General features: G+C 30.5%; 47 protein-coding genes, 1 pseudogene and 2 riboswitches. Of the genes and pseudogenes, 4 read left to right on the top strand and 44 right to left on the bottom strand.

Going from position 1 to position 46,412, the window contains the following annotated elements; all coding sequences use genetic code 11:
* The 3 genes and pseudogenes from WBG30_RS05870 to pgl all read left to right on the top strand — a co-directional run.
* Positions 1–402, top strand: a pseudogene (locus WBG30_RS05870) (6-phosphogluconate dehydrogenase); the annotation flags it as partial.
* Between the two features lie 10 nt (positions 403–412).
* The gene (zwf, locus tag WBG30_RS05865; RefSeq protein WP_424503714.1) at positions 413–1,918 is read left to right on the top strand and encodes a glucose-6-phosphate dehydrogenase; all 1,506 of its coding nucleotides are present in this window, start codon (positions 413–415) and stop codon (positions 1,916–1,918) included.
* Positions 1,915–2,559 carry a 6-phosphogluconolactonase gene (gene pgl / locus WBG30_RS05860; RefSeq protein ID WP_424503713.1) on the top strand — a complete coding sequence of 215 codons (645 nt, stop codon included), beginning with the start codon at positions 1,915–1,917 and terminating at the stop codon, positions 2,557–2,559. The genes zwf and pgl overlap by 4 nt, the downstream gene beginning before the upstream one ends.
* Before the next feature lie 42 nt (positions 2,560–2,601).
* On the opposite strand, the gene WBG30_RS05855 is transcribed toward pgl, so the two are convergent.
* The 38 genes from WBG30_RS05855 to WBG30_RS05670 all read right to left on the bottom strand — a co-directional run bounded on the left by WBG30_RS05855 (position 2,602) and on the right by WBG30_RS05670 (position 40,223).
* On the bottom strand, positions 2,602–3,087 hold the full coding sequence (locus WBG30_RS05855) for a DUF2628 domain-containing protein (protein WP_424503712.1): 486 nt from the start codon (positions 3,085–3,087) through the stop codon (positions 2,602–2,604).
* Positions 3,088–3,368: 281 nt separating this feature from the next.
* Positions 3,369–3,716, bottom strand: a complete 348-nt coding sequence (locus tag WBG30_RS05850; protein ID WP_424503711.1) for a hypothetical protein — start codon at positions 3,714–3,716, stop codon at positions 3,369–3,371.
* Positions 3,717–3,864: 148 nt separating this feature from the next.
* Positions 3,865–5,652, bottom strand: a complete 1,788-nt coding sequence (locus tag WBG30_RS05845) for a bifunctional metallophosphatase/5'-nucleotidase (protein WP_424503710.1) — start codon at positions 5,650–5,652, stop codon at positions 3,865–3,867.
* 68 nt (positions 5,653–5,720) lie between these two features.
* Positions 5,721–6,629, bottom strand: coding sequence for a DMT family transporter (locus tag WBG30_RS05840; protein ID WP_424503709.1), 909 nt, complete (start codon positions 6,627–6,629; stop codon positions 5,721–5,723).
* Positions 6,630–6,706: 77 nt separating this feature from the next.
* Positions 6,707–6,819: riboswitch (FMN riboswitch) on the bottom strand.
* A 186-nt stretch (positions 6,820–7,005) separates the two neighbouring features.
* The gene (locus tag WBG30_RS05835; protein ID WP_424503708.1) at positions 7,006–8,322 is read right to left on the bottom strand and encodes a cobyrinate a,c-diamide synthase; all 1,317 of its coding nucleotides are present in this window, start codon (positions 8,320–8,322) and stop codon (positions 7,006–7,008) included.
* Positions 8,323–8,592: 270 nt separating this feature from the next.
* On the bottom strand, positions 8,593–10,017 hold the full coding sequence (locus WBG30_RS05830) for a leucyl aminopeptidase (RefSeq protein ID WP_424503707.1): 1,425 nt from the start codon (positions 10,015–10,017) through the stop codon (positions 8,593–8,595).
* A gap of 192 nt (positions 10,018–10,209) precedes the next feature.
* Positions 10,210–10,566: a sirohydrochlorin chelatase gene (locus WBG30_RS05825; RefSeq protein ID WP_424503706.1), complete on the bottom strand. Its 357-nt coding sequence runs from the start codon at positions 10,564–10,566 to the stop codon at positions 10,210–10,212.
* 8 nt (positions 10,567–10,574) lie between these two features.
* Complete coding sequence (gene asrC / locus WBG30_RS05820) at positions 10,575–11,549, bottom strand: sulfite reductase subunit C (protein WP_424503705.1); 975 nt, start codon at positions 11,547–11,549, stop codon at positions 10,575–10,577.
* A 10-nt stretch (positions 11,550–11,559) separates the two neighbouring features.
* Positions 11,560–12,378, bottom strand: a complete 819-nt coding sequence (asrB, locus tag WBG30_RS05815) for an anaerobic sulfite reductase subunit AsrB (RefSeq protein ID WP_424503704.1) — start codon at positions 12,376–12,378, stop codon at positions 11,560–11,562.
* On the bottom strand, positions 12,371–13,378 hold the full coding sequence (asrA, locus tag WBG30_RS05810) for an anaerobic sulfite reductase subunit AsrA (RefSeq protein WP_424503703.1): 1,008 nt from the start codon (positions 13,376–13,378) through the stop codon (positions 12,371–12,373). The genes asrB and asrA overlap by 8 nt, the downstream gene beginning before the upstream one ends.
* Positions 13,379–13,408: 30 nt before the next feature.
* Positions 13,409–14,173 (bottom strand): formate/nitrite transporter family protein, encoded by a 765-nt coding sequence (locus WBG30_RS05805; protein ID WP_424503702.1) that lies wholly within the window; start codon positions 14,171–14,173, stop codon positions 13,409–13,411.
* 186 nt (positions 14,174–14,359) lie between these two features.
* Positions 14,360–15,064, bottom strand: a complete 705-nt coding sequence (locus tag WBG30_RS05800) for a Crp/Fnr family transcriptional regulator (RefSeq protein WP_424503701.1) — start codon at positions 15,062–15,064, stop codon at positions 14,360–14,362.
* Positions 15,065–15,091: 27 nt separating this feature from the next.
* Complete coding sequence (locus tag WBG30_RS05795) at positions 15,092–15,550, bottom strand: precorrin-2 dehydrogenase/sirohydrochlorin ferrochelatase family protein (RefSeq protein WP_424503700.1); 459 nt, start codon at positions 15,548–15,550, stop codon at positions 15,092–15,094.
* Between the two features lie 45 nt (positions 15,551–15,595).
* Complete coding sequence (hemL, locus tag WBG30_RS05790; protein ID WP_424503699.1) at positions 15,596–16,888, bottom strand: glutamate-1-semialdehyde 2,1-aminomutase; 1,293 nt, start codon at positions 16,886–16,888, stop codon at positions 15,596–15,598.
* Positions 16,889–16,957: 69 nt separating this feature from the next.
* Positions 16,958–17,929: a porphobilinogen synthase gene (gene hemB, locus WBG30_RS05785; protein ID WP_424503698.1), complete on the bottom strand. Its 972-nt coding sequence runs from the start codon at positions 17,927–17,929 to the stop codon at positions 16,958–16,960.
* Between the two features lie 14 nt (positions 17,930–17,943).
* The gene (cobA, locus tag WBG30_RS05780) at positions 17,944–19,401 is read right to left on the bottom strand and encodes a uroporphyrinogen-III C-methyltransferase (protein WP_424503697.1); all 1,458 of its coding nucleotides are present in this window, start codon (positions 19,399–19,401) and stop codon (positions 17,944–17,946) included.
* Entirely contained in the window at positions 19,394–20,293 is a 900-nt protein-coding gene (hemC, locus tag WBG30_RS05775; protein ID WP_424503696.1) for a hydroxymethylbilane synthase, read from the bottom strand. Before hemC ends, cobA begins: the two co-directional genes overlap by 8 nt.
* Positions 20,278–21,276, bottom strand: a complete 999-nt coding sequence (gene hemA / locus WBG30_RS05770) for a glutamyl-tRNA reductase (RefSeq protein ID WP_424503695.1) — start codon at positions 21,274–21,276, stop codon at positions 20,278–20,280. Before hemA ends, hemC begins: the two co-directional genes overlap by 16 nt.
* Complete coding sequence (locus tag WBG30_RS05765) at positions 21,263–22,327, bottom strand: pyridoxal phosphate-dependent aminotransferase (RefSeq protein WP_424503694.1); 1,065 nt, start codon at positions 22,325–22,327, stop codon at positions 21,263–21,265. The genes hemA and WBG30_RS05765 overlap by 14 nt, the downstream gene beginning before the upstream one ends.
* 33 nt (positions 22,328–22,360) lie before the next feature.
* Positions 22,361–23,308: an adenosylcobinamide-phosphate synthase CbiB gene (cbiB, locus tag WBG30_RS05760; protein WP_424503693.1), complete on the bottom strand. Its 948-nt coding sequence runs from the start codon at positions 23,306–23,308 to the stop codon at positions 22,361–22,363.
* Positions 23,305–24,036, bottom strand: a complete 732-nt coding sequence (gene cobK / locus WBG30_RS05755; RefSeq protein ID WP_424503692.1) for a precorrin-6A reductase — start codon at positions 24,034–24,036, stop codon at positions 23,305–23,307. The genes cbiB and cobK overlap by 4 nt, the downstream gene beginning before the upstream one ends.
* A 2-nt stretch (positions 24,037–24,038) precedes the next feature.
* Positions 24,039–24,770, bottom strand: coding sequence for a precorrin-3B C(17)-methyltransferase (cobJ, locus tag WBG30_RS05750; RefSeq protein WP_424503691.1), 732 nt, complete (start codon positions 24,768–24,770; stop codon positions 24,039–24,041).
* 242 nt (positions 24,771–25,012) lie between these two features.
* A complete protein-coding gene (gene cbiG / locus WBG30_RS05745) occupies positions 25,013–26,047 on the bottom strand; it encodes a cobalt-precorrin 5A hydrolase (protein ID WP_424503690.1) in 1,035 nt (344 codons plus the stop codon).
* Between the two features lie 81 nt (positions 26,048–26,128).
* The gene (gene cobM, locus WBG30_RS05740) at positions 26,129–26,887 is read right to left on the bottom strand and encodes a precorrin-4 C(11)-methyltransferase (RefSeq protein ID WP_424503689.1); all 759 of its coding nucleotides are present in this window, start codon (positions 26,885–26,887) and stop codon (positions 26,129–26,131) included.
* Entirely contained in the window at positions 26,866–27,585 is a 720-nt protein-coding gene (gene cobI, locus WBG30_RS05735) for a precorrin-2 C(20)-methyltransferase (protein WP_424503688.1), read from the bottom strand. Before cobI ends, cobM begins: the two co-directional genes overlap by 22 nt.
* Positions 27,586–27,588: 3 nt before the next feature.
* Positions 27,589–28,158 (bottom strand): precorrin-6Y C5,15-methyltransferase (decarboxylating) subunit CbiT, encoded by a 570-nt coding sequence (gene cbiT, locus WBG30_RS05730; protein ID WP_424503687.1) that lies wholly within the window; start codon positions 28,156–28,158, stop codon positions 27,589–27,591.
* Entirely contained in the window at positions 28,139–28,792 is a 654-nt protein-coding gene (cbiE, locus tag WBG30_RS05725) for a precorrin-6y C5,15-methyltransferase (decarboxylating) subunit CbiE (RefSeq protein ID WP_424503686.1), read from the bottom strand. The genes cbiT and cbiE overlap by 20 nt, the downstream gene beginning before the upstream one ends.
* The gene (gene cbiD, locus WBG30_RS05720) at positions 28,779–29,954 is read right to left on the bottom strand and encodes a cobalt-precorrin-5B (C(1))-methyltransferase CbiD (protein ID WP_424503685.1); all 1,176 of its coding nucleotides are present in this window, start codon (positions 29,952–29,954) and stop codon (positions 28,779–28,781) included. Before cbiD ends, cbiE begins: the two co-directional genes overlap by 14 nt.
* An 8-nt stretch (positions 29,955–29,962) precedes the next feature.
* Entirely contained in the window at positions 29,963–30,610 is a 648-nt protein-coding gene (locus tag WBG30_RS05715; RefSeq protein WP_424503684.1) for a precorrin-8X methylmutase, read from the bottom strand.
* A 14-nt stretch (positions 30,611–30,624) separates the two neighbouring features.
* Positions 30,625–31,524, bottom strand: coding sequence for an ABC transporter substrate-binding protein (locus WBG30_RS05710; RefSeq protein WP_424503683.1), 900 nt, complete (start codon positions 31,522–31,524; stop codon positions 30,625–30,627).
* On the bottom strand, positions 31,521–32,300 hold the full coding sequence (locus WBG30_RS05705; RefSeq protein ID WP_424503682.1) for an ABC transporter ATP-binding protein: 780 nt from the start codon (positions 32,298–32,300) through the stop codon (positions 31,521–31,523). The genes WBG30_RS05710 and WBG30_RS05705 overlap by 4 nt, the downstream gene beginning before the upstream one ends.
* On the bottom strand, positions 32,297–33,295 hold the full coding sequence (locus tag WBG30_RS05700; protein ID WP_424503681.1) for a FecCD family ABC transporter permease: 999 nt from the start codon (positions 33,293–33,295) through the stop codon (positions 32,297–32,299). Before WBG30_RS05700 ends, WBG30_RS05705 begins: the two co-directional genes overlap by 4 nt.
* Before the next feature lie 5 nt (positions 33,296–33,300).
* Positions 33,301–34,221 carry a sirohydrochlorin cobaltochelatase gene (locus WBG30_RS05695; protein WP_424503680.1) on the bottom strand — a complete coding sequence of 307 codons (921 nt, stop codon included), beginning with the start codon at positions 34,219–34,221 and terminating at the stop codon, positions 33,301–33,303.
* 143 nt (positions 34,222–34,364) lie between these two features.
* Positions 34,365–34,540: riboswitch (cobalamin riboswitch) on the bottom strand.
* Between the two features lie 112 nt (positions 34,541–34,652).
* Positions 34,653–36,359, bottom strand: a complete 1,707-nt coding sequence (locus tag WBG30_RS05690) for an ABC transporter ATP-binding protein (RefSeq protein WP_424503679.1) — start codon at positions 36,357–36,359, stop codon at positions 34,653–34,655.
* A 184-nt stretch (positions 36,360–36,543) separates the two neighbouring features.
* A complete protein-coding gene (locus WBG30_RS05685) occupies positions 36,544–37,095 on the bottom strand; it encodes a sugar O-acetyltransferase (RefSeq protein ID WP_424503678.1) in 552 nt (183 codons plus the stop codon).
* Between the two features lie 126 nt (positions 37,096–37,221).
* Positions 37,222–38,451: a mechanosensitive ion channel family protein gene (locus WBG30_RS05680; protein ID WP_424503677.1), complete on the bottom strand. Its 1,230-nt coding sequence runs from the start codon at positions 38,449–38,451 to the stop codon at positions 37,222–37,224.
* A gap of 36 nt (positions 38,452–38,487) precedes the next feature.
* Positions 38,488–39,456, bottom strand: coding sequence for an NADH:flavin oxidoreductase (locus tag WBG30_RS05675; protein WP_424503676.1), 969 nt, complete (start codon positions 39,454–39,456; stop codon positions 38,488–38,490).
* A 17-nt stretch (positions 39,457–39,473) separates the two neighbouring features.
* The gene (locus WBG30_RS05670) at positions 39,474–40,223 is read right to left on the bottom strand and encodes an HAD family hydrolase (protein WP_424503675.1); all 750 of its coding nucleotides are present in this window, start codon (positions 40,221–40,223) and stop codon (positions 39,474–39,476) included.
* Between the two features lie 226 nt (positions 40,224–40,449).
* Between WBG30_RS05670 and trhA the strand changes: the two genes are divergently transcribed.
* Entirely contained in the window at positions 40,450–41,082 is a 633-nt protein-coding gene (gene trhA / locus WBG30_RS05665) for a PAQR family membrane homeostasis protein TrhA (RefSeq protein ID WP_424503674.1), read from the top strand.
* A 65-nt stretch (positions 41,083–41,147) separates the two neighbouring features.
* On the opposite strand, the gene WBG30_RS05660 is transcribed toward trhA, so the two are convergent.
* The 6 genes from WBG30_RS05660 to nrdG form a co-directional block, all read right to left on the bottom strand.
* On the bottom strand, positions 41,148–42,167 hold the full coding sequence (locus tag WBG30_RS05660; RefSeq protein ID WP_424503673.1) for a sensor histidine kinase: 1,020 nt from the start codon (positions 42,165–42,167) through the stop codon (positions 41,148–41,150).
* Positions 42,164–42,505, bottom strand: a complete 342-nt coding sequence (locus tag WBG30_RS05655; protein WP_424503672.1) for a hypothetical protein — start codon at positions 42,503–42,505, stop codon at positions 42,164–42,166. The genes WBG30_RS05660 and WBG30_RS05655 overlap by 4 nt, the downstream gene beginning before the upstream one ends.
* Before the next feature lie 35 nt (positions 42,506–42,540).
* Entirely contained in the window at positions 42,541–43,209 is a 669-nt protein-coding gene (locus WBG30_RS05650) for a response regulator (RefSeq protein WP_424503671.1), read from the bottom strand.
* A gap of 43 nt (positions 43,210–43,252) precedes the next feature.
* Complete coding sequence (locus WBG30_RS05645; protein WP_424503670.1) at positions 43,253–44,542, bottom strand: M18 family aminopeptidase; 1,290 nt, start codon at positions 44,540–44,542, stop codon at positions 43,253–43,255.
* A gap of 42 nt (positions 44,543–44,584) precedes the next feature.
* Entirely contained in the window at positions 44,585–45,718 is a 1,134-nt protein-coding gene (gene dinB / locus WBG30_RS05640) for a DNA polymerase IV (RefSeq protein WP_424503669.1), read from the bottom strand.
* Between the two features lie 107 nt (positions 45,719–45,825).
* Positions 45,826–46,412: anaerobic ribonucleoside-triphosphate reductase activating protein (gene nrdG / locus WBG30_RS05635; RefSeq protein ID WP_424503668.1), on the bottom strand; the 587-nt coding region annotated here is incomplete at its 5' end.

The following is a 46,412-nucleotide window of genomic DNA, read 5'->3' as shown; positions in this document are numbered from 1 at the left end:
GGACATTTTGTAAAGATGATACACAATGGTATTGAGTATGGTATGATGCAAGCCTATGCTGAAGGATTTGAGATCTTAAAATCTAAGGAAGAATTTAATATAGACCTTGATAAGGTAGCAAATGTTTGGCAACATGGTAGTATTATAGAATCTTTTTTGCTGAACTTAACAAAAGATATGTTTAAAAATGACCCCGATCTAAATAATATTAAAGGATGGGTAGAAGATTCAGGAGAGGGGAGATGGACAGTATTAGAAGCACTTGAAAACAATGTTTCAGCCCCTGTGATTACTCTATCACTCCTACAAAGATTTCGATCTAGAAAAGAAGAAACCTTTGGTGATAAAGTTTTAGCAAGTTTGAGAAATGAGTTTGGAGGACATAGTATAAAGGAGAAGTAGGAGGGATAGAATGGATTTAGATATGAAAACATTATGTGACCCAATTGGTATCGAGGTAAATACTCAGCCCTTTATTTTAATTATTTTTGGAGGAGGAGGAGATTTAAGTAAAAAAAAATTATTGCCAGCTCTTTATAACCTCTTTAAATTGGACAAGTTAAATAATGACTCCTATATTCTTTCCTATGGTAGAAAGAATAGAACCCAAGCTGAATATAGAACCTTAGTTAAAACTTCTATTGAGAGTAGTTTTAAAGAAATAGAAATAGATGTTGAGGATAGTTTTTTAGAAAAATTTAACTATGTCAATGGGAATTCTGAGAAGTTAGAAGGAATAGAAAGTATAAACAAATATGTTTGTAAATTTAAAGATATAAACAAATATCAAATAATATTTTATTTAGCAACTCCTCCTACTTTAGCCAAAAACATCTTAAAGTTAATTCAAAACTTAGACCTGTGTGATAAACCTTTTAAAAAGAAGATTATCATAGAAAAACCATTTGGAATTGATACTGTATCTGCAATAAATTTAAATGATAATCTACATAAAATCTTTAAAGAGGACGAAATTTATAGGATCGATCATTACCTAGGAAAAGAAACTGTCCAAAATATCTTGTTTTTCAGATTTGGAAATAGTATATTTGAGCCTTTATGGAATAGAAGTTTTATAGATCATATTCAAATTACAGTAGCAGAGGATATTGGGATTGGATCCCGTGGAAATTTTTATGAAAAAGCTGGTGTTTTAAAAGACATCATTCAAAATCATATGATGCAGCTTATAGCGCTAGTTTCTATGGAGCCTCCTACTAATTTTGAAGCTGACTGTATAAGAGATGAAAAAGTAAAAATCTTTAAAAATATATCTAGTATGAGTGAAGAATATATGACTGAAAACTTAGTCTTAGGACAATATGGGCCTGGAAAAATAAAACAAAAAGATATTGCGGGATATAGAAATGAAAAAAATGTAGACAGTAATTCTAATGTGGGAACTTTTTTCTCTGGTAAATTTCATATTGATAATTGGCGTTGGGCAGGAGTTCCATTTTATGTTAGGGCTGGGAAAAGATTAAATAAAAAATTAACTGAAATAGTTATAACTTTTAAAACTCCTCCACTCAAGTTATTTGGAAATACTTGCAGAGATATCCTGGCTAATGAGCTTATTTTTTCTATTCAGCCTGAGGAAAAAATATCACTGTCGATAAATATGAAATACCCTGGAGTAGATAATTATCCCCATCCAGTAGAGATGAACTTCAATTACTCTAAATTAGATACTATTTCCCTCACAGCTTATGAAAGGTTGATAGTTGACTGTATAAAAGGGGATTTAACATTATTTGCAAGACAGGATGGGATAGAGGAAATGTGGAAATTCATGGATCCTATAGTGGAATATTTCAATAAAATAAACTTTAAATTTCCAAATTATTCTGCCGGTGATTGGGGGCCTAAGGAAAGTAAACTTCTCATGAAAAAAGATGATAGGAAGTGGAAAATATGATTTCTATAAAAATATTTGAATCGGAAAAATTAATGGCTATAGACGCTATAAATATAATAAAATTTGAACTAGAAAGAACAAAAAAGTTAGATATTGCTTTTTCTGGAGGGAAAACCCCCATTAGATTTTTTAAATTACTAGCTGTAGAAGATATCAAATGGAAAAATATAAATATTTTTTTAGTTGATGAACGGTGGGTACCATTAGATAATATAGATAGCAATTATAATATGATAAATAGATTTTTATTACAAAACATTAAAATTCCTAGTGTAAATATCCATTATATACATTACTCTTCGTCTATAGAACAATCTGAAAAAGAATATGAAAATGATATTTTAAAACATTTTAAAGGTGATATTATATTTGATTTAATATTTTTAGGAGTCGGAAATGATGGACATACTGCATCTATCTTTGAAAAAAATGAAGTTGATTTATCAGAAAATATTATTGTGACATCTAGTAGGAGACATTCACACGAGAGAATTTCCTTTGGAATGGGTATAATAAATAAAGCTAAAAGAAAAATATTTTTATTAGGGATTGAAAAGATACTCATTATCGGGTCCTCTATGTCTAAAGAGTTTCCTATATCAAAAGTTAAAAATCCAGAATTTTTATCCTATAAAAAATAAAATTTTAGGGAGCAATTATTTAATTGCTCCCTAAATGATAGATTATAAACTGAATACTGTATTTGTAATAATATAAATAACAATACCTATTATTACAGCTCTTTTATCGGTTCCTCCAATAGATTTCATCTTACTTTCCATCTCTTCTTTAAAAACAGATTTATTTTCTATAATAGTTTTTGATTTTAAAAATCTTCTATATATGAGATTGTGAAGTAATCCTCCTGAAAGCAATCCAATAAATAGGGATGCTCCACCTACCATTTCACCTATGTTTGGCATATATTTATTAGCTACAGCTCCTAAGATATGTACTAATAAAAAATAAGATATCCCCTCAAGGTAACATTTTCTATAGAGTAAATACAACCAATTTCCAAAAAATGCCCACCAAGACCATTTCCATGAGAACCCTCCTGAAAGATCTCCTTTTTCAAATGAGTCTTTATACCAGTTTAAAGTTTTTTTACTCTTTTCTAAACTTTCTTTTTCGCCAATATAGGCACTGATTAATCTATCATTATCCACTATTTTTCCTCCCTATGCCGTTGGTATACGACTATTTTTATTTTTATCTATCCTTTTTTTCACATCTATTGATAGTATTTATATTACCATTAGATTTTTTACATCGTAGGAAATAATTATCAAAGATGTAAAAATTGGTGAACTAATATGTTTTATTATACCATAAGATACTTGAAGATTCATAAATACCCTATGAATAACTCCATAATCACAAGACATAAATTATTTTTTCTATTTTTTCTATAAAAAAAACTGTAAAAATCTACAGTCTTTTAATCGTCTTATTTTTCAAATAATTCTTCTCTATTACTTTCTAAAAATTCTTCTAATTTTAAAATTCTTTTTTTAGATACTTTACATTTATGGAATTTATAAAGAAAATAATTTACTATATCTTCCCTTGTCTCCAAAGAAAAATCTGAAAATATTTTCCTTAAAACATCTCTTCTTTTTAAAAAACTGGTATTTTTTTCTTTTTTTGTATTTTCTAGATGTCTTTCAAAGCTAAATGGTAGTTCTTTTTTAAAACGTCTAAAATAATGATAGACAATATTGTCATTAAAATCTTCAAAATTATTTTTATTGATTTCAGACACTAATTCCAATACTTTTTCCCATTTTTCTGTCATAATATCTCCCTCCATTAATAAACAACTAAAACCTCATACTATTTATATACCTCAGTTTTAATGATTTATCAAGAAGTTTATTAATTTTTATTAATTTAAAAGATAATCACCTATTCTAAATTACTGAATAGGTGATTATCTTTTTCCTTTATTTTTTGATATCTTCTAAAGTTATAGAAGATATATTTGTTGCTCTGCCATTATTATGAAGATTTATTTTCCCCTCATTTAATAATCTTTTAGCTAATCTACTCTCCTTAGTATCGGGTAATCCAATAATTTTCCAGTTGTTACTAGCTTCTACATCTATTATCCCGTTTTTAATCTCTTTAATATACTTCATTGTCATATATCTAATTGTACCATCCATCTCACCATATACTTCTTTAGAATCCCATATTTTTTTTATATTAGTTCTGCCTTCTAGAGCACCACCCTTACCTAACATTCTTTCCATTCTATATGAATTCATTCCTAATCTAATTTTTGTATTATCTTTGATAGAAGTTCCATTTAGAAGGTTTAAATTTTTGATTCTATTTCCAGATACTTCTCTAATATCAATATCATATATAATTCCTTTAGCAAAATCATACGTAGCATATTTTTCACTTCTCCTGTCTAAATCAAAACTAATTAATAAGTCACCATCTTTTATCGTATTATAATAAGCTGCTGACCACTCTAAATAGTCTTTTAGATCTCTACCAGTAACTTCATATACAGTTATTTCTCCACCTGTATATCTATAGTTGTAGTTGATATCCTTTTTCTTTATTAATCCCATATCTAACTTTGCATTTTCTTGATCTACAGAAAGAGCAATTACATCTACACCACTTTTCTTTGCAAAATAGAAGCCGACCTCTCCAAATAGGGTAGCAAGCCCAGTATCTTTAGTATAAATTGATGGTATTCCTTTCAATTCGTTTGTAGGTACTAAGTCTTTTTTCGTTTTACCGACAACGATATTAGCATCTGCTCTTAATTTTTCATGAAATCTTTTATAGATTGCTTCAATATTTTTATCGGATTTCACATTTTTAATTGAAACAGTTTTAGTGCCTTTAGATATTAACTTTACTTTTTTATCTGTCACATCAAATTTTAAATCAATTATTGAAATAGCTTTACCGTATTTATATGGTTCGGTAATTAATACGCCATTAATTACTTTTTTAGATATATTTTTATGGTAATGACCAGCTAAGATAACATCTATTTCTGAAATTTCATTTGCTATGTCTATAACTCCTGTTCCTGCTATATTATTTTCATTTGGTAATCCCATATGGGCCAACAATACAATGCTATCAACACCTTTATTCTTTAATTTTACTATTTCTTTTTTTATTTCTGCTATAGGATCTCTAAAAACCAAATCTCTTAGATTGTTAGTCCCCTCTTCAAATTGTTCTATAAGTGGAGTCGTTACACCAATTATTCCAATTTTTACACCCTCTATTTCTACTATAGTGGATGGTTTATAATAGTTTCCATTTGATTTTGTATAGATATTTGTAGCTAAGATCTCTCCATTAAATTGATCAAAGGCTCTATCTAAAAAATCCATTCCAAAGTTAAATTCGTGATTCCCTGGGACTATCATATCATAACCCATAGCATTATAGATTTGCATTATAGGATGCTTATTTTCCTTATAATATATATCATTAAATTTTTCAATACCATTATCCTGTATAGCATCTCCTAGGTCAACTAAAACAACATTATCATTTGTTTCTCTATATTTTTTTACCAAAGTTGAGATCTGTGAAAATCCTCCCGAATAATTTTCCATATCAGTAGAGTAATCCCATGGTGAAATTCTTCCATGTACATCGGAAGTTCCTAAGATCTTTACATCAACTTCTTTTGCAAATAACATGCTCCCTAAAATCAAACAACCAATCACTAGCTTAAATATTTTTTTCATTTTTTCACATCCTTTTAATTAAGTAGTGTCATTATAGCACATGAATACCTAGGAAAAAAATAATAATTTTAATCTATTTTTAATTTAGTTATTCTAATTATAGAAAAAACCATGACACTCATACTTACCCACTGAATAGGTGATAATACACTCCCATTAAAGAGATAATCAAATAAAATACTTGATATAGGAAATGAAAGTTCACAGATTGTAGCTACGTTTGCCTTTACATGTCTTAGTCCATAATAATATATAAATGCTGCTCCACTTCCACTAGTTAATCCAATAATTATAAATATCTGCCAGTTAAGGTTTGTTATCTTCGTAAACTCACCAAAATTATTAGTTAGAACATTTATAACTGCAAGGATTAGTGTTGTAAGTCCATATCTAAAAAATAATGTTTGCTTATAAGAAATTGATGAAACCATTCTTTTCCCAAAAACAGTAGAACTACCAAAAGCAAAAGCTGCAACGATAGCATACATAGATGCTTCTAACATATTTTTATGTTCCATAGAGAATGGATTATTAAATTGAAAAGTTAAAAAATAACCAGCCACTAAAGCCAATACAGCCCATAAAACAAATTTTTTGGCAATTTTTTCTTTAAGGATAAATCTAGCTAAAACAATTGCAAATACTGGTTGTAATTTTTGTAGAAGTGTTACTATTGTAAGATGTTGAAAATTTAATAAAAATAGTGCTTTTACAATGGATAGTGTTCCTATCACTCCTCCAAAGAGTGCAACTAATGTCATAAATATATAATCATACTTAGTAAACTTTTTTAATACTCTATATTCTTTATAAAATATAAAGTTCATTCCAATAAATGGTAGTAAGTGGAGCATAAAAACTACAAATTTTGTATCTAGATTATATAGGCGTGGTGTTAAAACTATTCCATCTAATCCCCATAAACTAGCCGCGATAACTATTGCCAAACCACCTATTTTACTTTTTCTTTTTTCCATTACTTTGTTCCTCCTAGTAAAAAAAATACCCCAAGTGAACTTAGGGCATTAAAAATTAGGATATTTGTTCCGTTTTTAAATAACTTCTATCATCCAGACTATACTGTCGGTATCAGAATTTCACTGATTCAGCCTAAGCTCGCGGACTATCACCGCCGGTAGGGAATCAAACCCTGCCCCGAAGTTTTATACAATTTATGACTCATTATAAACTTAATAGTTTACTCTGTCAACATTATTTATTGTAATAAGTCATAGCTTCTGGAAGATATTTCTCAATATCTTCTATCCTGTGCTTATGTGATGGATGAGTGCTTCTGATTCATATTTTCTTGAATAACTTAAAATTCATAAATTTTTTTCTAGTTATTTTTGATTATCTATCAAATATTTTTACAAAAATTTCCAAATTACCATAAAAATGGATGTGTGGGTATCCTGCAATAATCTTATCCTTCTCGTAACCACACGACCATATCCTCCCATTCATTTTTTTCAGTTCAAAATATAATTTTTTCTCATCTACATCATATATATCTGAATAATGAAATTCATGACATCTACCAGTTATTCCATCTTTACTCTTATAATCTACATATCCAAACCTTTTTATATTGAGTCTAGGCTTCATCTCTACTTTTATGTCTAACAGTCCACACATAGGATCAAAGCCCCCATCTAACTGCCTTATTCCCTTTGTAAGGTACATGAACCCTCCACACTCAGCATAGATTGGAATTTTCTTGGAAGCTCCCCTTATTTCTTCCATCATAGAATTATTTTTATATAATTTTTTAGTAAATATCTCTGGATACCCTCCTCCTAGATATATATAATCTAGATTAGGAGGTAGATGTGAATCATTTGTAGGAGAAAATTCTACTATTTCCATACCTGTATATTCCATCAGTTTTAAATTTTCAGAATAGTAAAATGAAAACGCTCTATCTTTTGCTACTCCTACTCTCTTTCCTCTAAATCTGCCTTTTAGACGTTCTGCTGGATTTTTAAATTTTAGGGCATCATACCCATCTTCTGCAATTTCTAATATCTTATCTAAATCTATATATTTTCTTGCCATATCCTTTAATATCTCGATTTTTTCATTTAAATCATCAATTTCACTGGCTTGTTGTAAGCCAAGATGACGCTCACTTATAGATACCCTATCATCCTTTGGAAAATATCCTACACATGGTATTTCTGTATATCTTTCTATCCCTTCCTTTAAAAGGTTATACAATCCTTCACTTCCAACATTATTTAATATGACTCCTCTTATTTTTACTCTAGGATCTAGATTCTTGAACCCCAGTACCGTAGCTGCAATACTTGTAGAGGCTCCCTTTCCACTAACTACTAAAATTACGGGAATATCCAAAACACGGGATAGATGTGCACTACTATAGTTATCTAACTCATGATTTAAACCATCATAAAGTCCCATAACTCCCTCGACTATACTAATTTTTTTAGTATTTTTAGAAAATATATATTTCACTGCATCTTCACCCATCATAAAAAGATCCAAGTTATTAGATGGATTTTTAGTTATAAACTCATGAAATTTTGGATCTATATAATCAGGCCCTGCCTTAAATGGTGATACACCTTCTAAAGCACCCATTATGGCCGTACTAATTGTTGTTTTCCCAGCTCCACTAGAAGTTCCTGCAATAAGTATTTTTTTCATTTCTCCCCCTATTTTAAAAGGATATATTCCCTTATAAATTTTAATACTAAAATTATACAATTCATTAAGCAATTTTGCAAAGATAAAAACAATAGACCCTCTCTCGCCCTTCGTGCACTTTCTCCCTCGTAGGGAGCAACGTAAAAGGATGAGGGTCTAACTAAAAATTTCAAATAAAAAATCTTCTTAGCTAAGAGAATAAACTCTATTAACTAAGAAGATTAAATTAGTTTAAACTAACTCTTCAATAAATTAAATTTCACTTATTAATTACTTCTTCACGTAGTAATTATAAAGAGTTCTTACTATTTGTCCAGTTCCACCATGGGTATAATAACCATATGGTGCATCTGCACAAGATGTCCCAGCAATATCAAGATGCATCCAAGGAGTATCTCCTACAAATTCCTCTATAAACATTCCTGCCGTGATACTTCCAGCAAATCTTCCACCTGTATTTTTAAGGTCTGCAATCTTAGATTTGTAAAGTTCTTTGTATTCAGGGAAGTTAGGTAATCTCCATACCCTTTCACCTGCTGTCTCAGAAGCTTTCTCTAATTCTTTGTACATTTCATCGTTATTAGCTAATACACCTGTTGTAGACATTCCTAGAGCTACTAACACCGCTCCTGTAAGTGTTGCTACATCTATTACTTCTTTTACATTTTCATGATTGATTATATAGTGTACAGCATCAATAAGAGTTAATCTTCCTTCAGCATCTGTATTATCTACTTCTATAGTTTTTCCACCCATAGATCCAATGATGTCTCCTGGTCTGTAAGCGTTCCCTCCAATTGAGTTCTCACATGCAGCGACTACGGTTACTATATTTTTCTTTACTTTCATTCTAGAAAGGGCACACATAGCTCCTATAACAGTAGCAGCTCCTCCCATATCTGTTTTCATATTAGACATCCCTGCACTAGGTTTTAATGATAATCCACCTGTATCATATGTTAATCCTTTTCCTACTAGTCCATGTATTTCTGTAGGATTAGAAGGATCTCCTAGATGTCTCATAACGATAAATTTAGGTCTTTTTTCAGCAGCTCTAGCTACCGATAAAAATGCTTCCATTTTTAGTTCTGTTATTTTTTCTTCATCAAATATTTCTACTTCAAATTCATATTTTTCTCCCAATACTTTAACTTCATGAGCTAAACTCTCAGGGAAGATAACATTTGCAGGTTCATTTACTAAATCTCTAGTTAACATTACTGACTCTGCTAATACTGTACCTTCACAGATAGCATCTGTTTCTTCCTCTACAAATATATCGAAATTAGATTCCTTTTTCTCTTTTTTCTCTGTTTTATATTTATCAAAATCATATTTAGCATAGTGTACAGCTTCTACTGCTTGGCTAACTTCTACACCATGAGTCCCTACTAAGATATCTCCATCTAGATTTTTAAGTTCCTTGTAGAAGCCTTCTATTACATCATAGGCCTTTAATTTTTCTCTTTTCCCAAGACCAATATAAGTTATGTTAACTAATTTACCTTTATGCATTAATTCACAGCTAATAGATGTTTGCTTTTTACCTGTAAATTCTTTTTTTTCAATCAATTTTTCCAAAACTATCCTTTCTTCATCGTTTAACCCGTCGTAGATATGTACCTCTCCTTCAAATTTTGGCATTACATATGCATCGTAGATTTTGCTAAAATCTTTTACTAATTTAATATTCATAATCTCCTCCAGTTTTAATGTATTCTATCCCTAGTATAGTATATCCAAACTATATAATCAAGTAAATTTGTAATGATTATAAAAAAATTATAATTTTATTTTATAAAATTATTTAAAGTAATAAAATTATAAACAAAGCACTTAAAATAATGGTCAATAATTAAAAAACTCTAGTATTTAAACTAGAGCTTTTTAATTATTATTAATTTTTTTCTCTATAGCTTTTATTACAAGTGAATTAAGTAGTAATGAATTTTCCAGTAAAAAAGTTAATCCTTCTAAGTTTGATTCTAACTCTTTTAAAATTCTAGGAATATGTTCTGTCACATGCGACCCATTAGATAGAAAATAAGGGATCACTGTAATTTCTCTAAATCCTTCTGAATACATAGATCTTATAACTTCTTCTAACTTTGGATCAGCTAGGGTTAAATTTGCTCCTCTAACATCTTTTCCTGTACTTTTTCTCAAAATTTTGATCAATTCTTTAAATTTTTCATTTACTTCCAAGACTTTACTTCCATGCCCTACTACTAAGATTCCTCTCATGTAATCACCTACTTTATTCCAGGATATTTCATACCAGACCAATATATATTATTTTTCATAACAGAATATTCAGGGAGATCTACACCTCTAAGAGCCCATTTTTTAAACTCCATAAACCCTGTTCTATCTACTATATACCCTATATGCTCTTTTGGCAAACTTCTATCGATATGTTTGTCCACATAATCATAAGTATTTTTAATTATCTTTATAATACTGGCTTCGTCAGCCCATATAATCCAGTCTTCAGCTAACCTAGGATTTCTTTTTCCTGTTCTTCCCATTATAGCTAATCTATAATATTTTTTAGGATCTCTAGTCCAAGCAGATGTAGGACAGTTTAAAACACACTCTCCACACCCTATACACTTATCATGATCCCTTTGAGGTTTATAGTTAACAGTTGTTAATGCTCCTGTAGATAAGCTTTTACATTTTTTTACACATCTTCCACAAGATACACATTTTGATTTATCTAATTTAGGTAGTGTCATCCCAATTATTCCAAAATCATGCATCCTTACTTTCTGACAGTCGTTGGGACAGCCTGTAAGTGCTACTTTAAAGTGAAAATCATTTGGAAATATAGCTTTTTCTATTTTCTTAGCAAATTCAGTGGTATTGTATTGAGCTTTAGGACAGACTTTGTTACCTATACAGGCAGCTATATTTCTTGTTCCTGCTGCTGGATATCCTGCATTGGCATCTATATGATTTATCTCTAGTCTTTCCATTAGAGGAGCCACCATTTCATTTACCTTATCCATATCATTCCAATCTATTCCTAGGATTTCAAATCCTTGTCTAGTGGTTAAATGAATTCTCCCATCACCATAAGTATTAGCTATTTTAGATACAATTTCTACTAGATCTCCTGTAATTTCTCCACCGGGGACTCTTACTCTCAGGGCAGTCTTCTCTCTTACTTTAGTGACTCTATAAGCATTTTTTGTAACTTTTTTTCTATTTATATCTAAAATCATCTTATCCCCCTTAATCTAAAAGTTTTTTCCCTTTTGTATAGTTAAATACAGGTCCTTCTAAGCATACATAAGTTTCGTCTATTTTACAGTGTCCGCATTTCCCTACAGCACATGACATCTTTCTTTCAAATGAGAGCCATATTTTTTCTTCAGGTACCCCATGTTTTTCAAATTCCATTGCTGCAAATTTCATCATCATTGGTGGTCCTACTATTACTACTTCTAAATCATCTATATTCGACAAGTCCAATTTATCTACATGTTGTGTTACAAGGCCCTCATTGATTCCTAAGTCACAACTATCTCCCTCACACATCTTGTCTACAGTTAGTACCAAATTATTTTCTTTCTGCCAACTTCCTATCTCATCTTTAAATATTATACAGTTTGTATCTTTAAACCCTAGGATAAGTTCCATCTTTTTAACAGACTCAAACTTTTTATGAACTGCATTGATCATAGATCTTACTGGTCCACACCCAGATCCTCCTGCTACGATTACTAGATGCTTATCCTTATACTTTTCATCAAATGGAAATCCATTTCCATAAGGGCCTCTCAAGAATAGTGTATCTCCTGCCTTTAGATCAAATAAAACATCTGTAACTTTTCCAACTTTTCTAATTAAAAACTCTATCCATCCCTCTTCAGCATTGAATTCTGTCACAGAAATAGGAGCTTCTCCCACTTTAGGAATTGATATTTGAATAAATTGACCGTAGTTGATCTCATCTGCTCTATCGAATTCAACCTTAAAAAGCCATTCTATATTTGTTACCTGTTGAATATCTAAAATTTTATAAGGACTTGGCATATAAATATTATTCATCTTCTCCTCCTCCTAATATTGCTGTTAATTTTTTTATACAATTTGAAAAAGAAATATACTCAGGGCAGGCATCATCACATCTTCCGCAGCCTACACACATATGATATCCAAATCTCTTTTTGAAATCTCCAATTTTATGCATAGTTTTAAATCTCATTCTGTCACCATGTTTTTTTCTAAATTCGTGACCTCCTGCCATATCTGTAAATCCATCTACATGGCACGATGCCCACACTCTTCTCCTCTCACCTGTGTTCTTGTTTTCACTGTAGAAGATATCTTGAGTTGTTGTACAAGTACATGTTGGACAGACAAAATTACATTTACCACAGGCTACACATCTTTTATCATATTCTCTCCATAGGTCTAAATTTATTACATCTTCTAAATTTATCTCATCTGGAACATTTAATTCAATCTTGTTTATAACGACCTTATCTATTTCAAAATCTTTTTCTTTCCCTTGAAAATTAGTTTTTAATTCTTCATCTAAAATCTCTAATTGTACTTCATTATCTCTTATATTTATTCCCATATGATAATTTTCGGGAATGTTAGTTCCCATACTTACACAGAAACAACTGTCAAAACCTGTTTTACAACCGACAATAACAAATTTTATCTTATCCCTTCTCTGGCTATAATAAATATCAGAAAATTTATTTTTTAAATAGATCTCATCAAATATTTTTACACTGTGAAGATCACAAGATTTTAAAAATACTAAAGTGCCCTTTTCCTCTATTTCTGGCTCTTTATATTCTTGTTCTGTAAAATAAAACATTGTTTCCGTTTGTGGTAACAATATTTCTTTAGGAGAAAAGTTAGATTTTTTATCAAATACCATCTCTTCAATGGTAGAAACCTCTGCATACCTTACTAAATCTGTGTCAGAAAATTTCCCTGCAAATGGGAAAAGTTTAGGTGCATATATCTTATATTTTTCTTCTAATTTTTTCAGATTTTCATTAAAATTTGTCTTGCTCATTGAAATTTTCAAATTCATCCCTCCAATTCTATGTTATGTACTTTATTTAGTTTTTCTACCCATATACCAATATACTAAACCTATAGCTCCTCCACCTACAATATTACCTAAAGTTACCCAAAGAATATTGTGTCCATATCCAGCTAAAGATACTTCTGCCCCATGATTAAGTAATAGACCCGCAGTAAATATAGACATATTAGCTATACTATGCTCATATCCAGATGTAATAAATGCAAATAGACACCAAAATATCATAATTAATTTTCCTGATTCACTCTTCATCTTGATATAAGCAAGTACTGCTAAACAAACTAAAATATTACATAAAACACCTTTAAAAAATAGAGATGTAGGATCTCCTGACATCTTAGCTTTTGAAAGAGCTACAATAAATTCTCCTACCTTACCTTTAGGAGCTCCACTAAATACATATAATACACCTATGATAGTAGATCCTACTAAATTTCCTATATAACTTGTTCCCCATACTTTGAGTGTATCCTTTAAAGATACTTTTTTATTTGCCAAACCAGCAGTCATGATCATATTATTTCCTGTAAAAAGTTCAGATCCAATAACTAAAACGAGACTTAAGGCAATTCCAAAACCTAAACCTATAAATATTTTAAAATGTGGTCCCATCCCCTTAGTCAATCCACCAATAGTCATGATAAGAAATATTCCTAACCCTACATAAAGCCCTGCCATAACAGATGCTAAAAAATACTTACCCTTACTTTCCTCTATCAGTTTCTTTTTTCCAAATGCCGCATTAGATAATTTTTCTAGTGTTTCTGCATACATAATTTATTCCTCCTATATAATATTTTTACTACAGTAAATACTGAAAATAATATGTTAGATCAAAGATCTTTGTCCAAAATATGATTCTGAACTTCTAAATATGATCAAAATATTTTTTTCACTATAAATTCTAACTCTATTCTAACAAAATGTATAAAAAAATAACGTGATACACATCACGTTATCTTATTTTCTATAAAATTGTCTAAGTTCCTCTCTTTTTACAAAGATTCTTTTATCTATCCATTTAATATAGCCTTGTTTTTCTAATTTTTTTAACTCTCTAGATATGGTTTCTCTAGTGCTTCCTAACATATCAGCTAAATATGTTATGCTTATTTTAAATTCTAGTCCTATCCAATGATCTTTTTTAGGAGAAGTGTCAGAATTATTTTCTTCTACTTCACACATCATCCCATGATCCTTTGAGAGTTTCCATAATTTAGATGCTACTTTCTTATCTAGACTAATGGGCACTGTATTTTTTAACTGCCTATAGAGTCTTCTAACTTTTCTTCCAGAAGATTGTATAATTCTATATGTTAATTTAAAATCTTTTTCCATTATTATTTTGAAATCCTTTGCAAAATACTCTAACACTGCAGTATCTTCAAAAACTTCAGCATTTATACTGGCAGGGAGATTATCAAAAATAACCTCATTTATAATCTCTCCACTACCTAATATATACATTATTTTTTTTTGTGCTTTTTGAGTATATTTATGGATACTTACCCTTCCAGAAACTATTATGTATATTTTTTCAACTTGATCTTTTTCAAAAAAAATAAATTCACCTTTTTTATATTCCCTAATAATTAACTTTTTTTCTAAAAAAGTTATAGTTTCTGGATTAAGATCTTTAAATATTGATAATTGATCTATTTTCATGATCTACCTCCATATAATACTCTGTTTTTACTCTTCCAAACTTACTTTTATCTGCTTTTTTAATTCCAATGCTCTTTTTGGATCTCCTTCATCTGTTGAGATGGCTACTTGAAAATTTTCTCCCCTATGAATAGCACAAAACCTTGCATTTAAATCTTTCTTCGTTGTTATATTGTTAACCAAAATATTTTTAGAGTCTCCTAATTCATAGATTTTCTTATTTAACTCTTTATTGTTAGTAGCTCCTACAACTAAGAATCTATTTTCGATATCACTATCTTCAAAGTCTCTCAGTGTAATATCTATTTTTTTCTCATCGAATAAAAGCTGTATCTTATCTTCTACAATTTTAGGAGTTATAACCTCTATTTCTGCCCCATAATCTAAAAGTGTTTTTATCTTACGATAAGCTATTTTTCCTCCTCCAACTACAAGGATATTTTTCTTTTCTATATCCAGTAAGATTGGAAAATACTTTTTTGACATAATTTTATCTCCTCATCTCTGTGTCCAAACCTTTTCTTTTTATGTTTACTTTGAAATCTCTATAAATGCTTTTTCCATGGCAGATAAAGTTTCGTTTAAGAGATCAAAATTATGAGTTATTCCCATAAAGTGGGCCTCAAATTTAGAAGGAGGTACTACTACTCCATTTTCTAACATAGCGTTAAAGTATTTAGAATATTTACTAGTATCGCTAGCCATTACATCTTCTAATGTTTCTACTTTTATCTTATCTATAAAGAATATAGTAAATAAAGAACCTGCTTTATTAACACATACTGGCACATTATATTTTTTAGATAATTTATATATCCCTTCTACAATATAATCTACTTTAGCTTCTAAATCTGTGTATATAGATGGATTATTTTTTAGTATACTTAAAGTTTCAAATCCAGCAGTTACTGAGATAGGATTTCCCGATAGTGTACCTGCATGATATACGTCTCCTACAGGTGCTATCATATCCATTATTTCTCTCTTTCCCCCAAATGCTCCTACAGGATATCCGCCACCAATTATCTTTCCTAATGTAGTTAAATCAGGAGTAATTCCATAGTGTTGTTGAGCCCCTCCACTTGAGATTCTAAATCCACTGATAACTTCATCAAATATTAACAGAGTGTTATGCTTTGTACATAATTTACGTAGTCCTTCTAAATATTCTTTTTTAGTTTCAATAAGACCCATATTAGCAGGGATTGGCTCTACTATGATACAAGCAATTTCTTCTTTCTCCATTAATTTTTCTACTTTTTCTAAATTTCCAAATGGTAATGTCAGTGTATCTCTTAATACACCTTCTGTAAGACCATTACTGTCTTGATATCCTTCAGTTAATAATCCAGATCCTGCTGCTACTAATAATGAATCTGAGTGACCGTGGTAACACCCTTCAAATTTTAATATCTTATTTTTCTTTGTATATGCACGGGCTACCCTTACTGCTGCCATTGTAGCCTCTGTTCCTGATGTAGTTAACCTCACTTTTTCAATAGAAGGAACCATAGATATGATTAATTCAGCTAACTCAACTTCTTTTTTAGTAGGTAACCCAAATGAACAACCATCTAAGATAGCAGCTTGAACTGCTTTTATTACCCTTTCATCATTATGCCCTAATATCATAGGCCCCCATGATTGAATAAAATCTATATATTTATTTCCGTCTTCATCTATAACATGAGCTTTATTTGCTGATTTTACAAATATAGGGAATTCTTTTTCTACTGATTTAAACGCTCTAACAGGACTATTTACTCCTCCTGGAATAATATTTACCGCTTTTTTAAAGATATCTTCAGAATTTTTATAATTCATAACTGCTCCTCTTTTATTTTTTTAGCCACCAAATGAAAAATTTGGTGGCTAAATATTTTATTTTAATTTTTACTTATCTTCTCTTAACCATCTAGCAATATCTTTTGCAAAATAGGTAATGATTATATTTGCTCCTGCTCTTTTCATTGCATATGTTTTTTCCATAACTATATTTTTTTCATCTATCCAACCGTTTAATGCTCCTGCTTTTATCATTGAATATTCTCCACTTACACTATATGCAACTACTGGAACTTCAAATGTATCCCTTACCTTTCTGATTACATCAAGGTATGCTAAAGCCGGTTTTACTATTACAATGTCCGCTCCTTCTTCAAGATCTGATCTAACTTCAGATACAGCATCTATACTAAATCTATAATCCATTTGATATTGCTTTCTATCTCCATGCGTAGGAGCAGAATCTGCAGCTTCTCTAAATGGTCCATAAAATGATGATGCATATTTTACACTATAACTCATAATAGCTAATTCTTTAAATCCATTTTCATCTAAGATATCTCTAATTGCTCTTATTCTTCCATCCATCATATCCGAAGGTGCTACTATATCTGCACCAGCTTTTGCATGTGATAAAGCTATCTTGGCCATATATTTTATAGTAGTATCGTTTATAACACCCGATTCATCAATGATACCACAGTGTCCATGAGAAGTATACTCACACATACAAACATCAGTTATAACTACCATATTTGGTGAGTGTCTCTTAATCTGTCTAACTCCTTCTTGTACAATCCCAGTATCATTATAAGCTTCTTTTCCAACACAGTCTTTTTCCAAAGGAATACCAAATAGTAATACTGAGTTAACACCCAACTCATTCAATGTATCTAACTCTGCATCTAACATATCAAGTGACATTCTATATTGTCCAGGCATAGAAGAGATCTCAGTTCTAATTCCAGTTCCTTCCTCTAAAAATATTGGATATACCAAATCATCCACACTTATATATACATCTCTTACTAATTTTCTAATCCCAGTTGTTTTTCTTAAATTTCTGTGTCTTTTAAACATTGCTCTTCTCCCTTTTATAAGTTAGTATAATAATTTTTAACCTCTGTTAATAAACCTTGTGCTGTAGAAGTTTCAGCTTCTATCTCTACCTCTAAACCATAACTTTTAATGCTTTTTGTTGTCATCTTACCTATAGATGCTATCTTTATGTTAGGGTTATGCTTTTTATCTCCTAAACTCTCTATGTAGGCATCCACAGCTGATGAACTTAAAAAAGTAATCATATCTACTTCTTTTATCTTATCCTCTATATCAGTTATTATTACTTTTTCCGTTTTAAATATTCTAGTTGCTACAAAATTTCTATTTAGTTTTTCAGACCATTCCTCTGTCTTAATAGGTGAAATATCCGATGTTATAAATAAGATCTTATCACCATCTTTTGTAAAATCAACACTTTCTTCAGCTAATCTTTCTCCCAAATATTTTTCAGGCATAAAATCAGGCTTTATTTTATATTTTAATAATTCTTCATAGGTTTTTATTCCTACAACACCTATTTTTTTATCTCCTAATATACGTATATCATCTAATTTTTCAAAGAAAGTTTTTACACCATTTTGACTATTAAACAATATTGCTTTAGCGTCTCTTATATCTAATTCAACATCTAATGGCTCTATATTTATAAGGGGAATTACAGTAGCTTTCCCACCTAACTTCTCTATTTCATAGGCAAATTCTACAGATTTTTTATAATCTCTTGTAGTTAATATATTTTTACCAAATAGTGGTAATTTTTCGAACCAGTTGAATTCTGATCTCAAGTTAACTACTTCTCCAATAATTATAATTGCAGGTGGTACAACTTTTTGTTCCTTTGCTATCTCAACAATGGTTTCTAAAGTCCCCTCGATTACCCTCTGCTTACTTGTACTTCCTTTTTCTATTATAGCCACAGGAGTTGTAGGAGATTTCCCGTATTTCATCAAATCACTAGCTATTAGATCTAAATTTTTAATTCCCATTAAAAATACTAAAGTCCCTTCTAACTTAGCAATAGCATCAAAATTATGCCAAGTTCCCTCTTTAGAAGTATGTCCTGTAAACACATGAAATGAGCGAGCTATATTTCTATGAGTAACAGGTATTCCAGAATAAGACGGTACAGATATAGAAGATGTAATTCCAGGAACTACCTCAAACTCTATCTTAGCTTCATTTAGAGCCAAGATCTCCTCTCCTCCACGACCAAAAACAAAAGGGTCTCCTCCCTTTAATCTCGTAACTATTTTACCTTGAAGAGCTTTTTCTACTATAGTTTTATTTATTTTATCTTGAATAACTCCACCTTGGGTGTTACCCTTCCCTAAATATATCAATTCACATTTTGATTGAGCTAAAGACAGTATTTGGGGATTTACTAATCTATCATAGACAATACAATCAGCTTCTTCTATACATCTTTTGCCCTTTAATGTCAATAGTTCTAAATCTCCAGGGCCTGCTCCTACTATATAAACCTTAACCATCTATCTGCCCCCTAATGATCTTAGCTAATTTTACAGCTAATTCTTTTCCATTATTTTTATCTCCAGTTATCTCATCTTTATAGATTTTATCTCCATGAAAATACATTCCATGTATCTTGATACTATCACCATCTATAACTGCATAACATCCCATGGGAGTCGTACATCCACCACCAAATATCTTAGAAAATTCTCTTTCTGCACCGATAATTAAGTTAGTTTCCTTGTGATTTATTTTATCTAATAAGTCTAGAGTAAACTTATCCCCTTCTCTACACTGGATGCATAGTGCTCCCTGAGCCGGGGCTGGCATTATTCTTTTGAAATCAAATATTTCAGTAGCTAGATCTTTTAATCCCACTCTTTTTAATCCTGCATAAGCAAGCACGATTCCGTCAAAATTTTCATTTTTTAACTTTTCTATCCTAGTATGAATATTCCCACGTATAGGTTCTATTACTAGATCAGGTCTTAAACTTCTAATACTCTCTACCCTTCTCAAACTACTAGTCCCTATTATTGAACCTTGTGGTAGCTCGTCTAAAGTAACTCCTGAATTAGTAATCATAATATCTCTATTATCTTCTCTCATAGGGATAGCACCTATTGTAAGACCTTTAGGAGATATAGCAGGCATATCTTTCATAGAGTGTACTGCTAGATGTATGTCACCATCCAAAAGTGCTCTTTCAATCTCTTTTACAAACATATCCTTAAGGGATTTATTATCTTTATTCCAATTGGTTCTTTGGTCTTTATCTCCACTGGTAATAATTTTTTTTATTTCCACTTCTAAATTATCACAGCTATCCAACAACATCTTTTTAGTCAGTTCTGCCTGCGCCACTGCTAAAATACTTGCTCTAGTTCCAATAATTATCTTTTTTTGCATCTTAAATCCCCTTTATACTCACAATATTTTAATAAATTTCTTACTTGATCCTCTAATATATATCTATATTCTCTTAAAAGTCTCTCGCGGTTTTCTTCGTTTTCTCTAACCACTTCCCACAAGTGATCTAGATTATAGAGGTTTATATTTGGATGTGTTTCAATACCTGATTCTATGTCTCGCGGAACTGCTAGATCTAAAAATATTTTTTCCCTTGTCAAATCTAATTTTTTTATATTTTTTTCCAATAATACTGCATGTGGTGCAGAGGTAGCACTGATGATTATATCTGATTTTTCTACCTCAGAATATCTGTCATCAAAATCTACTATATCGATATTATATTTTTCTTTTAATTCTAATACCCTTATACGACTTCTATTTGTCATGACAATATTGTTTATGTTATTTCTAGTAAATATATTGAGTATAGCTACAGCCATCTCTCCTGTTCCCACTATAAATATTCTCTTCTCGTCTAAATTCTCAAAGTGTCCCCTTATAAACTTTAAGGCTATTGCTTCTAGAGACATAGCGTTTTTTGAAACTTGACTTTTATAACGAAATTTTTTCCCTACCTCAATAGCTTTATTAAAAATAACATTTAAAGTTTTAGTTGTATGTTTTGCCTCTAGTCCGTTAAAAAAACTATTTTTAACTTGAGATAAGATAGAATCTTCTCCTTTTATGATAGAGTTAAATCCACAGACCACATCAAATAGATATTTTACAGCTTCAACTCCACTTTTTTTAACAAATAATGGACCTATATTAAATTTTTCTTTTACTAATTCTATATTTTCAGATTCCATATATATCTCAACTCTAAGACAGGTCTCAAGTAAAACATAGCCATTAACAACACCTTCTTCTACAAGGCTTTCCATTATTTTTTTAGGGCCACCTTGTATAAAGGTTTCTCTCTCTTTCAAAGTAAGATCCTTATGAGTAACTCCTAATATATAAAATTTATTTAATTGCATCTTCTACACACCTCAAAACTTTTATATTGTTTCTTCTATCTTTTATAGCCAGTCTAAAATACTTGTCATCTAAATAGTTAAAATTACTGGCATCTCTGACCAAAACACCCAATGTAACCATTTTTTTTCTAAACTCTTTTACTTTCATCCCAGTCATCAATTTCACCAAAATAAAATTTGTCTCTGTAATATATGGTCTTACACATATTATTTTTTCTAATTCATGATACATGAACTTTTTCTCTTCCTTAATCCAAGTTTCAGATTTTTTTATATACTCACTGTCTTCTAGTAGAACCTTAGTAGCTAGTTCCGCTATTGCATTAACACTCCAAGGCTCTCTATTTTTTTCTATCCTTCCCTTTAATTCCTCATTAAAGGTTATACCATATCCCAAACGTAGTCCCGGAATGGCAAAGAATTTAGTAAGAGCTCTCACAATAAATACATTTTTATGCTTGTATTCTACCAGTGATCTATCCATACTGCCATCTACAAACTCTATAAAAGCTTCATCTAGTAATATACTTATTCCCTTATATTTACATGATATAGCCAAATCATCTAAGATAACCTTATCTATAAATTTTCCTGTAGGATTATTAGGATTACATACTACCAATAGATCATATGAATCTTCCAAAGTTTTCTTTAACCTAGGTATATTCAATATAAAATCTTCCTCTTCTTTTAACTGAAAATAATCAATTTCACAATCTACAATTTTTAGAGCTCTCTCATATTCTGCAAAGGTAGGAGAGATGATAAGGACTTTTTTAGGTTTTAGATTTTTAGCATATAAAAACATAATCTCTGTAGCACCGTTTCCTACGATTATATTTTCAACCTCTACTTTATTGTGTCTAGCTATTACCTCTTTCATCTCTAAATAGTCTGGATCGGGATATTTTTCCAAAACAGATAAGTTTTTACCTATTTCTTTTTTCAATCTGTCAGACAGACCCATTGGGTTTATATTGGCACTATAATCTAATACCTCCAAACCTTTTTCACGTTTTAATTTGTATATGTTTCCCCCATGTAGCTCCATTCTTATCTTCTCCCTCACCTTAATTATAAATTTTTAGTTCAAACTATTTAGTATAAGTACAGCATAAGCTATTCCTATACCCAGTATAGATGATCCATACATCAATTTAATATTTTTCTTTATATCTTCTAATTCAAATTCTTTTTTTTTATCTCCTATCATGGGTTTCTCCTTCAATTTACCAAAATAACTGGTAGCTCCTCCAAATTGAACCCCCAATGCTCCTGCTACTGCCGATTCAGATTGTGCTGAATTTGGGCTTGCATGGTTATATCTATCTCTAAAAAACACTTTCCATGAATTTTTAAAATCATATCTAAGACAAAATGCTGATATAGGGATAAGTATCCCTCCTGTTAATCTAGCAGGAATAATATTAGCTACATCATCTACGCGAGCTGAAAACCATCCAAAGTCTTTATACTTTTGATTTTTATATCCTACCATAGAATCCAATGTATTAATAGCCTTATATCCCATTGCAAGGGCCACTCCCAAAGGCGTTGCAGGTGCAATTAAATATCCAACTACCATAAAAAATAATGGTGATATTATCCCATCTACTGTATTCTCAGAGATAGTTTCCATAACACTCCTAACTATATCTTTTTCCTGCATATAATTTGTATCACGGCTGACTAAGTAGGAGAGTTCTTTTCTTGCTAGTTGCATATCTTTTCCCTTTAATATATTAAATACTTTCATCCCCTCAAGAGCCAATGATCTAGTAGCAAATATAGTGTATATTAGATAAATCTCAATTATCTCTAGATATCCTGAAATTAGATATGTCACTCCAATAGTTAATCCTACAACTATTAAATTTAATATTATTCCACCTATTTTTTTATATTTATATAATATTTTTTCTAAAAAAGTAATGATTCGTCCTATTACTACTACTGGGTGCAATAAGCTCCTCGGATCCCCAAATACTAAATCCAAAATAAATCCAGTTAATATTATATTTTCAACTCTCATTTAATCGCTCCTATCAAATCATCTATCTTATTATAAAGATTTCTATACTGAACTACTGGTCTTTTTAAAACTACTACTTTTACTCCTAAGTTTGAAGCTGCTTCTACTTTTTCTAGTTCCCCACCTGTAGCACCGCTTTCTTTAGTTACAAGGTATTTTATATCATAATTCCCGTAGATAGCTTGGTTAAAAGTTGTATTAAATGGGCCTTGAAGACCTAGTATTTGTGAGGGCCTAAATCCTGCATCCTCACATTTTTTTATAGCATATTCAGTAGGAAGTATCCTAACATAGACAGATTTTTTGTTTTTTAAATCTTTAAATCGATGGATATTATTACTTCCTAAAGTAAGTAGTATATTACCTTTTACTCCCTCTAGAAAATTAATTAACTCCTCTAAATTATAAAAACTATTTTCTTTTTCATATTCTAACATGCTTCGTTCATATCTATAATATGGCACTTCTAAAATTGTTGATAGTTCAAGTAAATTCTTAGAAATTTCAACGGCATAGGGATGAGTGGCATCTACTATTTTATTTATATTCATCTCATTAGCTAATTTTTTCAACCCTTCTAAGTCTAATTTTGCTACTTTCACTTCTAAATCCAAATGAGAGATCAATTGTCCTCCATACTCTGTAGCTGTAGTAACTATGACCTTATGTTTATCTATCAAAAGCTTTTCAGCTATTACTCTAGAGTCTTTAGTCCCTCCAGCTAGCAAAATCAAAGTTTATATCCTCTAGGTGTAATCATTTTTCCCTTTTTTACATAGGTTTTAGAGTTTCCTACTATTACTACAGTAAACATATTTATCTCATGATTTAGCATATCTTCTAATGTAGTGATAACATAATCTTCACCATCTCTCTTTGCATTTCTTACGATTGCTACAGGCGTATCTTTTCTTTTGTGTCTTAGCATAATCTCTCTAGCTTCTACAATTTGAGTCGTTCTAGAAAAACTCTTAGGATTGTAATACGAAATTACAAAATCCCCTTGAGAAGCTAAGTCTATTCTCTTTGTTATTAATTTCCAGTCAGTTAATAGATCACTCAAACTAATCGTTGCATGATCATGCATTATAGGAGCTCCTACAACGCTTGCTCCAGCATTAGAAGCTGTAATTCCAGGTACTATCTCTACTTCTATATCACTGTCTAAAGCTACTTCTAACATGATACCTGCCATTCCATAGACTCCTGATTCACCACTACTAATTAAAGATATAGTTTTCCCACTTTCAGCTAGTTTTAATGTTTCGTTACATCTATCTATCTCTTTTTTCATAGCAGATCTGATTAATTCCTTTTCGGGGAACATATCTTCTACCAATGAAATATATGTTTTATGTCCAATTAATATATCCGATTTTTTCATAGAGTCAAAGGCTTTAAAACTCATATTATCTTTATTTCCAGGCCCCATTCCAACTACGTATATTTTCCCTTTTTCCATAATATATTCTCCTCTAAATTTTATTAATACGAGTAATTTATGAATTACCCTCTCTCTCTCTTTTTCTTTTTAACAAATTGCACTAAACCTTAGACCTCACCTCTACCTCCTCTCCTAAATTAGGAGAGGAGAACTAAAAAACAAGATGATTACTGCTTCGGTTTCTCTTTGACATCGTAATTTTCTTATAACTAGAAGAAAATTTCGTACTCGTCAATCGAGAAACCATAAAAAGGAAGAGTTTACTCCTCATATACTGATACTGTCACACCATTATACCTCTTCTTCTCTTTTATAAATTTACCACTTCTATTACTAGATAAATATGCTACAGGAGCAGATACACATCTCACTCCTATAGTTTTTTCTACAAAGTCAGAACCTTCATAGTTATCTTGAATAGGTTTTATCTGTTCCCTATCTATGATTATCAATTTTTTATCTAGTCTATTACAAATTTCTAATAATCCAATTTCATCTGCTTTTACATCTACAGTGGCAATATGTTTTATACTATCCATGTGTAGATTAGATTCTTTCATAGTTAACTTTATACTATCTAGTATAGTTTCAGCAGAAGTATTTCTTCTACATCCAATACCTAATATTATATTTTTAGGAATTATCTGTGTTACCTCAATATTAAGCCTATTAGACATAACCACTATACCTGCTATATCTTTTTTTATATTCTTTGGTTTCTCACAATCAAGAGAATTAGAATCTAGCTTTACTGACATATTCTTTGGTAATCTTAGCTCTACCCTTTCTCCATTGACTATAAGAGCTGTTACATCTTTTGCACTCTCTAGATCCCTTAGGTGTGCCTTTAGCTTCATAGCTATAGTATCTACCGCTATGCTGCCAGATACATCTGAAGCTGTAGAAATAATAGGAATTCCACCAATATTTTCCGCTATGAGAGAGGCTAGCTCATTAGCTCCTCCTAAATGACCAGAAAGTAATGATGTAATAAATTTTCCATCTTCATCACTTGTAATTACAGCAGGGTCTATATCTTTACTTTTTAGGAAGGGAGCTATCGTTCTTACAACTATTCCACTTGCCATGATAAAATATAAACTATCATAACTATTAAATATATTAGATATAGTCTCTTTAAATCCATTCTCCATAGGAATAGTTTTATCATCACTATATTTTGATAATGTAAATATATTTATAATTTCAAATCTATTTGTAGGAGTGAGGAGTTTTTTTATCTCTACTCCTTTTTTAGTAGCTTTTTTAGTTAGTGTGATAATAGCTAATCTCATAGGAGCCTCCTTTAATCAACCCTTCCTTTTTGTGATTTCAACTTTAATAAAGAGCAAACGACAACAAGGAAAGAGTTGGGTTTACTTTATTCCTTCTCTGTATTCATGAGTAAAATGCTTGTCATATAATTTTGATTTTGAATATTCATCACCCATAAATCTACCCACTAAAATTTGAGCTGTTTTTGTGATATTTGCCTTTTCTACCTTTTCTGCTATATTTTCTAATGTTCCCATTACTATTTTCTGATCTTCCCAAGTAGCTCTTTGGATTACTGCTACTGGTGTATCTAAGTCATAGTGAGATAATAATTGAGCTACTACCCTGTCTATCATCTGTACTGATAAGAAGATTGCCATAGAAGTTTTATGAGATGCCAAAAGTTCTAATTTTTCTAGCTCTGGAACTGGTGTTCTTCCCTCCATTCTTGTACAAATAACTGTTTGAGCTACATCTGGAAGTGTAAACTCTTTTTTTATAGCTGCAGCTGATGCCAGGAATGAACTTACCCCTGGGATAACTTCAAATTCTATGTTATGACTAGCTAAAATATCCATTTGTTCTCTGTGAGCTCCATATATAGCAGGGTCTCCTGTATGTACTCTAGCTACCATTTTCCCATCATTTATAGCCTTTACTGTTACTTCTATTACTTCATCTAGATTCATAGAAGCACTGTTGTATATCTCTGCTCCTACCTTATGACATTCTATAACTTGTCTTGGTACCAATGAGCCTGCATAGATAATAACATCTGCTTCTTTTACTAGTCTTTGTCCCTTTACTGTTATTAATTCTGGATCTCCAGGGCCTGCTCCTATGAAAAATACTTTTGCCATTGTCTTACACCACCCTTTTTAAGTAATATAGTTGTAAAATATGAGATATCATCACGAGTGACATTTTCTAAATCATAATAAATTTTTTCTGAATCTTTTCCACAATTAGAGATTAAAACTACATTGTTCATATTTCCAGTTTCTCTAAATGCTTCCTTTAATCTTTCTAAATTTCTAGTAACTTTCATAAATACTAAATTATCAGCTGATTCTATCTCTTTTACTAAGTTTGTTTCCTTTGCAATAGGTATAACTTTTAATGTTTCATCTCCCATGAGTAAAGGTGTTCTTAGTCTTGAAGTTATAGATGCAAATGAAGTAATTCCAGGAATAGATTCAACCTCTATCTTATCTTCTAATAACTCCATGGCATATACAAATGTACTAAGAGTCATAGGATCTCCGATAGTTATAAATGCTATATTTTTTCCTTCTTTTACTAATTTATTTACAATTTTTGAATATTCTAATCTATCATCTTCGCGTATTTTATCATTATCTACAGTTGTAAAGTCTAAAAATACCTTCTCGATATCTTCTTTCATATATCCCTTTGCGATTTCAAATGCTGTACTATAGTTTTTTGTATTTGCACGAGGTAAGATCACTACATCTGATTCTCCTAGAGCTCTTACAGCTTTCATCGTTAACATTTCTGGATCTCCTACACCTACACCTATACCATATAATTTTGCCATTTTTTATTTACTCCTTTTAGCTGATATAATATATATTGGATTTTCACCCATCATCATATTGTATCTACCTATTTTTTTATTTCTTGCTATATTTATGTTAATTACTTCTATCTCGCAAAATTTAAGTTTTTCTAATGCTTTCATAGCATCTCCTAAACTTTCTAAAGTTATAGTATTTATAACTACCTTTGCTTCTTCTTTAGAGTGGCTCAAGAGCCATTCTAATATAGTTTCTAAGTTTCCCTTAGATCCACCTATAAACATCCTATCTACTTCTATTTCAGGAATATTATTTGGAGCTAGGCCCTCTATCAATTCATAGTTTGTCACATTAAACTTTTCTAGATTTTGGTGGATTACTTCTATCCCATCAGGGTTTATCTCAATCCCAAAAACTTTTCCTTTTGGTATAAAATTAGAAGCCTCTATTCCAACACTGCCAGATCCTGCTCCTATATCGATTAATACGCTATCTCTTTTTAGGTCTAGTTTTGCTATAGATATACACCTAACTTCTTGCTTAGTCATAGGGACTTTTCCGCGGATAAATTCTTTATCTTCTATATGAAACATTATCTTCACCTCTTTTAGGTATTACTATAACTACATTTATATAAAAAATAATTTTTAAATCTGCCATATTTTCTAAACTCATGGTTGTTATTCTTTCATCATCATAACTCAATCTTTCTCCTACAAATATAGTCCCTTTTATTTGATTTTCTAACAAGGTTTGTGCGATTACTTGAGGAGTTGTTTTATTGTCTGTGAGGAGTCCTGCTTTTTTTCCTGCTTTTATAGGTGTAATATAATCACATTCCCTGCCATGAACACTAGCGATAAAAGTATTTTCATAGGAAAAACCTATTGTAGAAAACATATATTGCATGGAGGAGATTCCTGAAATAATATTTAGATCTTCTATCTCAAAATGTTTTTTCATAAAGGGAACCATACTATAAAATCCTGTATCCCCAGAAACTATCAGAGAAATTCTTTTATCTCTATTTTCATTGATATAGATAGATAATTGATCTAAATACCTATATATATATCTTATTTCCTTCCCTTCAGTAAGTACTCCTAAAGATTCTATATTTCTCCTACCTCCGATCAATATATCGGAGTTTTCTATATATTCCTTAGTTATAGGAAGGATATATTTTTTATTTCCAGGGCCTAGTCCCAATATGTTAATTTTTTCCATAGTTATCCACCATCCTATCAAATCCATTTGTTCTAGCTAATTCTCCATGATCAAAGGAAAAAGTTAATACCTCTACCTTCACTTCATCAAAAACTCTACTCTCACATTTTTGTTTAATCTTTTCTGCGATGATTTTATTTGTTTCTTTTAATTTTAGATAGGATAATCCTTCTTCTGTCGTATTAGATTTTATTATCTTAATTACATCTTCTGGGTCTTCTCCTGCTAATAGAGCATTAGCTCCTAATATTTCCATTCTAGCATCAGATATCTTTGAATGGGTATGAAATATCCCCCCAGCTACCTTGATGAGTTTTCCTATATGTCCCACTAAAATTATTTTTTTATACCCCAATACTTTTATATTATCTAAGATAAACCCCATAAAGTTACTGATAATAAGGATTTTTTTAGGATCGATCTTCAATTCTTCCACCAAAAATTTCTTTCCATAGTTACCAGGTGTAATAATTATAGTATCTTCAGAATATTCTTCTAGGAGCATCTTCAATTCTATGGCTATAGAGTCCTTAAAGGCTTCTTCTGACATGGGCTTTACTATTCCAGTCGTTCCCAAGACAGATATGCCACCTAAGATCCCTAATTTAGGGTTAAATGTCTTTTCCCCTATCTCGACTCCCATTGGAATATCTATGGTAACTTCTATTTTTTTATCTTTAGGTAGGATCTTTTCAATCTCATAAAATATAGTTCGAACAGGTACAGGATTTATTGCTGGTTTCCCTATGGCTACCTGTAAGCCCTTTTTAGTAACTCTTCCTACACCTATTCCTCCACATAAAGATATACTTTTTTTTTCATTTATAAAATTATCTCCTCTATCTTCTATCTCTTCACCCTCTAATACTTCCCTAACAGTTGCAAACATCTCTATCTTGTCAGTGGCATCAGGGTCATCTCCACCATCTTTTATAATACTAGTTTTTACATATTTAGAGTTATTGTGGGTTCCTATCTCAATACTATTTATATCTAGATTTAAATCCCATCCCTTAGGAGTTTCTATCTCTATAGTGGATATGTCTTCTTTTTGAAAATATATCTCTACTGCACTTTTGCAAGCTCCTGCTGCAGTTGACCCAGTAGTGTATCCATACCTCATTTTTTTTCCATTTTGGACTGTATATTTATCTAATTTCATAATTAAAATTATTCTCCTAAAAATCCTTTTCTGTCATACATATCATATAAAATACCGTGGAATGTAGCTACTGCAACGGTACTACCACCTTTTCTACCTCTAGTTACAATATAAGGAATATCTAGTTTCCTTAATTTTTCTTTAGAATCCTCAGCTCCTACAAATCCAACTGGCACTCCAACTACAAGACTTGGTCTATATCCTTTTTCAATGGCTTCCATCAGTGTAAATAAAGCTGTAGGAGCGTTTCCAATCAAAAATATCTTTGTTTTCTCATCTTCCATTGCTTTTTCCATCCCAACTATAGAACGTGTTAAGTCTCTTTCTTTTGCCTCTATTACTACTTTCTCATCTGAAACTAAAGAGTAAGCAGCTACATTCCATTTTTCCATAGTTTTTTTACTCAGACCATTTACAATCATATTAGTGTCACAATAGATCTTACTTCCCTCTGCGATGGCTTTTTTACCACTTTCTATTGCATCTTTTGATATCTCAATTATATCAGCATATTCAAAATCGGCAGTAGTGTGAATCAATCTTTTTACTATTTTTAATTCACCTTCTGTAAATTTCTCTGCTTTCTCCCCTAATTCACTGGTGATTATTTCAAAACTTTTATTTTCAATTGCCATAGGCTTTTTTACATAACTCATTTTTTTCCTCCCTGTCAAAAATATTTTGGATAGACAAGATGTCCTATTTCTTTTATCCCATCTAATAACCCATTTGTTGGTCTCGATACATTATATTCGTCTATTATATAGATCTCATTTTCCCTTATTGCTCTTATTGCCTTATAGCCAGATGCTTTTTTTATTATATCTACAGTAGGTCTATTCATAGCTCCATACTGTGCTAAATAAACATCTATTTTTTCTCCTCGAGATAATAATAATTCTTTGGGGAAATTAGCTACACTAGATCCTTGTTTTGCAGGAGTAGCATCATACGCAATATTATTTATATCTAATACTCCTAAAATATAAGCTGGTATACCATCTAGTGAGGTTGTTTGATTGGTTTTATGTCTAGCCTCAAAAAAAACCGTTTTTCTTTCATTACTAGGTATCAAATCAGCTTTTTTCTTTAATAATGCTAAATTTATATGAAAATCATCTGTATACTGAATAGCTTGCTTTTCATGACCACTTAGTTTACCCAATGTCAACCAATAGTTATCTAGTTCCTCAAATTTAGTAGGTTTTATAGTCACTACTGTTAGGTTTGCATTCTTTAACGATCTTATCAGTCCACTGAATCTATCTCTTATCATGGGCCTTATTAAGATTAAATCTGGCTTTGCAGATATAAATTTTTCTACACTATCTTTATAGGAAAAAACTTCTATTCCTAGATTAGTATTACTTTTATCTACTCCTACTAAATTCCCTTTAGCACCTATATTTATTAAAACATCTGTATGAGCCCCGTAGAGAGAGATTATTTTCGTATGGGGTTTTGTTAGATCTATTATTTTCCCAGACTCGCTTATCACCTCTATGTTAGAAGCTAAACATAACTGTGTCACAAAAATAAATATCGATAATAGTTTTATTATTTTATTCACTTTAGATCATCTCCTAATTTGGGGAATACAAATGTATTCTTTTCTGTTTTATATTTTTGCCATCCTATATTAAATACTTCTTCTAATTTATTTGAATTAAGTACATCTTGGGTTTTTCCACTTGTTACAATCTTACCTTTTTCTAATAAGAGGATTTCATCACAATAAAGTGACGCTAAGTTAAAGTCGTGAAATACTCCTATAACTGTGGTCTTTTCTTCTTCCACCCTTTTTTTTACAAGGCTAAGTAGAGTATGGGAATAATAAGGATCTAAATTTGAAGTAGATTCATCTAAAAATAAGATAGGTGTTGTCTGAATCAATGCCTTCCCAAATATTACCCTTTGTTCCTCTCCTCCACTGAGAGTGGTTATATCTTTATCTAAAAATTCTTCTAATCCTATTTCTTTTATTACCCTGTCGATAATATCATAATCTTTTTTCTGTAGGCTAAAAAACTTTTTTTTATATGGATATCTTCCCATCTCTAATATATCTGAAACAGAAAAAGGAAATACTATATCAAATTTTTGTGGAACTATCGCAATTTTTTTTGCTAGCATCAAATGAGAATATTCCTTTAATTCCTTATTTTCTATATAGATCTCAGATTCTGGAGCATTTTTATATCCATTCAAAATATCCAAAAGAGTAGTTTTACCACTCCCATTGGGTCCTAAGACTCCATAAAATTTACCTTTATCAAACTTGAAAGATAGATCCTCCAAGATTTGAATTCCATCTATAGAATAATTAATTTTTTTTATATCTATCATCTTAGGTTCCCTCCTCCCATCTTTTTCCTAAAAATCAGAGCAAAGAAAGGTGCTCCTAATAGCGATGTTATCACTCCTACAGGAATATCATTAGGTAATACTACTCGAACTACGTTATCGGCAGCTCCCATAATAACTCCACCCCATATTGCGCAGCCTATAATTAATTTTTTATTATCTGTCCCCATAATAAATCGTAGAAGATGAGGAACTACTAGTCCTACAAAACCTATTAGTCCACAGGTAGATACTGCCACTGCCGATAAGATAGAACTTACAACTAGGAGTATCCTCCTAATTTTACTGGGATTTATCCCCAAAGAGATAGCATTTTTTTCTCCTAAAGCTAGTATATTTAAATCTTCTGCGTAATAACAAAAAAATACGAATCCAAAGACCCATATTGCACTTAAGATGCTTACTTCCATCCATGATTTTCCAGTAAAACTACCAAGTAACCAAAATATAATAGAACCTACTCCCTCGTCAGCTAAATACTTTAAAAAACTTAATCCTGCAGAAAAGAAAGCTCCAATAATTATTCCTCCTAATATTATAGAAGTCGGGTTCATTTTTCTTTCGAAAGACCCCATCTTAATAACAACTGTCAAACAGAGTATAGCAAATATAAATGATACTATATGTGTGCTAAAAATTCCAAAAATTGTTATATTTAGAACTATCGCAAGAGCAGCACCAAATGAAGCACCACTTGAAATTCCTAGTGTATATGGATCAGCCAAGGGATTTAATAAAACCCCTTGAAATACCAATCCACACATGGATAAAATTGAACCTATTAATATCGAAGTGAGAATCCTCGGTAGTCTCACTTCATGGATAATATACCAATTAGGAGCTCCCTCCCCACCTTTAATACTCTCTATTACCTCCTTTAATGGAATTTTTATATATCCCATTTGAAGGTAGAAGAATATTGAAAGAATTAATAGTATTATTCCAATTGTTGTCCATAATTTAAAATATTTTTTCATAGGTTTTACGGTTGCATTCCATTTGCATATTCTTTCTTTTTAGCTAGCATATTTTCTTTTTCATGAGTTAATCCAAATTCTGCATGGTCAACATATATTTTTCTAACTTCTTTATTTGCTCCTAATCCAACTAGGTGAACTTTTACAGTAAATCCTTTTTTTTCTAGTTCTTCTTTCATATCGATAGCAATATCATTATGTGCATGTTCTCCTGCTACTATCATAAATGGATATAAATTTATATGTTTAATTTTCTTTGCTTTTAATTGTTTTACTACTGAGTCTAACGTAGGATAACCTTCTACAGTTCCGAAAAATACATTTTCAGAGTAATACTCATGGAATACATTCTCGATCATAGAATATGCAGAGTTTCCTGGATGATGTGTTCCGTGTCCAATGAATACAGTCGCTTCATCTTTCTTTAAATCTTTATAAGTAGGAGCTAGTGCTGATGCAGCAGCTTTATAATCATCTACTAATGTCAATAGAGGATCACTAACTTTCAATACTTTAAAATCATTTTCATGTAAAGCTACTTCTTTCTTTAAAATTTCAGATTCTAAACCATTCATAATATGTGTTCCTTGTACTAACACATGTGTATATCCCTCTTTTTTTAATATATCTAATGCTTCACTTGGATTATTAAAAGTAATCCCTTCATTTTTCTTTATCCTTCTCATGATTATTCTAGACGTAAAAGCAGTAACTACTTTAAAATCTGGATATGAATCTTTAAACTCTTTCTCTAAAGCCATAATTGTCTTTTCTCTTGTTTCTGGATATGTTGTACCAAAACTTACTAATACAATAGCTTTTTTTTCTGCCTTAAATAGGTCTTTTGATGGTCCATGTACTGCACCCTTTGCTAATAACGTTATACCCATTACCAACATCATTAATACCACTAACACTTTTTTCATTTTTTTCCTCCTAAATTTAATTTTAAGAATAAAAAGTAAGATACATTACATCTATATTGTGCAAAAAAAAAGTTCCCTAAACTAAGGGAACTAAACATTTTATACAAAAAAGATACAAATGTCTACATCCTCGTCCTCGCAAGTTCGTAAAAATTAATCTGGCAGGTCTCCTGACTTGACTTCACCCTACTAATAGTCCTTCCCAAATTTCTTCAGTGGCATACTATTTTCGTCTGTCTTACAGTGGCGGGACCGTGTAGGATTTCAACCCACTTCCCTTTTAATCGATACAAATCGAACCAAGATTATATTTTATTAAATTGTCATTAACTTTATACCATGTTTACTTTATTTTTACAATATATTTATTTTTATTTCTACTTAATATTAATTTAACTTTTTTCGATTAAAATTTATTAATATTATTGGTTTTATTGATATAGTTTAGCATAAGATCCCTCTAATTTTAAAAGTTCCTCATGGGTTCCCGTCTCTATTACACCTTCTTTATCCATAACCACGATTCTATCAGAATTTATAATTGTAGATAACCTATGAGCTATTGTTATAGTAGTTCTGTCTTTAGATAATGTTTTCAAGGCTTCCTGAATTAATTTTTCTGTAATATTATCTAGTGATGCCGTTGCTTCATCTAATATTAATATTTTTGGATTTTTCAAAAATATTCTAGCTATAGATATTCTTTGTTTTTGCCCCCCTGATAGTTTCACTCCTCTCTCTCCTACTAGAGTCTCAAACCCCTTTGGTAGAGCACTTATAAATTCATATATATTAGCTTTCTTAGATGCTTCTATAAGGTCTTCTTTGGTTGCACCTAACTTCCCATATCTTATATTTTCTCCTATAGTTCCACCAAATAAAAATGCCTCTTGAGGAACAATCCCTATATTTTCACGAAGGGAAGTTAATTTTATTCTACTTATATTCATTCCATCTATGGTAATTTTTCCAGAATCAATATCATAAAATCTCGGGATTAGATTTGAAATCGTTGATTTTCCTACCCCACTAGATCCTACTATAGCTATATTTTCTCCAGGTTTTATCTTCAAGTTAAATTCATTTAAAATTAAAGATGATTTTTTATAGGAAAACTTTACATTTTGTAATTCTATTTCTCCCTTTATTTCATCTAAAATTATTGGATTTTCTATTTCTTTTATCTGTGGAGTTATCCCCATCATCTCACGAAATCTTCTATATCCTGCCATTCCTTTTTGATAACTTTGAACTAATATCATCATCTTTCTAATAGGCTCCATAAACCTATAGGAATATAATAAAAAACTAATTAAAATACCATAGGTTAATTCCCCATGTAGTATTAAATAACCTCCATAAAATATCACTATAAACTGCATAAGATTCATAAATATATGGATTCCTGAAAAGAAAACAGCAGTAGTTTTATAGGTTTCTTTTTTAGCTTCTTGGAACTCTTGATTTTTTTCTTCAAATTTTTCTATTTCATAGTCTTCATTATTAAAGAGTTTTACTATTCTAACCCCCCCAATGCTTTCTTCAGCACAAGAGTTTATCTCTGCTATTTTTTTTCTAGTTTTCCCAAAGGCTAATTTCATCTTCCATTTTTGAGTAATAGAAAAATAGATCATAAATGGTAAAACTGAAAATATAACCAAAGTTAATTTTACATTTAAAGTAATCATCAGAGCAAACGCTCCCACTAATCTAATTATTGCAATAAATAAATCTATAGGACCATGATTAGCTAATTCCGATATCCCACTGAGATCATTTACTAATTTTGACATAATTACTCCAGTTTTATTATTATCAAAATAACTAAAAGATAATTTTTGAATATGGGTAAATAATTCTTTTCTCATTTTGGTTTCTATCTTGATTCCCAAAACGTTTCCATAATATAATTGACAGTAACTAAAAACATATCTTAATAGATACATAAATATCAATCCAATAGAAATCGAATAAAATGTTTTTAAATCCCTTGACGGAATTACTTCATCGATTACTATCTGAATTATTTTTGGAAAAGCTAGATCCAAGGATGCAAGGAATATAGCACATGTTAATGTGAATATGAGTAATTTAAAATGTGGTTTGTAATATTTTATAAATGATTTTAATTCTTCCATTTTAGCTCCTTAATTTAAATTTTATATTCGATAATTATCGGTCTTTATTGAACATTTGATTACTACCATTAAAATTATCTTATCATATCTTATACAATAAAACTACAATCTCCCTCTATTGAGATAAAAAAAGGGAAAATAATTCTCCCTAAAATTTTACTGCTTTTATCAGAAATCTATTGATTTACAATTCTTTTATTATCTTACAAGGATTTCCTCCAGCTAATACATTCTTTGGAATATCCTTTGTTACTACACTTCCTGCTCCTATAGTGGTATTCTTTCCAATTGTTACCCCTGGTAGTATAATAGCTCCTCCACCAATCCATACATTGTCCCCTATTGTTATAGGTTTAGAAGATTCTAGGCCTTTTATCCTTTCCTTAGGGTCTAAGGGATGAGTTGCTGTATACACTTGAACATTTGGTCCAAACATCACATTGTCACCTATTATTACTCTATTGACATCTAGGATAGTGCATGAAAAATTAGCGTAAAAATTTTCTCCTACCTCTATATTATACCCATAGTCACAATGAAATGGAGGTTGTATTTTTGCGTCTCCCTTTACAACAATTAATCTTTTTAAAATCTCTTCTCTTTCTTCTTCTTCAATGGCTCTAGTTCCATTATATTCTGAAGTTAACATTCTAGCCATTAATCTATCGTCTACCAAACTTTGATCTCCAGAAAAATATAATTCTCCTGCTAACATCTTTTCCTTCTCACTTTTCATATAACTTCTCCTCTACAATATAAATTAGTTTAATTATTAATAACTATAAAATAATTTTTCAGTTTAAGTATACTACGTTTACTATCTAATACAATTTTTTATCAAAAAATAAGAGACCACAGCCTCTTATTTTCTTAACATTTTAAAATCATTCCCAGTAGGATTTTGAAAAACTGATAAATTAAATTCATGGATTGTAGGAATAAGATGTTCAAAGAGGTCTGATTGAATCCCTTCATATTCCTGCCACACAATTGTTTTAGCAAAACAATATATTTCAAGAGGTATTCCTTGGAACGTTGGCTCTTGTTGCCTTACTAATAAAGTCAAGTTTTGATTGATATAGTTACTATTTTTTAAATATAGTTCCACATAAGCTCTAAACATCCCAATATTTGTGAATCTTCTCCCATTAATAAGAGTAACTCCAACATTTTTATCTTTATTTGATTCCTCAACTTCTTTTTGTTTTTTTTCAATATAACCTTTTAAAATATCAATTTTTTTATACTCTTTAATCTCTTCCAAAGATAAAAACTTTACACTATTACTATCTAAAAATATAGACCTTTTTATCCTCCTACTTCCTGTAGATTGCATCCCTTTCCAATTACGAAATGAATTACTAATAAGAGCATAACTAGGGATGGTTGTAATAGTTTTATCAAAATTTTGAACCTTTACATTGGTCAAATTTATCTCTATTACATCACCATCAGCCATTTGATTCGGCATCTCAATCCAATCTCCTATTCCAACCATATTATTAGCAGCTAATTGAATACTCGCAACGAATCCCAAGATAGCATCTTTGAAAATCAACATAATTACAGCTGTCATTGCGCCTATCCCACTTAATATTTTAAGGGGTGATTTATCCATAACTATTCCCACAGATATAGTTGTAGCTACAATTACTAAAAATAAACTCATCACCTGAAGATAACTTTTAATAGGTTTTCTTCTAGAAATATTGTATGTGCTATAAATATCGCTAAACACGGATAAAATACCATTTGCAATAAGGGTAAAGATTATTACCATTCCAATATCTATAATTTTTTCAAAAAAAGTTTCAAAAAAATCTAACTTTCTTATCATAATCTGTAAAACAATCAACGGCACCAAAGCATTTAAATATTTAAAAACATTATTCTCAATTAAAAAATCATCCCACTTAGTTTCACTTTTTTCAATCAATTTAATCAGATGATTTTTTATTACATAATCTGTAATATAGTGCATAACAATTGCTACTATTAAAGTTAAGGTCATTATCATTCCCACAATGATAATTTTTTGATAATAGCCGCTTACATTTAAATATTCAATAATTACATTATAAAAGCCATTCATATCATATCTCCTACCTTCTTTTCTATTAAGTTGAATTTATAAGAGTTTCCCACCAGTATTCTTCCTAAAATTATATTTTTTCTTAGCCCAAGAGATCCAATGAGGTCTGGATATCATTGCTCTTCCAACAGCTACTAAATCAACTAAATTATTTTCAATTAAATAGCTCGCTTCTACCTCTTTTCTTATAGCTCTTACAGCTATTAGAGGGGTTTTAACATGTTTTTTTATCTCTACTCCTAGATATACTACCCAGTCCAGAGGAAATTCTATTGGCACTTCTATCTTTCTATCCTGTTTAAAACTAGGATCAGGTACTCCACTAGATACATGAATTAGATCGACCCCTGCTTTCTCTACCTCTTTTGCAACATAAATTCCATCATCTAGAGTAGGCTCATTACCTCCTATTCTGATTCCCAAGATAAAATTATCATTAAAGATATCTTTTGTTCTTTTTATCAGTTCACGAGTAAAGTATAGTCTATCACCGTATTTATCTTTTCTTTTATTCCAAAGTTTAGAATGAAGCTGTGATATAAGATAGGTATGTGCTCCATGGATCTCTATCCCGTCAAATCCACATTTTTTTGCCCTGTGAAAAGCCATTATAAATTCCTCTAAGATCTCATCTAATTTCTTCTCCGGTACTGTAGCTATTTCCTCTTTGAATCCTGCATGGTGAAGTTGGATAAGACTAGGGGTTTTATGCTTTCTACAAACGTCTGCTATTTTAGAAAGACCCTCTATAAAGGTATCATCCCATATTCCTATTTGATTATCCCTTAATTTACCATCTTCGGCAACACAGCAAGCTTCTAGGATGATCATTCCGACTCCTCCTACGGCAATATCCTCATACCATTTAACCAATTCATCAGTGACACGTCCATCTTTACCAATAAGACTAAACCTTACCATAGGGGGTAAAACTACCCTATTTTTCAAAGTTATCCCTTTTATATTAAACTCTGTAAACAAATTTACTTTTTCTTTAATTTTCATATCTTTCTCCTAATTTTTTATTCCTCTTCCCATTCCTCAATAAATGAACACTCATATATATCTATATCTGATCTTAGTTTATAAATGACATCTTTCCTTTCTACGATAATTTGAATTTTTTCCTTTAAACTTTTACTTGCTTGAATATTTTTTAAAAGACCCTTTGCAGGATTTATTGTAATTGGGTGTCCTACCGATTCCATCATAGTCAAATCACCATTGGTATCTCCATAAGCATATGATTCATCTAAATGTATACCATATTTTTTTACAAATTCATCAATAGCTCTCTGCTTACTAACAGAATCCCACATAGGTGTAGTTTCCCCAGTAAATCTTTCTCCATCACAGTGATAAATTGTACCACAGTAATCATCAGCACCGTATTTTTTTGCCATTCTAGATACCAAAAATTCTGGACTTCCAGAAATAAATATAACTTTATGTCCCTGTGCTTTATGCCATTTTATTCTATCTCTAGTATATTTATATACTCTTCCTGCTTTTACATCCATCACTTGGTTGGCTACAAATTCATTTTGTTCCACCGTTATATTTTGGATAGCTTCTACGTAGCTATCTACTAGCCCTAGTAGATAAGCATCGTAGCCACCTTCTCTCATATCCCATTGGGTATAGAGATCTTTCACCTTATTTTCCCATTGTCTAGGATCTATCAATTCATATTTTATTAATCTTTTAAAATGCTCTGTTAAAAGAGAATCTCTGTATATAGTTCCATCAATATCAAAAAATGCTGCTTTCATAAATCTCCTCCTCATATTCCATTAATATACTTAGCATTATAACATAATTTTATTCGAATCTTATTTTCTTTTAACCACTAGTTTTTACCTTTTATTAAAATATGTCTTATAAAGGCCTTTTTGTCATTAATTAAATTTAATTAATAATGAAAGAATTAAACTCCTACATGTGTTACACTATGAATATAAAAACTAGTGTTATTTTCGTGTGCTACAGGGAGGAAAAATGAAAGTTATCAATCCATATTCAAAATTAGAAGAATATATGAGTTCTATAACTCATCTATTAGGAGCAGGAATGGCAATAAGTGGTCTAGCTTTTTTAGTTATCCATGCTGTACAAGAAGGAGGAATAAAACAAATTATAGGTTTTAGTGTCTTTGGTCTTTCAGCAGTATTTTTGTACCTTATGTCGGGAATATACCATATCCTTCCTATTGGAAAATATAGAAAAATTTTTAAGATTTTAGACCATTCAGCTATCTACGTCTTGATCTCTGGGTCATATACTCCATTTTTATTGATATTAGGAGGAATTACAGGTTGGATAATTTTAGTTATTCAATGGACTTTGACCGGTCTAGGTGTTTTATTTAAAATTAAATTTGCAGGTAAATTTCAAACAATTTCAACTTTAATCTATCTATTTATGGGATGGATGGTAGTATTCGTATTCGGAAACTTAAAGAGCAGTATAAATTCACTCTCACTTATGTTCTTAATAATTGGTGGAATTTTTTATTCTGTAGGAGCTATCTTCTACTCCATGAAAAAAGTTAAATATACCCACGTTATCTGGCATTTTTTTGTAATTGGGGGCACCACCTTTCATTATCTAGCCATATATCATTCTATATAAACATGATAGTAAAAGAGGTTCCTAGTAAAATCTAGAAAACCTCTTTTTTAATTAATCCTACTATTTTATTTAAATTTTGGCAAATATACAATAAATGAACTTCCTTTTCCTTCAATACTCTTAATTTCTAGGCTTCCTTTATGTACTTCTACCAGATGAGACACGATAGATAGCCCCAGTCCTGAACCAGATTTTTTAGTAGTTCTAACTTTGTCTTCCCTAAAAAATCTTTCTGTAATTTTTTTTAAATTTTTCTCTTTAATTCCAATTCCCGTATCCGAGATACTAATCCCGATTTTATCTTGAATCTTAAAAGAAGTGACATTTATCTCTCCTCCAACCTTATTATATTTAATAGCATTGGATATTATATTTAAAAATATATCCCTAAGTAATGATTCGTCACCCAATACTTCTCTATCATTATCTTTTAAAGTACATGTTAAAGTTATTTCTTTTTCTAGAGTAAGAACTTCCATAAATTCACACAATTCCATAGTTAACTTTTCAACATTAACAGGTCTAAAATACCCCTCCAATGATTCAGGATTTTTAGTAAAAATCAATAATTTTTGAATAATATTATTTAACCAGTTGACTTCATCTAATACTTTCCCTAAATCTTCTTGGTATTCTTCTATAGTCCTCTCATTAGTAAGTTCTACCTCTATCATACTTTTAATAGACATTATAGGGGTCTTTAGTTCATGACTGACATTGTCCGTAAATTCACTTATTTGAGTAAAACTATTTTCAACCCTACCTAACATAGAATTTAAGGTTGATATTAAGTTGGATATACTTTTATTTGTACATGTAGTTTCAATCCTTTCAGATAAATTATTAACTTTAATATCGTTGGTTGATTTAGTAATCTCGTCTATCCCCATTAAAAGGGTATCAACTATATTATTGGTATTATAATAATTCCAAATTATAGCTAAAAGACTTATTATGAGAAACGTTATAGTTAGCCAAGATAAGTATAATTTTACATCTGAAATATCTCTGATAAGTGCATATACATATGGTTTTTCTCCATTATTAAAATTTCCTATTAGAAGTCTTTTATTTTCAACTGTCACATATGTATTTTTTTTAAATCTATGTCTTTTATAAGTTTGGTCAAAGCTTTAGAATTACTAAAAATAAATGAATCATCACTAATTTCCACATACACAGGTTTTTTAGATTCCACATCTATAACAACTATATCTAAACGTACAGGAAGAAGATCTAAATAGTCTATCATGGTATTAGTTTCAAAAGCCACTCCTTCTTCCTTTAATAGATACTGAAATACAGCAGCTTCATGAGCTAATTCTTTATCTACATAATTTCTAAATAAACTCGAAGTTAAAAAAAACACTCCTGTAAAAATAACTCCCAAAGCAATAAAATTTCGAACACTACTTTTAACCATAGTTATAAATATTAAATTATTTTTTCTAAACTTAGTTAATCTTTTAATATATACCCCACTCCTCTAACAGTATGGATTAATTTTTTATCAAATGTTTTATCAATTTTTTTCCTCAAGTGATTTATATATACATCCACTACATTTGTATCAGAAATAAAGTTGATATTCCATACTTTTTCTGTAATCATCATACGAGTTAAAACAGTATTTTTATTTTCTATAAAATATTCTAATAAATTAAACTCTCTAGTTGTTAATTCTATTATTTGTTCATCTCTTGTTACAACCCTTTTCACTAAATCCATCTTTAATTTTTGAGCTATTAAAATATTATCATTTCCTTCACTGTTTCTCCTAAAAATAGCTCTTATTCTAGCTAGTAACTCAGAAAAAGCGAATGGTTTTACTAAATAATCATCTGCTCCTGCATCTAATCCTACAACTTTATCTTGAATTTGATCCTTTGCTGATATAAGAATTATATGTGTACTATCTTTTTGCTTTTTTAAATATTTTACCACTTCAATACCATTTTTTTTAGGAATCATAATATCTAATAATATTAAACTATAATCATGATTTGTAGCATAACTTATAGCATCTTCTCCGTTATCTACAGCATCTACATCATATCCCGCCTCTAAAAGACCTTTACTTATATAGTCCGATATTTGTTTTTCATCCTCTACTAATAATATTTTCATTTTTCCACTCCTCTGTATCCCCTCAACAAACCAATTGTTTATTTTAAAGGGAATAATAATTTTTAAGTAATTTTTTTAAGTTTGTAAGGTCTTTTACGCCACATAGTTCACGGATGGAATGCATTGCAATCATTGCTAATCCCAAATCTACAGCATTTATATCTAGATGTGTAGAAGAAATAGGTCCTATAGTAGACCCCCCTGGGGTATCTGATCTATTTACAAAGTATTGATACGGAATTCCATTAGGTTCTAAGATTTGTTTTACTACAGCCAATGAATGTGCATCGGAAGTATAAGATTGATTAGCAGTAACTTTAAGAGCTACACCATGATTCATCTTAGGCCTTATTATTGGATCTGTTTTCTGTTTTTGAGATGGATGAACTGCATGAGCTCCATCTACAGAAAGCATAAATGAATTTGATAATGCACAGAAGAACTCCTCCCTATTTAATTCTAAAGAAAGAGATATTCTATCTAAAGTATTTAATAACATATTTGAATCTGCTCCTTGCTTTGTACTGCTTCCTACCTCTTCATTATCAAAACACGCTAATACGTTTACTCCATTAAAGTTTTCAGATTCAATAAAAGCTTCTAAACCAACATATAATGCTCCTAAATTATCGATCTTTGAGGCAGAGATCATCTCCTCATTTAATCCTACAAGGGTTCCCTTTTCAAATTCATATAAGTATAGGTCAAAATCCAAAATTTCATTTATATCTATATTATTTTTCTCTGCAATTATTTTTAATAGGAAATTCTCTTTCTCTAACTCATCGTTTATAAGTGTTAAAATAGGTAGAGTATCATTTTGCTTATTCAATTCAACTCCTTTATTTACCTCTCTATTTTGATGAATTGCAAGGTTAGGAATAATCAAACACGGTTTGTCTATATTTACTAAAATTGTTTTAGGTTTGAAAACATTTTCTGATTTCACTACTACTCTTCCTGCAATACTTAGAGGTCTATCTAACCATGTATTTAAAATAGGCCCCCCGTATACCTCTGTATTTAGTCTAAGATATGAATCTCCTACCATCTCTGGATTAGGTTTAATTCTAAATCCCGGAGAATCTGTATGGTTTCCTGATATTTTAAATCCACATTCATTTAACTTTCCATTTCCAATAGAAAATGCAAGCAGTGAAGAATGATTTTTTTTAAAGAAATATTTCCCAGATATCTCTAAATTCCACTTTTCAGATTCGAAAATCTCTTTGTACCCATTACTTATCAATATATCAGCAGTATTTTTTACTGCATGAAACACAGATTTTGAAGAATGGGAAAAGTTAATAAAGTCATTTGCAAGTTTTTTCATTTTTTCCTCCTAAAATTATATGTATATTGCCCTTAGTATTACTTATACAATATTTTTTCTGAAATTATTAATTTTTTCTTTTAATTCTTGTATTTTCCTTTCCTTTTTTATATTCTCTATATTTTTAAAAGATAATTGATATTCTTTATTTTCACTTAAATTACCTAGATTTATCCCTAATAATTTAATTTTTTTCTCTAAATCAATCTCCTCAAACAACTCAAGCATCAACTTTTTTAAAGTTTCTATATTTTGAGTAGTTATATTCATACTTTTAGACTTAGTTATGATTTTTCTATCCAAATATCTTACTTTTAAAGTTAAAGTTTTTGTGTGAAATTTCTGAATTTTTAATCTCTTATGAGTTTTCACCAACAAGTTTAAAAATTCAGACCATATAAATTCCTTATCCTCTAAGGGTGACAAATAAGTCCTTTCATTACTAATAGAGTGTGTTTTTGATTCTGACGATACTTTCCTATTATCAATTCCCCGACAATATTCATATATCATCTCCCCTCTATTATACCCTAAAATACTTCTGAGTTCTTGTAATGATATTTTTAAAACATCAGATACTTGTACAATATTTTTTAGTCCAAGTATTTCTTGTGTCTTCTTTCCTATCCCAGGTATGAGTTTTACTCCTTTATCTGATATAAAATCAGCAAATTCACCTATATCTTTAATAAATGTAACTCCTCCAGGTTTTTTAGCATCACTAGCTAATTTTGCACTGAGTTTGTTATATCCTATTCCAATAGAACATGTCAATCCTGTGTTTTTAAATATTCCTCGTTTAAATTTTTCAGCGAATACCTCATAGGATAGATAACTTTTTATAATATCTGTAATCTCTACAAATCCTTCATCCAAAGCTATAAATTCTACTTTATTAGTCAACCTTAAAACTAAATTTTTTATCTGTTTTGAAACTCTACTATACTTTTCTTTATCAACTTTGAGGTATATTCCATTCGGGCATAACCCTCTGGCCTTTGCTACACTCATTGCAGAATGTAACCCATATTTTCTGGCTTCATAATTACAAGTGGTTATAACACTGGTCCCTACAATTACAGGTTTCCCACGAAGATTAGGACGATCCCTTATCTCTACTGATGCATAAAATGCATCCATATCGTAGTGAAGGATAATTCTTTTATTACTCTTCATATCCTTTCCTCCTACTCATCATCATAAAGTTATTGATAAATCTATTATATTATAACATATGGCCGAATGCAATGGAAATAAAAAAAACACCTGTTATAGGTGTTTTTTTATAACTCTAAATTAATTATTTGATTATTTCTTAAACTATCCTTTATATCTATAATTCTTTGGTTACTACTCCCTCTAAAATAGAGGTCTGGAGAGTAATCAGCTTTTTGAAATTTACCATCTACAAGTACGTCGATATAATCTAAACATTCCCTCATAGTAGCGTCTTTTAATAATGTCTCAAAGGTATATCCAGTATAAGACCATATATTCTTATGAGTTCTTGCTTTTATTTCTTTTAAAAACTTTAAAAGTTCTGTTGGATTAAAAAACGGATCTCCTCCAGATAGGGTAATTCCGTCTAACATGTAGTTAGAATTTATATCTTCTACTATTTGATCCATGTATTCACGGTCTAAGACTCTTCCTATGTCTCCCTTCCATGTTTCGTGGTTATGGCAACCTTCACAGTAGTGGGTGCACCCAGAGAAGTATATGGAGCATCTGAATCCAACTCCATCAGATATGGTTTCTTTAAATATTTTTATTATCTTCATCGTTTCATCCCTTTTTTTAGTTCTTAAGCAGTTAGTTTTATAGATTTGGATATCTTTTGATATGTTCTCTCTAAAGAATAAACTATATC

It is taken from the genome of Psychrilyobacter sp. (assembly GCF_049671765.1).
Classification (GTDB): domain Bacteria; phylum Fusobacteriota; class Fusobacteriia; order Fusobacteriales; family Fusobacteriaceae; genus Psychrilyobacter.
Note: the sequence above shows the minus strand (reverse complement) of the source record. Positions and strands in the feature narration are given on the sequence as shown.

Coding starts and splice junctions, on each gene's coding strand:
- zwf (WP_424503714.1), top strand. CDS start 413: ATGGATTTAGATATGAAAACATTATGTGACCCAATTGGTATCGAGGTA.
- pgl (WP_424503713.1), top strand. CDS start 1,915: ATGATTTCTATAAAAATATTTGAATCGGAAAAATTAATGGCTATAGAC.
- WBG30_RS05850 (WP_424503711.1), bottom strand. CDS start 3,716: ATGACAGAAAAATGGGAAAAAGTATTGGAATTAGTGTCTGAAATCAAT.
- WBG30_RS05845 (WP_424503710.1), bottom strand. CDS start 5,652: ATGAAAAAAATATTTAAGCTAGTGATTGGTTGTTTGATTTTAGGGAGC.
- WBG30_RS05840 (WP_424503709.1), bottom strand. CDS start 6,629: ATGGAAAAAAGAAAAAGTAAAATAGGTGGTTTGGCAATAGTTATCGCG.
- WBG30_RS05835 (WP_424503708.1), bottom strand. CDS start 8,322: ATGAAAAAAATACTTATTGCAGGAACTTCTAGTGGAGCTGGGAAAACA.
- WBG30_RS05830 (WP_424503707.1), bottom strand. CDS start 10,017: ATGAATATTAAATTAGTAAAAGATTTTAGCAAAATCTACGATGCATAT.
- WBG30_RS05825 (WP_424503706.1), bottom strand. CDS start 10,566: ATGAGAGGAATCTTAGTAGTAGGGCATGGAAGTAAAGTCTTGGAAGTA.
- asrC (WP_424503705.1), bottom strand. CDS start 11,549: ATGATTTTAGATATAAATAGAAAAAAAGTTACAAAAAATGCTTATAGA.
- asrB (WP_424503704.1), bottom strand. CDS start 12,378: ATGAATAATATTTATATGCCAAGTCCTTATAAAATTTTAGATATTCAA.
- WBG30_RS05805 (WP_424503702.1), bottom strand. CDS start 14,173: ATGTATGCAGAAACACTAGAAAAATTATCTAATGCGGCATTTGGAAAA.
- WBG30_RS05800 (WP_424503701.1), bottom strand. CDS start 15,064: ATGAAAATAGATCAATTATCAATATTTAAAGATCTTAATCCAGAAACT.
- WBG30_RS05795 (WP_424503700.1), bottom strand. CDS start 15,550: ATGTCAAAAAAGTATTTTCCAATCTTACTGGATATAGAAAAGAAAAAT.
- hemL (WP_424503699.1), bottom strand. CDS start 16,888: ATGAATTATAAAAATTCTGAAGATATCTTTAAAAAAGCGGTAAATATT.
- hemB (WP_424503698.1), bottom strand. CDS start 17,929: ATGTTTAAAAGACACAGAAATTTAAGAAAAACAACTGGGATTAGAAAA.
- cobA (WP_424503697.1), bottom strand. CDS start 19,401: ATGGTTAAGGTTTATATAGTAGGAGCAGGCCCTGGAGATTTAGAACTA.
- hemC (WP_424503696.1), bottom strand. CDS start 20,293: ATGCAAAAAAAGATAATTATTGGAACTAGAGCAAGTATTTTAGCAGTG.
- hemA (WP_424503695.1), bottom strand. CDS start 21,276: ATGCAATTAAATAAATTTTATATATTAGGAGTTACTCATAAGGATCTT.
- WBG30_RS05765 (WP_424503694.1), bottom strand. CDS start 22,327: ATGGAGCTACATGGGGGAAACATATACAAATTAAAACGTGAAAAAGGT.
- cbiB (WP_424503693.1), bottom strand. CDS start 23,308: ATGAGAGTTGAAAATATAATATTAACTGGATTTATTTTGGATTTAGTA.
- cobJ (WP_424503691.1), bottom strand. CDS start 24,770: ATGGAAAAAGGGAAAATATACGTAGTTGGAATGGGGCCTGGAAATAAA.
- cbiG (WP_424503690.1), bottom strand. CDS start 26,047: ATGAGATTAGCTATTATCACACTAACTAAAAAAGCTACTAAAAAAGGA.
- cobM (WP_424503689.1), bottom strand. CDS start 26,887: ATGGCAAAAGTATTTTTCATAGGAGCAGGCCCTGGAGATCCAGAATTA.
- cobI (WP_424503688.1), bottom strand. CDS start 27,585: ATGGCAAAATTATATGGTATAGGTGTAGGTGTAGGAGATCCAGAAATG.
- cbiT (WP_424503687.1), bottom strand. CDS start 28,158: ATGTTTCATATAGAAGATAAAGAATTTATCCGCGGAAAAGTCCCTATG.
- cbiE (WP_424503686.1), bottom strand. CDS start 28,792: ATGGAAAAAATTAACATATTGGGACTAGGCCCTGGAAATAAAAAATAT.
- cbiD (WP_424503685.1), bottom strand. CDS start 29,954: ATGAAATTAGATAAATATACAGTCCAAAATGGAAAAAAAATGAGGTAT.
- WBG30_RS05715 (WP_424503684.1), bottom strand. CDS start 30,610: ATGAGTTATGTAAAAAAGCCTATGGCAATTGAAAATAAAAGTTTTGAA.
- WBG30_RS05705 (WP_424503682.1), bottom strand. CDS start 32,300: ATGATAGATATAAAAAAAATTAATTATTCTATAGATGGAATTCAAATC.
- WBG30_RS05700 (WP_424503681.1), bottom strand. CDS start 33,295: ATGAAAAAATATTTTAAATTATGGACAACAATTGGAATAATACTATTA.
- WBG30_RS05695 (WP_424503680.1), bottom strand. CDS start 34,221: ATGAAAAAAGTGTTAGTGGTATTAATGATGTTGGTAATGGGTATAACG.
- WBG30_RS05690 (WP_424503679.1), bottom strand. CDS start 36,359: ATGGAAGAATTAAAATCATTTATAAAATATTACAAACCACATTTTAAA.
- WBG30_RS05685 (WP_424503678.1), bottom strand. CDS start 37,095: ATGAAAAGTGAGAAGGAAAAGATGTTAGCAGGAGAATTATATTTTTCT.
- WBG30_RS05680 (WP_424503677.1), bottom strand. CDS start 38,451: ATGAATGGCTTTTATAATGTAATTATTGAATATTTAAATGTAAGCGGC.
- WBG30_RS05675 (WP_424503676.1), bottom strand. CDS start 39,456: ATGAAAATTAAAGAAAAAGTAAATTTGTTTACAGAGTTTAATATAAAA.
- WBG30_RS05670 (WP_424503675.1), bottom strand. CDS start 40,223: ATGAAAGCAGCATTTTTTGATATTGATGGAACTATATACAGAGATTCT.
- trhA (WP_424503674.1), top strand. CDS start 40,450: ATGAAAGTTATCAATCCATATTCAAAATTAGAAGAATATATGAGTTCT.
- WBG30_RS05655 (WP_424503672.1), bottom strand. CDS start 42,505: ATGGTTAAAAGTAGTGTTCGAAATTTTATTGCTTTGGGAGTTATTTTT.
- WBG30_RS05650 (WP_424503671.1), bottom strand. CDS start 43,209: ATGAAAATATTATTAGTAGAGGATGAAAAACAAATATCGGACTATATA.
- WBG30_RS05645 (WP_424503670.1), bottom strand. CDS start 44,542: ATGAAAAAACTTGCAAATGACTTTATTAACTTTTCCCATTCTTCAAAA.
- dinB (WP_424503669.1), bottom strand. CDS start 45,718: ATGAAGAGTAATAAAAGAATTATCCTTCACTACGATATGGATGCATTT.